Source organism: Methylobacterium sp. C25 (assembly GCF_021352225.1).
Taxonomy (GTDB): domain Bacteria; phylum Pseudomonadota; class Alphaproteobacteria; order Rhizobiales; family Beijerinckiaceae; genus Methylobacterium.
The window spans coordinates 109,551-167,221 of the sequence record NZ_JAAUVI010000009.1 but is presented as its reverse complement, the minus strand read 5'-3'; the positions used below and the strand labels follow the sequence as shown (position 1 = coordinate 167,221).

Here is a 57,671-nt window from a genome sequence, read left to right as displayed (position 1 = left end):
GCAGCGCGGCGCTTCGGGGTCAGCCCGTCCAGCGCCATCCGCTGGCAGGAAAGCTTCACGCAGGAGGGTCGGGTGGCGGCCAAGCCGCAGGGCGGCGACCGGCGCTCGCAGCACGTCGAGGCGCACGCGGACCTGATCCTGAGCCTCTACGAGGCGCAACCGACGATCTTCCTGTCGGAGTTGCGGGGCCTGCTGGCCGAGCGGGGCGTCGCCACGAGCGAGAGCGGCCTGTCTCGCTTCTTCAAGCGGCACGGGATCACGCGCAAAAAAACACAGGCCACGCGGCCGAGCAGGATCGGTCCGACGTAAAGGCCGAGCGCGAGGACTGGTTCGAGAGCCAAGACGAACTCGATCCCGACAGCCTCGTCTTCCTCGACGAGACCGCGGCGACCACGGCCATGGCGCGCCGCTATGGCCGAGCCCCACGTGGCGAGCGCTGCCGGGTCGGCGTCCCACAGGGACACTGGAAAACCACCACCATCACGGCCGCGCTCCGCGCCAGCGGCCTGGCCGCCACGACGATGTTCGACGGAGCGACGAACGGCGAGCGCTTCCGCGCCTACGTGACCGACATCCTGGTCCCGACCCTGAGGCCGGGCGACACGGTGATCCTGGACAATCTCCCGGCCCACAAAGTCGCGGGCGTGCGCAAGGCCGTCCAGGCGGCCGGTGCGCGCCTCCTCTACCTGCCGCCCTACTCGCCCGACCTCAACCCGATCGAGCAAGCCTTCGCCAAGCTGAAGGCGCTCCTCCGCTCCGCTGCGGCGCGAACCATCACCGATCTCAAACAGGCGATCCGCCAGGCACTCGCCGCGTTCACCCCGGACGAGTGTCGCAACTACCTCGCCGCCGCTGGATACGATGCATACGATCCAGCATGATCGGCAGCGGCTCTAGCTTTGGGCCAGGTCCGCTTAGGGGCATTTGCCGCTTGGAAGCAGACGGGCTGAAAACCACCCGGCCCGGTCGTCAGCGGTCCGCTGATCACGTCCGCTATCGAGCACTCAGGTCGATATTCGGAATGACCAGGTTGGGCGCAAAGCCGACATCTCAGCGTCGTCGAGCCAACGACCCCTCCCCTCCTTATCGGTCAGCTTTCAATTATCGCTCGATGGTCGTTGACGATCGCACCGTCTCGTGTTGTGGCGACGTAGCCTCTCGCAGGGGAGCTGTTCGCAGTGCACTCACTATTCGCATGTAACCCTGCGAAACTGTCTTCTCTATTGTCCTCGTCAGCTGACCAAGCTGCCAAAGCGCAAGACGCGGCGTTTCTGCAAATTCCTTGATTACCCTACTAAGCGCTTGGCCCGCTTCGAAGCCTTTAAGAAGGTTCAGCGAAACGTCTGGCCGCGGCGAAGGGATCGCACCAGAACCTACGAAGGCCACGCGGTCGTCGACATGGTCGACAACATTGACCTTTTCGGCATAGCGCCGCGCTTCCGCGAACAACCGTTCGTAGAGTTCGGTCCGGCTCGGCACCATGCGTGGATCGGATAATCGAGCGCGGGCAGCCGCCTCCAGCCGGTCACGCTCGACTACCAGCCACGCATCCTTGCGATGGCGTGTCAGGCCGACATAGCATTCCCGCGCATCGCCGGCCGTCATTCCGACGTATACACATGCAGCCGACGTTCTGCCTTGCACGGAGTTTGCCGTGCCGGCATAGGCCGCGCTGATGCGCGGCAGCATCGCCGCAGGCTTCCGCCCGGGTACCGGATCACGCACGAAGGCCGTGTAGGCATCCTCGATCATGCGGCCATTTTCCAGGCTCACCGTCAGGCGAAGCTTACCGGCTTCGTCAGGCCCGATCGCAGCAACGGTCGCGCGGGTGCCATTGCGAACCTGATGGCGCTTGATAGCCTCGCCAAAGCGGATTTTGTCGCCGATGGCCAGATGCATGACCGCCGGCTTGTTCTCGCGGTCTCGCGTGTGAACCTCAATGTCGGGTCCAATGATCTTTCCCTCCGCGCGCAGAATGGCACGCGAGGCAGCGTTCAGTTCGGCGGCGTCCCGGTTTCGTCGGGTCACGATGAGGACCTCACCATCGCCATGGCGGGCACGCGCCTGCGTCCACAATTCGATGGCCCTCTCCTGCGTTGCAGCCACGCCGCTGACCAAGTCGATGCGCCCGTGCCGTGCATAGGCTCGGATTCCGGCCTCCACGTCACCCCGTGCCATCAGGATCGAGGCAGCGCGCTGCCAGGGCAACTCCTGCCTCCGGACTTGCGCCAGGGTCGCGTGGCGGCCAAGCACATCGACGACCGCGCGCAAGGCCGAGCCACCCGAAACAGCAGCAAGTTGCCTCCGGTCGCCGAGCAGGATCGCCCGCGCACCTCCGCCAGGAGCCGCTGCGGCCGCCGCGAGAACGAACGACATGTCCCTCGTGCCGACCATACCGGCTTCGTCGCAGATGATGAGGGTGTTGGCGTCGAGCGGAGGAAGGCGCCCGTGCTGGAGGTCGTGTCGCCATTTGGCGATGGCGAAGCTTTCGATCCCTGTTGAAGCCTTCAGTTCATCGGCCGCCGTCCAGCTCGGAGCCAGGCCGACGACCGTCAATCCTGAAGATCTCGCGGCTTCGACGATAACCTGGGCGGTGGTGGTCTTCCCCGTGCCGGCCCCAGCCTCCAGAACGCTGACGCCGCCCGCCGAAGGTCCTGTTACATGGAAGACGGCTTCTCTCTGCTCCGTCGAGAGTTGAGGGGCAGCCTCGACTGCCGACAAGACAGCTTCGGGCAGAAAACGCGGTGCGGCTTCACGTCGGTCGGCTGCCCGCAGCAACGCGGCCTCTGCGGCCGCGATGCCGGGTGTCGTCCAGCAGGCCTCCCGATCGGATGTGTTGAGCCGGACGAGCAGTCCCTGCCCTTCCAGCGCGGCAAGCTCGGCGCGTATGGCGGAAATGCCGGCGCCTTGGAGCGAAGCCTCATTGAGAGCCTGCTCAATCAGATCCTTTCGGTGAACTACAGTCTGGTGACGAAGCAGCGCAGAGGCGGCGCGTGCCACCGGCGTATCGCCGACGATATCAGGTGGATCGAGGTTCGGTTCTAGAGAACGATCTTGCTCATGATCGACAACGGGCAGCCGCGCTGCCGTTCGGACAGCCGTCCATGGGGCGATGTCGAAGGCCCGAAGTTCTTGCCGCCAGCGTTTCTCTAGTTCGGCCCCGGTCGGCAAGTCTTCCTTGGCGCTCCGCGTCGACAGCGCTGCGACCTCCTTCTGTGCTCCGGAAGCCGACGAGCGGTTCCCCCCAACCGCCGCCTCGATGGCAGTGGAGCGCTTGGAAAAGGCCGTGATCACCTCCTCGGGGATGCCGCGGATCTCGAACTGGCACTGCCCCGCCGGGCGGAGACTTAATCCGAATTCTCGCTGTAAACTCTCAGCCAGAGCAGCGCGATATGCCGAGCCAACGACTTTCTGCCAGTTAAACAGCCGCTCAGGTTCAAGTGTACGATATTTTTGGTCTGCACATCTTGCCGCATTTATTAAAACGCAATGGGTATGACAATTGGGGTCGCCAGCCCTAGTCGTATAATGATCGAAGCGGCCGACGATCAAATCTGTAGGCTGCTCGCGTCGATAGCCGCCGACGCCAAGCCGAACATCGAGGAGTTCTTCATCGAGTACGAACTGCAAGGCCTCCGTCACTGCAGCCGCATGGATCGCTTCGAGTTGCGCGCGCTGGTTGCCACCCCCAATCGCCCAAAGGATCGAAAAGGACTTCGGGGTCGTCAGGGTCACGTCCCAGCCGGCCCTGTGGCCTTCTCCTGCACCGCGTACGAGCGACTTGCCTGTTCTCGGATCGCGCCCGGAGCAGAGATCCTGGAAGCTCTTGAGATCGATCGCCGATCCGTTGCGAACGAGGCTGCTGTTACTCGACCACCAACGACCGCCGCCATCCTTGGCGTAGTACTCGTCGCGGTTGTGCGCTTCGCGGTGCGGGTCGTTGGTATAGTAGCTTCCCGCTCTCGCTCCTGATCCAAGAGTATGGAGGCTGGCCGTCACGCGCCAGTCCTGTACCGGCAGATGGAGGCGACCTCACCCGCTGACGGTTCCGCGAGAGCTTCGCCGACGAGGCCGGCAAGGGAGGCGAGCCCATCTTTGACCCGATTGATCTCGTCGGTGATGCGGGCGTAAGCCGTAAGGCCGTCGAGTTCGTTTCCCAGCGCTCGCAATACGAGTTCCGCAGGTGTCAGGCCGGTGCGATCGGCTGCCTCCTTGAGACGCGAACCGAGATTGCTATCAAGCTCGATGGTTAGAGATCGAAGGGCCGACATAGAAATCCCAGGCGGGAGTACGGGCATCGATCGTGGCGTCGGATTCGATGCGGCGACAAGACCTGGGTCGGCGGTCTGCAGCGTTACGGTTAACGCCGAGCAGCTTTAGTGCGTGTGGTGTGATCCCCTCAAGCTTGTTGGCCTTTTGTGGTCCTTTCGTAGTCCTCTTGTGGCCCTCTGTGGCCTTTCCGGCTTGACCTTAATGGCGAAGCGGGCGACGTTTTTGACAGCTTCACATCGCCGACGCGCCGCGCCTTACCCCGACCCCATGTCTGGATCGAGGTTCAAGCAACCTCGACCTTAGATCCACACCGGGGGCCCGGTTAAGGCGCGGCGCGTCGGCGATGTTGGCTCATGCCGACACGTCATCTCGATCCAGCTCGTCTCAAAAGCGATGTCGCGCGCCTGCGCGAGACGCGGTCGCCTGCTTTGGCGCCGGGGTCTCGCCGGCTGACCGGCGCGATGGCGGTCGTTCGCCACCATCTCGACCTGTTGCAGCGCCTGCACGCGGAGGGAGCGACCTGGGTCGATCTCGCTGCGGGGCTGGCAGCCCAAGGCGTGACGCAGAGCCATGGCGCTGCACTGACCGGCCGACGTCTCACGGCGCTTATCGCCAGCGTCGAGCGGCAGGATCGGCGCAGGGCAGCAAGAGAGGCTGAGCGTCTAGCGCGCGCCGATCTCGTCCGCCCCGTCTGCATGCAGGCTCCCGCAAAGATGAGCAGTCCGGTTCGGCTCGCTGCCGAGCTGACGCGGCCCGCTATAGCCGACGAAAAGCATGCTGCTCTGTCGGACACAGAAGATGTGATCAGACGCAGAAGCCTCGAACACATCCAAGAACTGCTGAAAAAGGATTGATTCATGCCGCGTATGTTGCTCGTCGTCCAGGATAAGGGCGGCGTCGGAAAAAGCTTGGTAGCCCGGGCCCTCGCAGAGGCCGTGCCCGACAGTCCCGTGATCGAGATCGACGCCTCGCAGAGACTTCTAGAACTCGGCGAGCGTGTGAGCTTCTTCTCGATGCGAGCGGCTCGTGAAGAGATCGAGCGCACCGGCGGCCGCGCCGCCCGCAGCGAGTTCGACCCCATCGTCAATGCGATGACGCGGGCGCGCCTGCCGACCATCGTGGATGTCGGAGCCAATACCAGCGGCTCGCTGCTGACGCTGCTCGCCGATCTCGGCCCTGATCTCAATGCCGCGGGAGTCGCGGTCGGGATTCTCGTTCTGGTCACTGCCGAGCCCGGTGCGCTCGCCGAAGCACCCAAACTGATGGTGCGGGCCAAGCCCTTCGCCACCGCACGCTTCCTGATCGAGAACCGCCTGCGTGGCGAGGTCGAGGCCAAGCTGCTCGCGAGAATCGCCGATGGCGCAGCCGTCACTCACCTCGCCGAGCAGGTGATGGAGGAAAGGGCGGCCGAACTGCTCCAGGCCGGCGGCCTCGCTTCGATTCCGAGACTGGATGCCGCCAAGCTGAACGAGAAGCATGGTCTCGCGCTCGGTGCCCGCATCCTGCGCGATCTCACCCGCATCCGCCTGGAGGCGATGCAAGCGGTCGAGCCTGCGGCGACCTGGCTGGTCGGATGAGTGCGTCGCCGACGAAGACCAGCCCCAAACGCGCGGCCTTATCTCCCAAGGCGTCGATCCGGCAGGCCCGAATCGACGCCGCCAGCGCTCAAGCCGCTGTCGAAGCGCGCAGTCATGAGCTCATGGCCGATTTGTTGCGGTCTCCGCCGGATGCCCGCCTCGCGGCCTTGGACGATCCTGCGCTCGTTGCGAGCGACCGCGCGACGCTGCGGCAATCTCTTCAATCGGGTTTGCGCAAGCCGCGATTGACCGGGGCCTTCTCTCGGCTCGCTCGGCGCGTGCGGGGCATCAGGCTCATGCGAAGGCTGCGCGGTCCCGCCGTAGGACTCGCCATTCTTGGCGCCCTCGTGGGATTTGCATGGATGCGAAGTGCGGAACGGGCGACGCTACGAAACCGGATGGTGGTCACGCTGGTCCATCCGGATGGAAGACGCGAAGCTGCCGCCCTCTCAGCTGGCCTGCACCTGCAGGTTCGCCGCATCGATGGTGCGCAGGCGGAGGCACGCCAATGGATGCCGGGTCAAGGTTATCTCACAGCCGTCATCCCGCTCGCTGTGTTGCAGTTTGCGCGCTGAAGCGCGAACGGCGATCAGGCCTCAGATCTTGAGGGGGCCGACCGGTGCAACGGTATCGAGCAGGCCAGCGAAGCGCTCTTCAACAAACGGCCGTGTCTTGTCGAGCAACAGCGGATCGGACGTATGCGCTGAGCCAGACAGGAAGTGGATGGCCTGACGCTGCGTGATTCCATTGAGCTCGGTTGCGGGAACGAGCCGCTCCTCGACAGGGCGCCTCTTAATAATCGTACCGCCTCCGGGACCGGCAACTTCCTCGGTGTCGACACCCGTGAAAGTTCCGATCGCTCTCGACCAGTACTCTGCCTCGTCCGGAAGAACGCGGCTCGTGTTGAACAGCGTCGTCACCTCGGCCGTTCCGAAAAGGTTATCAGCCCCCGCTTGACCATAGGTATCGATAATCTGAGCCCGATTCTGCCAGAAGCTCCAGATCGAGACCCCGTAGCCCGGCAGCTCGCCGACACCCTTCGAGATGGCGTCAAACCGGCCAAGGACGGCGGCTTCGTCGATGAAGACGACAATGCGTTCAGAGGGACGATTTTTGCGGATCGTCGCGAAAAGCTCGGCGAGTAACCAGCGCAGATAAGGCGCGAGGATTTTCCGGCGTTCGTCCGCGGGCGTCACGATAAAGAGATCGAGATTGCCGCCGGCAAGATCAGTCAGATCGAAGGTATGGTCGGACATGACGGCGCGTAGCCGCTCATCCAGCAGGAATTGCAATGCCTGTGCGGCCGTCGAGAGCAGAGGATCACGTGAGCGAGAATCGAACCCTAAAATGCTGAGAGCATCCTCGGAAAGCTTGTCCTTAGTCGCTATCAGCGCAGCGGCGAAACGATCGGGATCGCCGACTAGATTGGAAGCCGCTACGATTGCCGCGTCGGTGTCGTTACCTGAGAGTGCCTGACGCATTGCAGCGGCCAGAAGAACGCTGGCTCTGCTCCGGAAATATTGACCAGCTTCCAAGTCGTCTTTCGCTTCTGGCAGCATAGCCGCAGCTGTGGCCAGAAGCGCTGTCGTATCGCTCGGGTTGGTGTGAAGGAGCGGATTCCAACGATCCGTTCCGCCGATCAAGCCAAGTGGGTCAAGACAATGAACCTGCCGCCCCATCGCTTCGCGACGGCGTCGCGCCGCTCTGTATGCGTCACCTTTCGGGTCGATGACCACGACCGGACCGCCCCAGGCGCCAACCTCGGGCATGACGAGATTCGGCAATATTAGGCCGCTGGTCTTACCGGATCTGGGCGGTGCGATCGTGAGCAAATTGCCCTCAACAATGACACGAACGGCACGACCGGTCTTTGGATCACGCCCGAGCTCCAGGCCGCGCCGCATTCGCTTCACGTCCTTCGGATAGGCCCAGTGCGCGTTGCCATATCGGGTCGAGCCGTGGCGGGCCGCCATACGTTGGCCGCGGCTGATGATGAGAAAGGGCACGAGGGCGAGAAGGCCCATCAGGCCGTAGAAGACCGGTGCCCCGCCATAGTGCAGAGCGGTCGCCTGGCCCACCGAGGTCTCATACAAGACGGCGATCGCCGCCAGGGCGTGCTTCGGCTCAGTGAGATGCGTGAGATGCTCGAACCAAGCCAGTGGGTCCAGCTCGCCCGTCGGCCAGCCGGCAGGATTGAGCCCGTGCACGAGAACGAAGACGACAGGGTAGGCGAGTATCAGGATGGCAATGTCCACAATCAGCGCAAGGAAGACTCTGATCGGGAGGCTCGGTGTTACCATTGGCGAACGTAGCTCTTCAATATCGATGCGCGAATGTCATAGCCTTCAATGAAGCATCGATTGCTGAAGTTTTGCATAAAATTGTCATTAAAACGTAATTCTCAAAGAAATCTTGCGATAGATTCCTCTTTTCTGTAAGTCTGTTATCTCGACGCGAGCAAGAAATGTGCGGGCATCGAGTAGAAAAGAATTAGGAAGCGGGCCTGATGATGCTGGATCCGCAATCATGTCAGAGAGAATTACATGGCTGAGTCAAATCTTGGACCATATGCATATAATGCGGAACAACTACTTGAATTGGTACGCAATAAATACGTACACAGCGGCCATACCCAGGATACAATCGGCACAATCACCGGGACATTCGATAGCCTTATACTAGCGCAAAAACGTTCACGTGAGCGCGATGCTGCATTGCGTTTTGAATTCGCCAATCGCTGGAATTCGATGACCGATGAAGAAAAAACGGAACAAGCAGTGAGCGCCGTACAAGAAACTGCCCCAGGGATGGTCAGGATGGCTATTCCCTCCGATGTATTGAAAATATTTCTGGCAATTAAAGCATAATATAAATTGTTGCCTGCTCTAAATCCAGTAAATCATCTAGATAGCGACCGATGAAGCTATTGCCTGGCGCCAAGACGGCGCCAGGATTGATTTTGTAAACATTAATTGATTTTTGATCTCAAATAAAGCGGATCGACCGCTGTCCACTCAACCAAGCTGATCATTACCGCACTCATCACTCCTTTGCGCCATGAGCGGAACTCCGGTGCTTGTCGGAAAGCACACATCTTCAGTCGCGCAAACGATAATTTTCTCGACAGATCGTTAATCAGCATCGGAGAAGGCCATCCAGCGGCGCGAAAATCGTCGAAAAATCAGTGTCGCGAATCCGGGGGCATTGCTAAGTTCTGCGACATGCTGATTGGGTACGATGAGTCTCGACGGATGAGCAGAGCACTCGCCTCCAGCTCGATGCGCTGGCCGCAGCCGGCTGCGAGCGCCTTTTTTCGGAACATGCTTCTGGCGCCAACGCGAGTCGCCCGGTTCTCGCCGACATCGTAAGCCACCTTCGGCGCGGCGATACTCTAGTCGTGTGGCGGCTTGATCGCCTTGCGCGATCGCTCCCACATCTGATCGAGATCGTGCAACGCCTAAAAGACAGCGGGGTCGGCCTGCGCAGTCTCGGCGAAGGCATCGACACGACCATGCCGAATGGGCGTTTGATCTTTCATCTGTTCGGAGCACTCGCTCAGTTCGAACGAGAGTTGATCCGCGAGCGAACTCAAGCGGGTCTCGCGGCGGCACGGGCGCGAAGACGAAAAGGCGGTCGTCCTCCGAAGCTCAATCCGGAGAAGGTGCGGATGGCGAAAAGACTACTGAATGATCCGGAGGCCAGTGTCTCGGAAATAGCGCGAACACTTGGCGTTCATCGATCTACGCTGCACAAGGCGCTCAAGCCGACGTCGACGCGGGATCAGCGTTGATGCCGAAAAAGAGCAGTGTTCATGTCTTCTATTCGTGGCAGAGCGACTCTCCGAAGAAGACAAACCTCAACGCGATCAGAGCGGCCCTGGCCCTAGCTTGCAAGCGCCTCGAAGCGGCCGATCCGGCTTTGAAGCTCGTGCCCGACGAAGCGACGCGCGACACGTCGGGCAGCCCCAACATCGCTCTGAAGATTCTTGAGAAGATCGAAGCCGCGACCGTTTTCATCGCCGACGTGACAACTGTGACGTCGCCTGGCGCGACTCGACCTTGCCCCAACCCGAACGTCGGGTATGAGTTGGGCTACGCGGTCGCCACGCTCGGCTGGGACCGTGTCATCCTGTTGTTCAACGAGGAGCACGGCAGCTTTCCCGGCGACTTACCGTTCGATTTCATTCAGAACCGTGCGAGCCCGTACCGGCTCGCGGAAAGTGATCTGAAGGCGAAGCGGGACGCCCTAGCAGCGTTCCTCGAGGTCGCTGTCGGCGCCGTACTGGCGAAGAACCCAAAGCGTCCGGCTGAACTTAGGGGATTGACGCGGGAGAAGATTGAGCACGACCACGACGTCGAGAACATGAACTGGCTCATGCGCTCGCTCCACCTTCCGACGTTGGACCAGCACATCCTCGATCTGCCGTACGCTATCTCGGACAGGGCGATCTGGTTCTTTGAGAACTTCCGTGGCGTGGTCGCAAACAGCCTGTTCAGCCTCTATGACCCCGTCCTCCGCGACGCCGTCGATACCCTGTTCCAGGCTTGGACGCGGGCGCTCGCCCATGACGAGCAATATCATGATACGCCGAGCGGCCGGCTTCACGTCTTCAGCAATCCGGGAGACTTGCCGTTGCCGACCGATCGTCAGGCGATCTGGAACGAAATTGACGGCGCTCGGCGTGAGATGATGAAGGCGCTCGTGACAATCCTCGACCGGCTGAGAGAGGCCTACATCGAGATCAACATCCACAAGACGAACGGGAAAGCCTGGAAGGATTATGTGACGTTTCAGCGCGAAGTGGACGACGACAAGCCGAGGAAGGGGAAGGGCAAGAAGAAGCGGGCCAAGAAGTGATCAAGGCTGCCACGGCTACGCATGTGCAGCGATGGTCGCGAGCGTCGTCGCGGCCTTGCGCCGGGCTTCGGCGGACACGCCCTGCAACGCCTGAAGGGGCGCCGCGGTGAGCTCTGCGGCCCAGCGGCGCGGAAGCACAATCGGTTCTGCCGGGCTCGCGTCCACGCGATAGGTCTGCTTGATCTGCGTCCGTCCCAACAGGCCCCTAATCTTGGGATGGGCGACGCGAGCATATTTGGAGATCTCGCAGAACAGGTTTTGACAGTCGATCAGGTGAAGCCTGCGCCCACCAAGGCGCTGGAAGGTCAGGCCGAGTCGATCGAACTCCGCATCCTGATGTTCAACCATCCACTCGATCACGGTCCTGGGCGAGCGGCCGCCGGTGCTCACAAAGCATTTCGCGATGCCATCGAGGGCGCCTGGACCGGCGACCACAAAATCGTTCTCGTCGAAGTCGAGCAGGTCCGCGTAGTTGAGGTCGATGGCGTACTGAAAGGCCAGGAATGGACCGAGGCCTGGGTAGCGCAGCAGCTTATCGTAAACGTCGGCAAGCGAAGGTGCCTGGCGGAGTCGATCTGGAAGCCTGTCCTGCATCATGCGCTCCAGAAGCGCGAGATGGTTGCGGTGCTTACGGGCGTGGCCCAGAGCGGGCGGCGGCATGATGTAGGCCGCGGAGTAGTTCCGCGTGCCAGCGGCTTGGCGCGCATCCAGGACCGACACTGCTTTCACGAGATCAACTGTTTTCCACGCGAGCGGCCCCAAGGAATCCTCAAGCGCCTCCCAGGTGTCGATACGGTTGAAGAGCTTGAACAGGATGGTTCGGAAAAAGATCTCGTTCGGCTCTTGGCTACGATCCGCTCGCTGCTGAACCTCCCGAATGAGATATTGGCTGACCCGGTCGGCCACTCGGTAGGCGTTTGTGAAGCGATACGCGCGAAGGATTGGATCGTTGGTCCAAGGGCCAGGCTCTCCGGCGAGCCGGCGGAACAGGATCGCTTGTCGCTCGGCCGCGAACCGCCAATAGGAATCAAGAACTTCGCTCGGAACCATCGCACTCGCCGTCATCAGGACGCCGGCGAGCAGCTGCCCGTCACGGATTTGTGGGCTTGGTCGGCTGCGGCGCCCGCGGTGCGACGTTAGTAGCCGAACCTTCGGGCGGAGTTAAAGGCTGGACTGGCAAGGTCGGGCGCGGTTCAGCGCGTTCTGGCGCAATTTGCGCGCTCGTCGAGGTCTGTACTGCAGGCGGTGCGATGGCGACGGTTCGCGACGCGGTCACCTCGCGGATGAACCATCCGACGATTGCCGCCAAGAGGACGAGGCCGATCACGCGGACGAGGTTCTGCTCGTGGCTGACCGCGTCCATGCGCTTGTCGGTGGCTTCGATCTTGGCGAGCAGTCCGGCGAACGACTGGATCTCGCCGGCGATCGGGTTGATGAGCTTGGTTGGGATGTCGTCAAAGCCGGGGCCGGTCTTCGTGAGCGCAGTCTCACGATCGAGATCGGCATACCAGATGAGGAAGCAATCGTCCCCGCGCGCGAGGTGAACCGGGCCGGGCCCGGCGTTGAAGACCGAGAAGACGAGGCGCCCAGTGTAGCCAGGGTCGACGTGGAAACCCGAGACGTTGACGAGCCCGCGAAACTTTACGGTGGCCCTGACCGAGATGAAGGCCAAAGCGCTCTTCGGCACGGTGACCCGCTCTTCGGTGAGGAGAAATGCGAATTGGCCCGGGGGAACGGTGAACGCTTCACCGGCATCGAGCGGCACCTTCGTCTTGGTCGCGGCGTCCTTCGCTTCGCCGGTGGGCGAGATGTAGACTTCCTGGCCGACGCGCAGGCGATACGCCGCACAATCGATCTGCGCGGCTTCATAAGGCGAGACAAGGCCGGGAAGGCGCTCGGCGAGGGTCTCCCCGCTCCAGTAGCTCATTGGGCCGCAACCGGTGCGACGTCGCGAAGACGGGCGTCAAAAATGGAACGCTCCTCGACGACGCGTAGCCGGGCGGCATAGAGAGCGGCCAGGTCCAGAGACCGTACGGCTGCGGCCGCTACTACTAGCTTGAACAGTGCCAGATTGCTCTCGCGCATCGCGTTGCGGAACGGGAATGACTCCATGTGGTCTAGCGACTCGCATGCCTTGGCGAGTGCGCCGGCGTGTCGGGCGAAGGTGCGTAGCAGCCCCGAGACATCGTTGGTGGTCGCGAGCTCCGCTGCCAGATCGTGCCCGATCTTGGAGAGGTCTAAGCCGCTCCCGTTGGGAGCGGCGAGATCGCGCCCAAGGTCCTGGTTGAGCGTGTTGGCCGTCGCCAGGGTGATGATGAAGGCGTCGACTAGAATGCGCGACACGCGGTCGGGATCGTCGCCGTCGATCTCGGCGAGGTAGCCCACATACTTGGCCATGTGGAGGGCCATGTGCTTCACGCGCTCGCCCAAGGGCAGGAGGACAACGTCCTTGTGGTAGCGCTCGTCGTGCGAGAGCTGGGTCCATTGCAGGTCGAGCATGAGTGCAGGCGCGGTGACTGTCATGTGCATCCCTATGCGGCCAGGGCCATAGAGCGGGCTTGGTGGCAGCGCGCGACAAGATCGCGGACCTGGCCAGTGCCCCACTTCTTCGAGCTCAGTTCCAGCTGCGCCATCGACGAGTGGCAGACGAGAGGCCCCAGCTTCAGCCCGGCCTCTCGCGCGATGAAATTCTGAAGGTGGGCGAGTCCGAACAGATTACCGAGTGTTCGCTGGATCCAATAGTGTGAGCGGTAGAAGCCAGTCAGCATGAGCCGGTGGTCTGCGGTCAACTTGACGCTGATATGGCTCAGGCAAGGACCCCCATTAGGGCGTGTACGGTCGCTGCTCGCTGGATCGTAAATCGGAATGTCCAGCACTGGGTCGAGCATACCCAGCTCGTAGGTGCCGCGATTGGTGCCGCTGATCGCGAGTTGACTCTTCAACTTAGCAATCAACACCTTGAGAGGACTGAACTCGGTTCCGTCTGGATCGACGCGGCAAAGGATGCGCTGCGCGTAGGTGCCCCACGAACAGTCGGGATGCTTCAGCACTTGCGGCAGGACGTCGGTGACGTATCGCTCGTAAACGCCAACGGCCCCGTGTCGCTGATAAAGCTGGGCCGGAAAGATGGTGTTCACCACCGTGCTGAACGGCAGGCCTCCGCGCTGAACAAGGAAGGCGCTCAGCGTCTCAACCACCGCCCGATGGTCTGCAGGGAGCGAGAGCGGATTGGCGATCTCGCTAACGAGATTGTAGTCGCGCCAAGCATCCTGCTCCTGAAGGAGGAGATGATCGCAGCCTTGGAGCCAGGCATCGACACAAGTTTCGGCTTGGATCGGCTTCATCAGACCGTCTCCTCTTCGGGAAAGCGCGCGAGCGCATAAAGGCGAGGCCGAAGGTAGTCGGCCGAAACCCAAGAATGGCCATCAAGGCCCCATTCGAGACCCCACGAGTTGCGCACCAGGACGTAAGAGTCCGCTCCGTCTCGGCCGTGACCTACAGCTAGCACCGCGTGGTAGTCCGTATCCAAATCGCTCTGGCCAGCGATTACCCGACCTTGCGCATCGGGAAGGTAAAACCGCTCCCCCAGCAGTAGCGCGATGACGACGGGCCGATCTGCATCAAGCTCCTCTATGATCCGGTCGACCGACGTTCCTTCGAGCGCGGACCGCTTCCGAAATACAGGTTTTGCAGTCGCGGGCGGTGACCAAGTCGCCCGGTCGCCAATCGGATCTAGATAGGCCCATCCGGCTTCGTGGCATTGGCCGTCCGCAGCGAGCGCGCTGATGCAGACTGGCATGGTGACGCCCTGGTCCGGATCATTGCCAGGCGTGCGCTGGACGGCATTGTAGTACAGATGTTCGACCGAAAGAGGGGTGGGGTGCTTACGCGCCGCGGCGTGTCCGTCGCTAAAGGCGAAAGCGATACAGGTCGGACGACTCCCCTGGTTCCGGGCAGGTCCAAGCTGAGGCCGCAGGTCTCGAAGCGCCATTATCGTCATCACGCAGCCAGTCGGAGATGCCGTCGAGTGGCGCGGGGCATGCCGACCTCTTTCCCTTGGAGGTCGTAGGCGACGCGCAGTGCCGCGAGCGGCGTGCCCGTTTTCAGCCACGGGCGCCTCAGCTCGAGCGAGAAGCTGCCCTTCGCCGGCTCGGTGCGGCGGGCGGTGAGCGCGCGCGTCACGGGGCCGCCCACAGCCACGGTTGGCGGCGGCACCTCGCGCCGATCGCGCAGGATAGCGAAACCTGAGTCGATCAGGCCAGATGTCGTCCAGAGGTAGCCGGCTCCCCCCTGCTCTTCCAGACGGAGCACGAACACATCGTCGGGCTGACCTTCTATTGTGGAGCCCTCGTCGCGTTCCGTCAGTAGCCAAACATCGGGGAAGAAATTGTCGACCTCCACGCCGTCGAGCAACTCAGCCTTAATCGTCCGGCGTGGTTTCGCTTGCAGCGCCTCACGCGTGGTCTCGTTGATGATGTCGTGCCGTTCGAGCGCGACGCATGTCGCCGAATAGCTCGCTCCAACCCGCAACGAGAGTTGGTAGACAATGTGGGGATCCGCCATGCTGGCGCGGTTCCAGCCCTGCCGGCGGGCGTGCATCTGCAGGAGCCACTTGGGGAGCAGAAACGCTGAGGCGAAGCTGTCCGCCGCAACTTCTAGCTCGGAGACAACAGTATCGCCGCTGTTGTGCCCGATGCGCCGGAGGATCTCATCGCCGTCCAGACTCGAGTCGTGCCCCAGCGCGACATGCCCGAGTTCATGCGCGCCGGTGAAACGCTGGATGGGGAGAGGTCGCTCGGTCGAGATCATGATACCTGGCCCAGGCAGGCAGGCACCGAGCAGGCCTTGTAGCGGCCGGAAGATAAGCGGCGTGCCAAGGGCGAGAATGGCCCCAAACACATCGACAGAACCGGCGCGCGCCTCAACCTGCCTGCGCACGCCCAATCGGTCGTGCAGCCGGGCTGCACTTTGCGCCCCCTCCAGGATGGCCTCGCGCCGGGTCACTAGCGGTTCCTCGCCTGGAGGAACTGCGCGAACTGCAGGAGTTCCTCACGGTCGCGATCAGTCAATTTCGCGGCGGTCCGTGCGAGGTGCTGCACCGTCTCCGGCACCGGCGCAGGCTCGCCGGCTTCGCCCGTAAAGAACGCGATCGGACGCTGATAGATTTCCGCAAGACGCTTCAGCTCAATGGCATCGACCTTACGCTGTCCGGTCTCCATCAGCGATACGGCGGACCGGGGGAGGTCGAGGGCTTTCGCGACCTCATCTTGAGACAAGCCGAGGTACTCGCGAGCCTCTTTGAGGCGTGAGCCGAGGCCCGCACGGTCGCTGCCGTCCGTGGCGATCGCGCTCGGCGGGGCGCGTCCGATGCGCTTTGCTTGGGTCATGCGGCTTCCTTCCTGCGAGGTGCTGACTGACGGCGCGCGACCATCGCCCGTACTTTGGGCAGGAGGTCAGCCGTCATGTCTTCAAAGCTGGCGTACCCACCGGGGCGGATGACTCGCGGCGGCACTTCGAAACCGACGTGCTTCTCTATCGTGAGCAGACCGTTCACGGCGCCGAGCGAGTCTATGGTGGGTATGACATCGAAAATTGTGCCGCTGGCTGGCTTGGGATCAGCGAACGGATCGCCGTCTCCGACCTCGTCATCCCACCAGCTGCGAAGGTCGTCGAGCAACGCCTCTTCGGAGTAGGGTTCGCTGGTCATAGCGTGTGTCCCTCGTGCGACATTCACACCATATGGCATATTTATGTTCGATTTTCAAACACGCAGTTTGCGGTGGTGCTGACAAACCTTCAGGCTGGTGCCGAGCAGCGGATCGACGGCGCTACCGAAGGCGTGGCGGGCTGCGGAACGATCTTCACTAAGGCTGCCGCTGGTTCTAAGCCTCGTCAGAAGGAGATTGAGATGCCGAGGGTTTCGACCACGAACGAGCTCCGGCGTAGGATACGAAGAGCTAAGATGCTGTTTTACTTTGCTTTATCCTACTCCAGCGCACTCGAGCGCAGAGCGTAGCCCATTTAAAACGGCTCAAAATCCGGTTTGCGCATTGAGGCATCATCGGCAGAGGGGCGACGATAACCGACTTAATCAGATGGCCAGCCCAGAAGCGGACCTTCCGAATGTCCGCGAAGGGTCAAAAGCTGACGGCAGCTCGGACCGATCTGCAACGTGCCTCACGGAGGCCGAAGGACGCCGTTGCGTTCGAAGGGAGAGCCGATCCTTGGGGCCTAGACCAAAAAGGCTTGCGGGATACCCAACGCGAATCATCCGCGTTGGGCTGGCAGCTTGTAGATCGGTCACAACGCGGCGTCTGATACGTAGTTCGCGTCGACCATTGGTTTCGATCCGCCGAAATAAGCCCTTGCGTTCTGCGAAGCTTGGCCGAATCCTGACGGTGCCTGTCGATCTGCTGGGCCTCCTTGGAGGTCTTGCCGCCCGGCAGGCCGCTCCAGGGAAGGTGAGGAAGCCATCCCACGCTGACCGGCGGTCAGCCCCGGATGCGTAGGCCGCCGGTCGGCGTGGGACCTCACGTGTCATGTGGCGTATGAATCTCGTGCCCCATCGGCGGGCAGCGCATCACGCGCGGAAAAGCCGGGACTAAAACAAGCGGGCGCGGTAGCCGGCGCCAAGCATAAGCGGACACACCGAGCCACCGGGCGACCGGGAGAGCTGCTGGTTGATCGTCTGCTCGTTCAGCAGGTTCCGTCGCCGATGCGGCGGGGCAAGCGAGCGTTTGCGCGCGAGGCTGACGGCGATGCGTTTCGTGTCGTTGACGATCTTTCGCGCCCTGTGCCGGTCGGTCGGGCAGAGCTCGACGTGCTTGAGACCTATCTCGGCCAAGCGCTCGATGCGATTTTGCGTGAGATCGGCACCAAGCCATGACAGCTCACGGACACTTCACGGCATACAAAATTGTGGATCGCCAATGCCTCCGACGCTGGCTCGGTAGATCGGTTGTAAGATCGTGTGCGTATCAATCGAGTATCCGAACATGAACATGCAAGCTCGCAAGTCGAAGCTAACGCCGCGGCCCGAAGGACCGCTGCGCGCTTGTTCCTATCTGCGAGTGTCGACGTCTAGGCAGGCTGAGTCTGAGCTTTCCATGCCTGATCAAGATAAGCAGATTAATTCATTTTGCTTAGCCAAAGCTTGGACGATCGTTGCCAAATATCAAGAGCCGGGAGCGTCCGCCACAGACGACGCCCGCCCCGAGTTTCAAAAGATGATCGAGCGAGCCTGCGACAATGACCGCCCTTTCGACGTCATCGTGGTTCATAGTTATTCGCGCTTCTTTCGAGATGCATTCGGACTGGAAATGTATGTTCGCCGCCTTGCTAAGGCTGGGGTGAGACTTGTTTCGATCACGCAAGAACTTGGAGACGATCCAGCCCAGGTAATGATGCGTCAGATCATTGCGTTATTTGATGAATATCAGAGCAAGGAAAATGCGAAACACGTCCTGCGCGCGATGAAGGAGAACGCAAGACAGGGTTTCTACAACGGGGCACGTTTGCCGATTGGATATAAGCTTGAAGAGGTCGAAAAGCGCGGAAACAGGGTCAAGAAGCGCCTCGTCATCGACGCGGTCGAGGCCGATACCGTCAAGCTGATGTTTCGACTCTACCGTCATGGTGACGGCACATCTGGGCCCCTCGGTGTGAAGGCACTGACCTGCTGGCTGAATGAACACGGTTACCGGACTCGGCTCGGCGCTCGCTTCGGCATTGCGACTGTCCACGGGATGCTGACGAACCGCATTTACATCGGCGAATGGGGCTTCAATCGTAGGGATTCCAAGACGCTGATCGATAAGCCCGAGGCCGAGCACGTGCCGATCGAGGTGCCGGCAATCATCGACCTCGCCGAGTTCGAGGCGGTCGCAGCGACGCTCAAGGCTCACAACCCGCGTGCGACACCCGCGCGCGTCGTGACGGGCCCGATTTTGCTAACGGGATTGGCTACGTGCGCCACCTGCTCCGGACCGATGACCCTGCGCACCGGCACATCGAAGTCAGGGAAAGTCCACACTTACTATTCCTGCTCGACGCATGGCCGACAGGGTAAGACCGCCTGCGTCGGCCGCGCGATTCCGATGAATAAGCTCGACACACTGGTGACGGATCACCTCGTTGCTGAGCTGCTTCAGCCCGATCGGCTTCGCGCGACGCTGGCTTCGCTATGGGCTTTGCGCGCCGAGCGATCAGCAGAGGTCGATGGGCGGGTGGCCGCCTTGCGAAAGGAGGTTATTGCAGCCGAGGACAAGCTGCAGCGGCTCTACAGGATGGTCGAGGACGGGGTGACCGATCTCGACGATATTCTCAAGGATCGACTCGCCGCGCTGAAGCTGGACCGCGATCGGGCGAAGGCCGCACTTGATCGCATCCGTGTCGCTGAGCCTGCCGCAGAAACGATCGACCCGGATCTGATCGAGCGCTTCGGCACGCTCATGCGCGAGAACGTGGCGAACGGAGAGATTCCGTTCCGCAAGGCTTGGCTTCAGGCGATCGTCGACCGGATCGAGGTCGATGACGATGTTATCCGCATCTTTGGGGATAAGGCGAACTTGGAAACCGTCATCGCCGGCGGTGGCGCTCACATCACGCCCGGTGTTCGCAGTTCTGTACGGAAATGGCGCGCCCGAAAGGATTCGAACCTCTGACCCCCAGATTCGTAGTCTGGTGCTCTATCCAGCTGAGCTACGGGCGCGCGGTGATCGGGGAGCAGCGAGTGCCTCGCCCGATCGAGGGGGGTGTCTAAGTCGTTCCTGACAGCTTGGCAAGCCGTCGTTTTCGATAGCGATGCGTGATTTTGCGAAGGGGCTTCAACCATGTGCGTTCAGCGCACGGGAGGATCCCAGACGGGCAGAAGCGTGGTGTCGACGGGGCGCGGCAGCAGGCCTTCGGCGCGGAAGGCGCCGGCGATCTTCTGCTGCTCGGCGAGGCCGTCGCGGGTCACCGGCTCGACCCTGTAGCTGCGGCGGTCATTGGCCTGGCGCACGATCGGCGCCTCGATCTTCCACAGCGCCGAGAGGCGGGTCGCGGCCTCGTCCGGATGCGCCTTCACCCAGTCCCCGGTCTCGCGCAGCTTGCCGAACAGGATGGCGAGCACCTCCGGATGCGCTTTCGCGTAGTCGCCGCCGGCGAGGTAGTAGCGCTTGTACAGCGAGAGGCCGCTGCCGTCCTTCAGGATGCGGGCGCCGGCCTGGACCTGGGCCGCGGACAGGAACGGATCCCACGCCACCCAGGCATCGACGCTGCCGCCGACGAGCGCGCTGCGGCCGTCGGCGGGGGTGAGATAGGCCGGCGTGATGCTCTTGAAGGAGAGTCCCTCCCCGGCCAGCGCGGCGAGCAGCAGGTAGTGGCTGCCGGCGCCCTTGGTGACGGCGACCTTGCGGCCCTTGAGGTCGGCGACGCTCTTCACCGGCGAGTCGCCGGAGACCAGGATCGCCTGCGCGCTCGGCGAGGCGGCCTCCTGCGCGAGGTAGGTGATCCTCGCACCGGCCGCCTGGGCGAAGACCGGGACCGTGTCGGCGACATCGGCCGAGACGTCGATCTGGCCGACATTCAGCGCCTCCATGACCGGCAGGCCACTGGTGAACTCGTGCCAGCTCACCCGGACCTTCAAGGGCGCGAGCGCCTTCTCCAGGGCTTCGTCCTGGCGCAGCAGCGAGATCAGCGTCGAGGAGCGCTGGTAGCCGATGCGCAGCACCCCGCCGTGATCCGCCCTGGCGGGAAGCGCGGCAGCGAGGGAAGCGGCGATGAGGCTCGCGAGAAGGGTGCGGCGGAGCATGAGGGTCTCTGGGATCAGGTGCCGGGCTTGCGCACGGCGTCGGTGATGGTCAGCGGCTTCGGGATGAAGCCGAGGCCGTGGAAGGTGTCGGCGATCTTCTGCTGCTCGGCGATGGTCGGCCCGTCGAGGGAGCGCACGCCGTATCCCTGCCGCTTGAGGGCGACCGCGAGGATCGGCGCCGGGATGCCGACGGAGGGCGCGAGTTCGCGGGCGACCGCCTCGGGATTGTCCTTGGCCCAGGCATCGACCTCGCCGATCGCGGCGATGACGGTGTCGAGCACTGGGCCGTTCTTCTCCGCGAAGCTGCGCGAGGCGAGGTAGAACTGGTGGTTCGGCACGATGCCGGTCCCGTCCGCCAGCGGGCGCGCGTTGCTCGAGACCTCGGCGGCGGCGAAATAGGGGTCCCAGATCGCCCAGGCATCGATGGCGCCGCGCTCGAAGGCGGCCCGGGCATCGGCCGGGGCGAGATAGACCTCGGTGATGTCCTTGAGCGTCAGCCCGGCCTTCTCCAGGGCGCGCACTAGCAGGTAGTGGACGTTCGAGCCCTTGTTCAGGGCGACCTTCTTGCCCTTAAGGTCGGCGACGCTCTGCAGCGGGCTCGCCTTCGGCACCAGGATGGCCTCACCGCGCGGGGCGGGCGGCTCGTGCGCGACGTAGGTGAGTGCGTCGCTGGCGGCCTGGGCGAAGATCGGCGGTGTCTCGCCGGCCGTGCCGAAATCGATGGCGCCGGCATTGAGCGCCTCGAGCAAAGGAGGGCCGGAGGGGAACTCGGACCAGATGACGTCGTAGCCCAGCGCCTTGAGCCGCGGCTCAAGGCTGCCTCTGCCCTTTAGGAGGACGAGGGTGCCGTATTTCTGGTAGCCGATCCGGATCGTCTTCTCGGCGGCATGGGCCGGAGCGAGCCAGAGCGCGGCGAAGACGAGGGCGGCGAGGGCGAGCCACAGGCGCTGGCCCGGGAGCGTGAGCGGTCGTGCCTTGGCGATGGCGGGCATGGGCGGCCTCGTGGGTGAGCAGCGGATCGGGTTTGGCGTCCTCGCCGTCATTGCTTCGGCTTCGCCTCGCAATGACGACGGTGTTCAGTGTGCGGCGATGCGGCGGGTCGGGACGATGTCGTTGGCGATGACCTCGCCGAACGGGCCGTTGTTCGGCGCACCCGAGCGGGGGGCTCCGGTGGTCGTGCGGAGCGGCAGCTTCGGGAAGACGAGCTCGGCGAAGCGGTAGGCTTCCTCGAGGTGCGGGTAGCCGGACAGGATGAAGCGATCGATGCCGAGATCGATGTATTCCTTCATCCGGTCGGCGACCTGGTCCGCCGAGCCCACGAGGGCCGTGCCGGCCCCTCCCCTGACGAGACCGACGCCGGCCCAGAGGTTCGGCGAGACCAGGAGCTTGTTCCTGTCGCCGCCATGCAGCGCCATCATCCGGCTCTGGCCGACGGAATCCTGGCGCTTCAGGGTCTCCTGCGCCTGCGCGATGGTGGCGTCGTCGAGGCGCGAAATGAGCTTGTCGGCGGCCTCCCAGGCCTCGCCCTCCGTCTCGCGCACGATCACGTGCAGCCGGATCCCGTAGGAGAATCTTTTGCCACGGCGCTCGGCAGCCTCCCGGGCACGAGCAATCTTCTCTGCGACGCCGGCTGGAGGTTCGCCCCAGGTCAGGTAGACCTCACAATGGTCGGCTGCGACCTCGATACCGGCCGGGGAGGAACCGCCGAAATAGAGCGGCGGATACGGGTCCTGAACCGGGCGGAAGATCACGCGTCCGTTCTCGGTCCGCAGGTGCTTGCCCTCGAAATTCACGGTCTCGCCGGCCATCAGGCCGCGCCAGATCGTCAGGAACTCGTCCGTGACCTCGTAGCGCTCGTCATGGGCGAGGAAGACGCCGTCGCCCCTCAGCTCGACGGGGTCGCCGCCGGTGACGACGTTGATGAGCAGGCGGCCATTCGAGATCCGGTCCAGCGTCGCGGCCATGCGGGCGGCGACGGAGGGCTCCTGCAGGCCGGGACGCACGGCGACGAGGAAGCGCAGGCGCTTGGTCAGCGGTGCCAGCGCCGAGGCGACCACCCAGGAATCCTCGCAGGACCGGCCGGTGGGCAGTAGCACGCCGTAATAGCCGAGATCGTCCGAGGCTTGGGCGATCTGGCGCAGGTAGTCGAGCGAGACGTCGCGGGCGCCTTCCGAGGCGCCGAGATAGCGGCCGTCGCCATGGGTCGGCAGGAACCAGAGGACGTCGGTCTTGCCGTCGGTCTGAGCGGACATGGGGAACTCCACGAAACGAAGGGCGCGTCAGGCGCGCGCGAGAAGCTGGTCGAGGATGCGGCCTTCGAGGGCCGCGAGGTCGGGATCGCCCCGGCGGCGCGGGCGGGGCGTGTCCACGTCGACGTCCAGGGCGATCGCGCCGTCCTCGATCACCAGGATGCGGTCCGCGAGGGCGACGGCCTCGCCGACGTCGTGGGTGACGAGGATCGCGGTGAAGCCCTGTTCGGCCCAGATCCGCTCGATCATCGCCTGCATGTCGATGCGGGTGAGCGCGTCGAGCGCGCCCAGCGGCTCGTCGAGGGCGAGGAGCGCGGGCCGGCTCACGAGCGCCCGGGCGAGCGCCACGCGCTGGCGCTGGCCGCCCGAGAGCGTTGCCGGCCAGTCGCCGGTTTTTTCGGACAGGCCGACCTGAGCGAGGGCCTCGCGGGCCTTCTCCCGGCGCTCCGCCCGGCTGCCCTCGCGGCCGAGCCCGACGGCGACGTTGTCGGCGACGCGGGCCCAGGGCAGCAGCCGCGGCTCCTGGAACATGATCTTTCGCGAGGGGCCGGCGGCGCGGCCGTCGCGGCCGTCGACCGCGAGATGGCCGGAGGTGGGCTGTTCGAGGCCGAGGATCAGGCGCAGCAGGGTGCTCTTGCCGCAGCCGGAGCGGCCGACGATGGCGACGAACTGGCCGGCCGGGATGTGCAGGTCGAGCCCGCGGATCACGGGCTCCCCGCCATCGAAGGCCTTGGTGAGGCGCCGCAGCGTCACCGAGAGCGCGCGGCCGGCGCTGGGCCGCACCGGGGCGTGCGCCTGCGCGGCGACGTCCTTGAAAAGGGGAGCGATGGTAGCGGTCATGGCGGCGCGGCTCAGGCGTTGCGATAGGCCGGGTTCCAGGAGAGGCAGCGCCGCTCCAGGAGCCGGGTCAGGCTGTCGGCGAGCTTGCCGAGAGCCGCGTAGATCAGGATCGCCAGGACCACGACGTCGACGAGCATGAACTCGCGCGCCTGCATGGCCATGTAGCCGAGGCCGGAATTGGCAGCGATCGTCTCGGCGACGATGAGCGTCAGCCACATGATGCCGAGACCGTAGCGCAGGCCGACGAAGATCGACGGAAGCGCCCCCGGAAGGACGACGCGCCAGAAGAGTTCGCGGCGGTTCATGCCGTAGACCCGGCCCATCTCGATGAGCTGCGGGTCGACCGAGCGGATGCCGTGCAGGGTGTTGGCGTAGATCGGGAAGAACACGCCGAGCGCCACGAGGAAGAGTTTCGCGCCCTCGTCGATGCCGAACCACAGGATCACCAGCGGGATCAGCGACAGGTGGGGCACGTTGCGCACCATCTGCAGCGTTGTGTCGGTCAGTTTCTCCGAGAGCCGCGAGAGCCCGTTGGCCAGCCCGAAGGCGAGCCCGATGCCGCCGCCGATGAGGAACCCGGAGGCCGCGCGTAAAAAGCTGACCCAGAGATTGACCCAGAGTTCGCCCGTCTGCGCCGCCTGCCAGCCGGCATGGGCGACGTCGAGCGGCGCCGGCATGAACCGGGTCGAGACGAGGCCCGTCGAGGCCGCGGCCTGCCAGCCGAGGATGATTCCGGCCGGGAGCAGCCAGGGGAGCGCCCGGCTCGGATCGAGCCATGTCGGCACTCGGGGCGTCGGTGCGCGAGCGGCACGCGCCGGCGCGATCCGGGTGAGGGCGGGAAGGGCGGAATCGGCCATGCGGCTACCCGTTGCTGCGTGCGACGCCCGGCGGCGTCCAGACGATGTCGGAGACGCGGATCGCCCGCGGGATGATCTTCAGGGCGTGGAAGCGGTCGGCGATGTGCTGCTGCTCGGCCGTCACCTCGGGGGTCATCGGCGCGATCACGTATCGGATGCGGCCGACCGTCCGCTCGGTGGCCGCCAGCGGCACGCCGGTGATGCGCGACAGGCTTTTCGCGACCGCGCCGCGGTTCGCCTCGCACCAGGCGGCCACGGTGCCGAGCGCCTCTATCGCGGCCGCGACACGCTCGGGGTTGGCCTCGACGGTGCTCTTGTTCGCCAGGAAGAAGTTGTTGGTCGGCGTGATCTCGGAGGCCTGGGCGAGGATGCGCACGCCCTCCCCCGTCTCGGCGATGGCGAAATACGGATCCCAGACCGTCCAGGCGTCGACGGCGCCCCTGGCGAAGGCCGCCGCGCCGTCGGCCGGCGCCAGGGTCACTGGCTCGATGTCGGCATAGGACAGGCCGGCCTTCTCCAGGGCGGCGATGGTGAGGTTGTGCGCGCTCGAGCCCTTGGCGAAGGCGACCCGCTTGCCCTTGAGATCGGCCAGCGTGCGGATGGTGGAGCCCTTCGGCAGCAGGATCGCCGAGCCGGAGCCGCCCTTCGGCTGAGACGCGGCGTAGACGAGGTTCGCCTTGGCCGCCTGGGCGAAGATCGGCGGCGCATCGCCGGTCTGGCCGAAATCGATGCTGCCGACGCTGATCGCCTCCAGCAGCGGTGGCCCATAGGAGAACTCGACCCAGTTCACGTCGACGCCGAGGCTCTTCAACCGCGTCTCGATCGCAGCCTGCTCCTTGGCGACGGCCAAAATGCCGTTCCTCTGGTAGCCGATGCGCAAGACGGCGCCCTCCCCGGCCCGCGTCACGCGGCTGGAGAGCGAACCGGCGGCCGCGAGGGCGCCGGCCAGCGCGATGCGTCGTGTGATCATGGCGCGGGTCTCTATTCGGCTGCGGCGAGGCGGCGGCCGTCGCGCCGAAGGTCGAGATCGAGCAGCACGTCGAGTTCGGCCGCAGCGCGGGCGATGCGCTCCAGCACGGTGGCGTCGGTGACGCGGCCGTCCACGATCTCGGTGTCGCCAGCATAGACGGAGGTGGGCACGGTCTGCGCCGAGAAGAAGCCGAAGAGCGGCCGCAGGGCGTGCTCGACCACGAGGGCATGGCGCGGGCCGCCGCCAGTGGCCGCGAGCGCCACGGGCTTGCCCACCAGCGCCTCGGGATGGACGAAGTCGATGAGGTGCTTGAACAGGCCGCTATAGGCGCCCTTGTAGACGGGTGAGCCCACGATCAGCGCGTCGGCGTTCTCGATCGCGTCGATGATGCGGGCGGCCGGCAGCGGGAGCGCGTCCCGGCTCGCCACGGCGATGCCCTGCCCCGCATCGACCACGTCGAAGATCTTGAGGTCGATGGTGCGCAGACGCGCGACCTCCGAGGCCACTGCCTCGACGAGGGTACGAGTGCGCGACGGGCGACGGGCATTGCCAGAAAAGGCAACGATGCGAACAGGCATCTGTGGGCGTCCAACTGAGCGAGCAGCCTGGAGGCGAAGGCCCAGACTGGATCTGAGGTTGCGTAGAGCCAGAAGCTTCCGACAGCAGGCACGCCGAGAGTCGCGAGGACGAACTCGGTTAGCGCCCATGAAAGACTGTGACTGAAGATTGTGAGAGCGTTGTTGGCCCGCATCGGGCGTTCGTTACAACGAACAATATTGTGGCTAGACTTGTATGGTCAATAAACTGATCTTGCTTTGTGTGTCGCGGTATTGCAATGAAATGATCGCCCGAAGCGTCGGAAGGAGAAGAATTCCTCTCCATCGCAGATCGTCTGGGTTCTGACCGAATCTGCTGCAGGACACTTTGCGCTCTGGAGGGCGGCGAGCGCAGCCATGCGAGCGTGTCCGCCCCCGCCATCATTGCGCTGCAACACGCTTTTCCCGTAAGCAGGCGTTATTCGCCTGGACCCGGTGCAAGCCCGGGTGGCTCTTCCGGCCGCCGATCCGCCGGATCACGCATTCGAGACGTCTCCTGACCTGCGCGCGGACTGCGCAGAGGCCGATCTCCTGCGGAAATTTTCATGCTGTCATCGTCATCTAAACTCGCGCGCGAATGGGTCTCCAACCTGCGCGGCGATACTCTGTCCGGCATCGTCGTCGCGCTGGCGCTGATCCCCGAGGCCATCGGCTTCTCAGTGATCGCGGGCGTCGACCCCAAGGTCGGGCTCTACGCCTCCGTCGTGATCGCCTGCACCATCGCCTTCGCGGGCGGCCGTCCGGCGATGATTTCCGCGGCGACCGCCGCCACCGCGGTCGTCATGGTCGATCTCGTGCGCGAGCACGGCGTCCAATACCTCTTCGCCGCCACGATCCTGATGGGGCTGCTGCAGATCCTCGCAGGCTTCCTGAAGCTCGGGCGGCTGATGCGCTTCGTCTCGCAATCGGTGATGACCGGCTTCGTCAACGCCCTGGCGATCCTGATCTTCCTGGCGCAGTTGCCCGAACTGACGCATGTGCCGCCGGCGACCTACGGCCTGATCGCGCTCGGCCTCGGCATCATCTACGGCTTTCCGCGGCTGACCCGCGCGGTGCCCTCCCCGCTCGTCGCCATCGTGGTGCTGACGGTAATCACCGCCGTGTTCCACCTCGACGTGCGCACCGTCGCGCATCTCGGCGCCCTGCCCTCTGCCTTGCCGAGCTTCGCCATCCCGCAGGTTCCCCTGACCTTCGAGACCCTGCGCATCCTGCTGCCCTACGCGGCCACGCTTGCCGCCGTCGGCCTGCTGGAGAGCCTGCTCACCGCGCAGATCGTCGACGACATGACCGACACGTCTAGCTCCAAGAACCGCGAATGCGCCGGCCAGGGCGTTGCCAACATCGCCTCGGCCTTCTTCGGCGGTATGGGCGGCTGCGCCATGATCGGCCAGTCGGTCATCAACGTCTCCTCCGGCGCCCGTGGGCGGCTCTCGACGCTGGTCGCCGGTGGCTTCCTGCTGGTGCTGCTCGTTGCGCTGCAGGATCTTCTCGCCGTGGTGCCGGTGGCAGCGCTGACGGCGGTCATGATCATGGTCTCGCTGAATACCTTCTCGTGGCGGTCGCTCGCGGCCCTGCGCACCAACCCCCTGCCCTCCTCGGCGGTGATGCTGGTGACGGTGTTGGTCGTGGTCGCGACGCGCGATCTCGCCATCGGCGTGCTCGTAGGCGTCTTGCTCTCGGGCGTTTTCTTCGCCGGCAAGGTCTCGCGCCTGAGCCGGGTGAACTCGGATCTGTCGCTCGACGGCGAGACCCGGACCTACCGGGTCACCGGCCAGGTCTTCTTCGCCTCGGCGCGGACCTTCGCCGACGCGATCGACGTGCTGGAGCCGCTGGAGCGCATCGTCATCGACGTGCACCAGGCGCATTTCTGGGACATCTCGGCCGTTGCCGCTCTTGATCGCGTTGTGCTGAAGGCCCGCGCCCGCGGCCGTACGGTCGAGGTCGTCGGGCTCAACGAGGCGAGCGCGACGCTCGTGGAGCGCCACGCAACGCACGACAAGGCCGGAGCGGCCGCCCTCGCCGCACACTGAGCCCGCGTTGGGGTGCGCCTGGTTGTGCGGCTATGTGCGAAGGACGAGGCCTTTAGCGTATTGGCCGGCTCTGGCGACATACCGCTCGGCAAGGCTGCGTAGCCCTTCGGCGCTGGCTGGATCGAGGGTGCGGACGGCCTTGGCCGGCATGCCGACGATCAGGCTGTCATCCGGAAACTCGGCGCCCTCCTTCACGAGGGCATTGGCGCCGACGATGCAGTTTCGCCCGATCCGCGCTCCGTTCAACACGGTCGCCCCCATGCCGATCAGCGAATTGGCTCCGACCGTGCAGCCGTGGACGATCGCGCGATGGCCGACGGTGACGCCCTCGCCGATCGTCAGCGGGAAGCCAGGATCCGAATGCAGGACGGCGCCATCCTGGATGTTGCTACCGGCGCCGATGCGCATCTCCTCGTTGTCACCGCGCACCACGGCGCCGAACCAGATGCTGGCGTGGGCGCCGATGCGCACGCGACCGATCACGTGCGCGCCCGGCGCGATCCACACGGTCTGATCGTCGAGAACAGGCACGACATCGTCGAGCGAATAGACGGACATGAGCGCTTTCGTCATGGAAGGGAGCGGCACCATGGCCGGGACGCTGACAAATAGCGCGAAGGCGCCGACATGGCAGCGCCGGCGCGGTGGCAGTACGGGCCACACTCTGCCACTACGAAGGCCGCCCATCCAGGCCTCGTGAAGACCGAAAAATCCCTATGACCGATGCCCTGATGCGCAAGGTGTCCTGGCGGCTGCTGCCGTTCCTGATGCTCTGCTACTTCGTTGCGTATCTCGACCGGGTGAATGTCGGCTTCGCGGCGCTGACCATGAACCGCGATCTCGGCCTGTCGGCCGAGGCCTACGGCTTCGGGGCCGGCATCTTCTTCTTCGGCTATTTCCTGTTCGAGGTGCCGAGCAACGTGATCCTGGAACGCGTCGGTGCACGTGCCTGGATCGCGCGGATCATGATCTCGTGGGCGCTGATCTCCGCCGCGACCGCGTTCGTCATCGGCGAACGATCCTTCGTCCTGGTGCGCTTTCTACTGGGGCTCGCCGAGGCCGGGTTCTTCCCTGGCATTATTCTCTACCTGACCTACTGGTACCCGTCGGAGCGGCGCGCCGGCATCGTCGGCACCTTCATGATGGCCGTGCCGATCTCCGCGGCGATAGGCTCGCCGCTCTCGGCCTGGATCATGGCAGCGGCGGATGGCGCCCACGGGCTCGCCGGCTGGCAATGGCTCTACCTGCTGGAGGCGGCACCGAGCCTGCTTCTTGGTTTCGCCGTGCCCTTCGTTCTCACCGATCGGCCCGCAGCTGCCTCTTGGCTGACGCCCGAGGAGCGTGATGAACTCGCGCGCGAAATCGAGCGTGACCGGCAGGCCACGCGGCGCCCGGCCCTCGGTCTGAGGCAGGCGCTGGTCCATCCGCAAGTGCTTGCTCTCGCCCTTGTCTATCTCGGCCTCAGCGCCGGCCTCTACGGTGTCGGCCTGTGGCTGCCGCAGATCGTGAAGGGGTTCGGACTTTCGACGCTCGAGACCGGATTCGTCACCGCGGTCCCCTATCTCGTCGCTGCCGCGGGCATGGTGGCCTGGACGCGGATGTCGGACAGGCAGGGCGAGCGCATTTGGCACGTCGCCTTGCCGGCCTTCGCGGGTGGCCTTGCGCTCGCCGTCTCCGGCCAGACCGGTTCGCAGGTCCCGGCCATGGCACTCCTGAGCCTCGCGACCCTCGGCGTCTTCTGTGCGTTGCCGACGTTCTGGACGCTGCCTACCGCGCTGCTCTCGGGCAGCGCCGCAGCCGGAGGCATCGCACTGATCAACGCGGTCGGCGGCCTCGGCGGATTCATCGGGCCGTACCTCGTCGGCTGGATCAAGGACGCTACCGACCGATTCGACCTCGCGCTCGCCGCCATCGCGGGCCTGATGATCGCAGCCGGCCTCCTGACGCTGATCCTCGGCCGCGCGATGCGCCACGGCTGATGCACCTTAGACGCCCGTACGACGTGCAGGCGGTGCTGTGGACAACTCGCAAGGACAAGCTTTTGCCCCGATTGGGGCGTGCCATGCCGCAACGAAACCACTCAGGAAGGCGGACATGGTGATCCTGAATCCGCTCACGGGCGAACTCGTCGAGCTTCCCACGCCTCCGCCGAAGCCGAAGCAGGCGTAAGGCTGCAGAGGTTTTTTCGCCCTATCCGCGAGGTGGCTCGAGGTCGATCCGGAATCGGGGGTGCCGTCTGTGAGCAGCCGCCATGGACTGGAGATCCGCGCGGCGAACGAGGCCGATGCCCCCGGTCTCGCCGAACTGCTGCAGGCAGCGGGATGGCGCGTCCTGCCTCCTGTCCTCGCCGAGCGGCTCGCAGCCCTGAGGGGCGACCGCGGCGCCGCGTTGATCGCGTTGGAATGGGGACCGCCGAGCGGACTCGTCGTGTTCCACCGCTACCGGACGCTCGATGCCGACCTCGCGACCGCGCAAATCACGACACTGCTCGTCGGACCCGACGAGCGCCGACGCGGCATCGGCCGGCTGCTGCTCAAGGCGGTCGCCCAGGCGGCCCGCGTCTCCGGATGCGGCACCTTGGGGCTATCCGTCACCGCGGAGCAGCAGGAACTCGCGGGGTTTTGCAAGGCGACGGGATTTTCGGAACACGATACTGGATTCGTCAGGGCGTTGAGGAAGAAGGGACAGTCGCGGGAGGCGTGAAGTCCAGGCCACCCTTGGCCCGCCCCGCCGCAGTGTCGTAGCTTACCGAGAGTTCGTCAGCCCGAGTTCGACGCGACCGCTGCCGCAGCAATCGACGCATCCGATGCGGCTAGGATGAGGACGGAATGCACGACATCGGCGACGGCCATCCCCACGATAACGAGCACCCTCACCCGGACGAGGCCGACGCTTCGGCCGAAGCGCGCGAGCGCTGGAAGCACGATGGCGTGCGGGTGATACCGGGTGACGGGCTCGATCCCAACACGGCGCAGACCCCCGGCATGTACCGCCAGGCCGCGATCAACGCCGCCCGTGTGGGTGCCCAGAAGATCTGGGCCGGTACGGTGGCGATCGAGCCTGACGCCAAGACCGGCGTCCATCATCACGGCGCGCTGGAAAGCGTGATCTACATCGTCTCAGGCAAGGCCCGCATGCGCTGGGGCGACAGGCTCGAATATGTCGCCGAGGCCGGACCCGGCGATTTCATCTTCGTGCCGCCCTACGTGCCTCACCAGGAGATTAACGCCTCGACCGACGAGCCACTCCATTGCGTGCTGGTGCGCTCGGACAACGAGGCGGTCGTGGTCAACTTGCCCGACGTCGAGCCGATCGAGCGGCCCGAGACCGTCCACTGGGTCGATCCGATCCACAAGCGACCTTAGGCGAGGCAGACGGGAGACAGTCTGGCGTCATCGGTGTCAAGGGCTGTATGCGACGCTCAGGCCAAACTCGCCCAGACAAAAAATAAGATGCGGCTTGCCTTTCGCAGTAATCAGCTTGCACTGGAAAACATATTTGCAAAAGATGCGTATGTCTGAAGTTTATATTTAGGATCAATCAGATTTTAACGCTGTTAATATTGGTTAGAACCTTGGGCGCTTGGTCGAGTTGATCCTTCATCTTTGGAGGATCCTCATGTCGACATCCCTATTTTCTGTGCTCGGCCAACCGGGACGTTCTTTCGAGTGGCTGACGGCGCCCGACGCCCTGATGTCTTCGACGGCGCTCTCGAGCAGTGAACTCGGGGTGCTCGGGCCCATCCTCTCGACGGTCGAAAGCGGCCTCGACCTGACCTCGACCGATTCCGGGACATTGGGTCTGCTAGGTCCGGTGATCGCCAACGCCAATGATGCTGTTCTCGATCTGCATGCTTCGCTGGAAGATACAGGCCACCAGGTCACACCACTGAACGGTCCGATCCACGCACTGACCAACCTCGGCGAGACCATCGGCCTCGGTAAGATCGGCGAGCCGGATCATCTTCTCACCGACGTCGTCCACCTGCCCCAATCGATCCTCGACGGCGGCGGCCTGGCCTCCGTCGCTCCGGCGCTCACGGATATCGGGAGCGTGCTCGGTGCCGCCGATGGTCTCGCTGGATCGATCACCGGGGCCGTCGCCGGGAGCAACCCGCTCGCTTCTGACGGCCTGCTCGCTCCCGTCTCGGCGGTCGTGAACGGCACGGCATCCGGCCTGCAGCAGGCGCTGGATGGGCTTGGACAAAGTGTAGCGCCGCTCGGCGATGCGCTGCACGGTGTAACAGGGTTCACCGATAGCCTCGGGCTCGGCGGCCAACTCGGAATCCCCGGGAACCTGCTGACCGATGTCGTGGGGCTGCCGGGGGGGCTGTTGGGCGGCCAAGGCATCGATGCGCTCTCGCCGGTCGTGGCGGATCTCGGCAACGTCGTGGGGTCGGCGACGGGGCTGCTGCAGGACGTGCTGCACGTTCCGACGAGCCTCGTCGGTGACCTCACTGGCGCGGGTGGCATTCTCACGCCTCTGACATCGCTGGTCGGCGGCCTGACAGGTGATGGTGGCCTCCTCAGCCCCGTCACCTCGATCCTCGGCGGCGTGACTGGCGACGATGGCGGCCTCACCGGAGATCTTCTTGGCACCGGTGGCGCGCTCCAACCGGTCGCCGGCATCGCCAATGGGGTGATCGACACCATTCATGCCAATTTCGAGAATGTCGGCCACGACATGCCGCTTCTGAACGATACGATTCACGACGTGATCAATCTCGGCAATACGGTCGGTCTTGGCACCCTCGGCGAGGGCAACAACCTGCTCACCGACGTCGTTGACCTGCCGGGCAGCATTCTGAGTGGCGACCTTGCGGGCAGCCTCGATCATGTTGTCGGAGACCTGGGTAACGTCGTGGGCGCTGCCGGCGATGTCGTCGGCAGCCTGCCCGGGGTGCTCGGCGGTCTGACGGGCGGCGGCGACGGCTCGGCTGGCGGCCTCCTGTCACCCGTCACGTCCATCCTCGGCGGCCTCACCGGTGGCGACCAGGGATCTCCCGTCGGTGGCCTGCTCTCCCCGGTCACCTCGATCCTCGACGGAGTGACCGGTGGAGACCATGGCTTGCCGGGCGGTCTCCTCACGCCCGAGACTTCGATCCTCGACGGTGTCGCGAGCGGTGGTGACGGCTCTTCCGGCGGCGGTCTTTTTTCCCCCCTCACCTCTCTGCTTGTTGGCGTGACGGGTGGCGGGGATGGTTCGTCCGGTGGTGGTCTCCTCTCTCCGGTGACGTCCATTCTGGGCGGTATCGGGAGCGGCGCCGACGGCACGCATCCGCTGATCGACATTTCCGCCGGCCCCACCACATCGACGCCGATCGCGAATGTCAGCGTGCTGACGCCGCAATCCGACACCAGCCATGCGATCCAGGTCGGTGCCATCGGCGTTGGAGCGGATCAGCCGAGCCTCGTGAATGCGAGCCTGCTCGACGGTGACAGCCTGACGCTGCCTGCCTTGGGCAGTGGCGGAGCGGATTCGCTGGTCGGTCACGCGCTCGACCTCGTCCACGACACTTCGGGGCCGACAAGCCCAGACACGTCGCAGCATACGGGGCTCGATCTCGGCCTCGCCGCGATCGACCTCGGCGGCCATACGGATCTCCACCACACCGATCCGACGCCGCACTCGTCAACTGGCGGCCTGCACCTGCTCGGCCTCTGAGCGAGCAAGCCCCCGCCGCTCATGGCGGCGGGGGCTCTCCCAACGTCTCTGCCTGACGCGCCGCGCGCATCCCCTCAATCTGGACCCATGACGTGAGCGAAGACCGTGTGCTGCGCGTTGCCAAATCCCGTGAGTTCTGGAGCGCTGCACGAGCCGGCCGCGGCGCCTTGCTGACGGTCATCGGCATCAGTGGTCTCATCAACCTGCTGATGCTGACTGCCCCGGTCTTCATGCTCCAGGTCTATGACAGGGTGCTGCCGAGCCGCAGCCTCGCGACCCTCGTCGGGCTCGCCGGCATCGCGCTGGTTCTCTTTCTCGTCCAGAGCGCTTTGGAGGTGTTTCGCGCGCGCATCCTGTCGCGCTTCGGACGCCTCGTCGACGAGCGGCTCGGCGACCGCATCTTCCGGCACCTCCTCGTCCGCGGCTGCGAGATGCCCCGCACCGACGACGGCCCCCAGGCCCTGCGCGACCTCGATACGGTGCGTGGCTTCCTGTCGAGCATGGCCTTCACGGCCTTCTTCGACCTGCCCTGGGTGCCGCTCTACATCGCCGTCTGCTTCCTGTTTCACCCCTGGATCGGCCTGACCATCCTATGCGGCGCCGTCGTGCTCTGCGGGCTGACGATCCTCACCGACTGGGCGCAGGCCGGCCCATCCCGCCAGGCCGTGCTGGCGGGAAGCGAGCGGCGCTCCTTCACCGACATGGCGCACCGCACCGCGCCGCTGCTCTCGGCGCTGGGCATGCGCTCGCGGATCGCCGATCTCTGGCAGCAGCGCGCGCAAACGAACCTCGACGTCGCCGGCTACGGCAACGACCTCGCCATCGGCTTCGGCGCGAGCGCGCGGCTGATGCGGACGGTGCTGCAATCCGGCATCCTCGGGCTCGGCGCCTATCTCGTGGTGCGCGAGGAGGCGACGGCCGGCGTGATGCTCGCCGCCACCATCCTGTCGGCCCGGGCGCTGGCGCCGGTCGACCTCGCCATCGCCAACTGGAAGTCGTTCTCGGCGGCGCGCCAAGCCTGGACCCGCCTCGTCGCCTTCCTGCCGCGCAAGGCGGGGGTGGAGCTCACGCCCTTGCCGGCGCCCCGCGAAAGTCTGCGGGTGACGGCGCTCTCCGTCGCCATTCCCGGCACCGACACACTGGCACTCCACGACGTCAGCCTCGCCCTCGCACCCGGCAGCGCGCTCGGCGTGATCGGGCCTAGTGCCTCGGGCAAGTCGACCTTCGCGCGTGCCCTCGTCGGCTTGGCGCGAGCGAGCCGCGGCGTCATCCGTCTCGATGGAGCGGCGATCGACCAATGGGATCCAGATGCGCTCGGCCGCGCCATCGGCTACTTGCCGCAGGACATCGAGATGTTCGACGGCACCATCGCCCAGAACATCACCCGGTTCGACCCGGAGCCCGATCCCGAAGCGCTGCTCTCCGCTGCGCGGGCGGCCGGCGTGCACGAGATCGTGCTGCGCCTGCCCGGCGGTTACGACGCCCGCGTCGGCAGCGGTGGGCTCGGCCTGTCCGGCGGCCAGCGGCAGCGGATCGCCCTGGCGCGTGCGCTCTACGGTGATCCGTTCCTCGTGGTGCTCGACGAGCCCAACTCCAACCTCGACGTCGAGGGAGACCGGGCGCTGGCCGCGGCCGTGCAGGCGGTGCGGGCGCGTGGCGGGATTGTCGTCCTCGTCGCTCACCGGCCAAGCGCGCTGACGGCGGTCGACCGCATCCTGGTCCTCGGCGACGGCCGCGTGCAACTGCACGGCCCCCGCGACGACGTGCTGGCGAAGCTCGGCGCGCTGACCCGGCAGCAGCCCGCGAGAGTCGCATGAGCACCGAAGCGGATCTCACCCGCGGCACCCGCCGCTCCCTGCGGCGGCACATGGCGGGCGTGCTCGCAGTGATCGCAGTGGCGACGGGCGCCGGAGCCTGGGCCGGCACCACCGACCTCTCCGGCGCCATCATCGCCACCGGTTCGCTCGTGGTCGAGACCAATATCAAGAAGGTCCAGCACCCGACCGGCGGCGTCGTCGCCGAACTGAACGTGCAGGAGGGTGCCCGCGTCCAGGCCGGCGACCTGCTGATCCGCCTCGACGCCACCACGGCCCAGGCGACCTACGACAGCGTCAGCAAGAGCCTCTTCGAACTATCCGCCCGCCGAGCGCGCCTGGAGGCCGAGCGCGACGGACTCGACGAGGTCGATTTCCCCGCCGAACTGACGGAAGCTGGCCCGGACGTCGCCCGCATCGTCGAGGGCGAGCGCCGGCTGTTCCACTTCCGGCGTGACGCCCTCCAGGGTCAGAAGGCGCAATTGAAGGAACGCGTCGGCCAGCTTCAGGAGGAGATCAAAGGGCTCACCGAGCAGGCCGCCGGCAAGGAACAGGAATCCGCGATCATCAATCGCGAATACGAGGGTGTGCAGGATCTCTGGAAGAAGAACCTCATCCAGCTGACCCGTCTTACCGCCCTCGAACGTGACATCTCGCGGCTAAAGGGCGAGCGCGGCCTGCTCGTCGCCAATATCGCCCAGACCAAGGGCAAGATCTCCGAGACCGAGCTGCAGATCATCCAGCTCGAGCAGAACCTGCGCAGCGACGTCGCCAAGGAACTGGCGGAGATCCGCGCCAAGTCTGCGACCCTCACCGAGCAGAAGATCACTGCCCTCGACCAGCTCAAGCGCATCGACATCCGCTCGCCGCAGGGCGGCTACGTGCACGAGCTCTCAGTCCATACCCGCGGCGGTGTGATCTCGCCGGGCGAGCCGATCATGCTGATCGTTCCGACCGCCGATTCCCTCGTCGTCGATGTGCGCGTCGCACCCCAGGACATCGACCGCCTGCGACTCGGCCAGGGCGCCGGTCTGCGCTTCCCGAGCTTCGACCAGCGCACGACGCCCGAGCTGAATGGCCGCGTCACCCGCATCGCCGCCGACGTCAGCGAGGACAAGCGCACGGGCAGCTACTACTACCTCGTCCGCCTCGGCGTCTCGAAAGACGAGCTCAGCCGCCTCGACGGGGCTAAGCTGATGCCCGGCATGCCGGTGGAAGCGTTCATCCGCACGGCCGATCGGACAGTCTTCTCTTACCTCACAAAACCGCTGGCCGATCAGGCCCGGCGCGCGTTCCGCGAAAAGTGAGACGGCCGCGCCGCCGAGGTCTTGCCTGATCGCGCGGGGCTCCCGTCAGCCTTGGCGCTATCGCGTGAGTGTAGCGCCGGGACACGCCCTCCGTACGGTTTTCACGCGAAGCTCTCCCGACAATCGCGAACTGACGATCGTTCCCGGCGCTTACCAAAAGGACGGACGGCGGCGGCGATAGCCGGGATGTGCGGCCCAGGCGCCCCGCGGGCGGTAGGACGAGTAGCTGCCCATATGCTCGCCGGCGTAGCCGCGCTCGATGCTGTAGGCGTTGTGGCCCGGTTCGATCAGGGACGGGTTCTGAAGTTCGGCCCGAAGACCGGAATCGCCCGATCCATTCGCCAAGGCGGCCGAGCTCCCCAGCGCAGCGAACAGCACGGTGGCGGGAACAATGATGCCCTTCATGATCGGCTCCTGTCTCATGCAAGCGCTATTGAAGCGCTCTTGCCTCGATGGAGCCGAGTATTTTACCGGATACTGTGAGATCCAAGCAGAGTTTTGTGAATAAAAGTTCCGATTTCAAAACTTATTGTCGTTCGGAGATAGAAATGAATTCGTTTTGGAAAGAAAATTGGATTTTAATTGGCGCGCATCCACTCCGGCGTTAACAGGAAGAACAATCCGATCCCGCCGGATTGTTGATGTGCCAACGGAGCTTCTCCGGATTCCGTTGGACGAGCGGCACCCACCGCTTTTTTCGAGACCTGAAATGACTAGGGCCAGTCGGCATTCCGGCTGGCCCATTTTGTTTGGCTGAGTTCGGGCGGACGAATCGGCAACGAGCGGTGCCAATCCGAGGCGAGCGTCGACGAGCCGTGGCAAGGCGGTTTCCGGACATGCGGAGCCGGAGCGCGGTTCGGACGACTTGCAAGATTGGGCGACCGATGGCGCGGCGAGCCGCCGTCCTGACGCCGGGCTCGCGGCCATGGACGTCATCGGCGTCTGCGCCGGTCAGCGCATGCGCAACATACAGTCCGATCCCTCCTCGAACCTGCGCTCGAGGAGGGATCGGACGTGGCGGGATGATATGGGAGGAAACCCGCTGCGTCTCAGAACGGATAGTAGCGAAGGGAGGCGAGGCCGATGACCATGTGGGCCGAGGGGTCGACACCGGCCAAGCCGCGGAAGGCGTCGCGGGTGGTGTAGGACACCTCGCCGCCTGCGGCCACGCGGCCGTAGCTGCCCTTGTAGACGTCATGCCAGAAGCCGCCGGCGATCTGCTTCACATCGCGGCTCTCGGCTTGGCAGGTCGCTGCAAGCGCGCCTTCGATATCGCAGCCGGAGTTGTTGAGCGTCGGCGAGCCGTAGCCTGAGAGGCTCAGCGCGCCGGTCCGTTCGGCATGCTCCCAGCCGGCATAGGCGTAGACGTCGAAGCCCGGAGAGACGTGCCCGATGAGACCTGCGAGTGTCTGGAACATCGGAATCGCAACCACCGATCCATCCGCGCGCAGGGCGACGTCCGGCAGTTGCGCCGAGCCGTATCGGCCGATGCCACGCCCGAACAAGCCGCTCAGCTGGAGATCGAGATAGTCCCGGACGATCGGCATGGTGGCCGAAGCGCCGATCCCGTAGCCCATGTCGTCGTAGGAATGTCCGATGGCCCGATCGTTGAACCAGCGTGCGATGCCCTTGATCTCGTAGTGCCCCCAGCCTGGCTCGAAGGCGAGTTTGGCCGACACGTCGGGTGCCTGGTTCACGGAGTAAGTGGTCGTCGAGTTGTTCAATCCGGCGGGATCGCCGGCATTGGTCAGATTGATGCCGGCCGGGACGACGAACGCTCCGCCGGGCACGAGCGTCTGGGACGCCTCGAGCGCGGCCGCAGCCCAGATGCCCGGTGCGACGTTATCCACGACGCGAACCTGGGGCATGCGAGCCCAGTTGAAGCCGGGCACGAACTGGGCGTCGATCGTCAAAGGCGTCTGCTCTTTGGTGGCCGTGATGCCCGAGAGGTTCGTGGTCATGAGCGTGTAGGCCTGACCCGCCAGGACCTGGATGCCGAGATCCTTGTCGTCGAAGGCCGCCCAGAGCTGGCGAATTCGCGGGACATAGCTGTTGGATTCACGGTTGTTCGATGTCACCGCGGCGCCGAGGAAGTCCGCCTCGCCATAGGCGGAAATCTTCAGGCTCGGATCGATCATGGCGGTGACGAGGCCGGAGATGCGGCTTTGCCGGGCGCTGAACCGGAATTCACCCTCGTGAGCCAGCGGCGAATTCCGGAAGGGGATACCGCCGAAATTGCTGCCGATATCCGCCGCTTCGTTCGGGTTGCGATAGAACCCCGTCAATTCGAGGAAGCCGCCCGGCGTGAAGCAGACGTGGCCGACAGGGATCGCCGGGCCTTCGCACAGGGCCTCGGCCTGCAGGAAGGCGGGAGACCGACCCTCGGAGCCTGGAATCCCTTGCACGGCCTCTTCCCGCCGCGCCATGCGCGACTGATGCCCGGGACCGATCGACGTGTTCACGGCAGGCCCGGTCGGCCGCCGCTTCAGCATCGAGATCTCGTGTTGCATGGCGGCGATCTGCTTCTGCAGCGCCTCCAGTCTCGCATCCGTCGCATCGGCCGCCGCCGAAGCGGCCCCTGTCAGAAGTCCGCAGGCGATCGTTGCTCCGACGCACGATCGGAGCATCCAGGAAAGACGGTTCATAGCGAAATCAGCCCCAGCCCAAGGTGTTGTAATGCCGTTTCGATGAGTCGATCGGCATTTACAGTGAATATTTAAGAGATGCTGCGGTTCATCATCAATTAAAACATATTTTATTTTCAAAACCAGGGTTTATTTGCGGGCTATATTTTGCAATCGTTACTTGTAAGGCTGGGTTTTGTCTACGGTTAGGAGAGCGGCTTATCTGTGCCCCATATGCGAGAGCAGTCGATGGCGGCGCGCAGCGCAGTCGGCATCGAAGATGTCGCAGGCCCGCGGATAGCCGGGTGGCTCCGCCAGCATGACCTGTCCGCCGATATCGCCTCGCGAGTGCTCCTGAGACCAGACTGACTTCGGATCGAAATAAGGGTCCGAAGTGTAGCTGTTCATGAAAGCCCCGCCTGCCGGGATTCGGCTTTCGGCGAAAGCGGGGCTGGCGCAGCCGAGGAGAACGGCCGCCAGAGCGGCCGGGAGCGCAATGCGCATGGTCTGACATCCAAGATCGAAGGGGGATGGCCGCCTTGGCGATCGACGTCGCGACAGCCTGGAAACGGATCGAATCGGAAGACCTCGCCCGAGCGGATTTCGGGCGAGGTTCGCTTACGGGGCGCGAGGGCTCATTCGCCGCCGATCAGCATGCGGGCCGGGCCGCCGGTCTCGCTTCCGCGGCCGCGCTCGTACCAGGGCAGCGCCGGGTTCTTGGCATTGGCGCTGTCGTCGTCACGCTCGCCGCCGATCCACGCGCGGCGCGAGGCGCCTTCGTATTCGCGCGGGGTCTCCGCGAAGCCGGTATTCACGTAGGGGCCCGGCTGCTCCTCGCGGACGGCCTGGGCATGCTGGCTGGTGTGATGAATGGCGTGATGCAGCAGAGGCTGGGCATTGGCGCCGATCGAGAGAGCGCACAAGGATCCGAACGCGAAAGCGGCCGTCAGCACGGAGCGGGACGAGAGGGACATTCGATTTTCTCCGGTAATCTATACTTTGTTAGTCGAGCGTCCGGCGTGTGAATATTCTCTGCCGATCGCTTGAGACAACAATGCTGCTGATTTTCAAAACGAACAAATGAATAGCGATTTATTTAATTCATAAACTTTCGGTCTTTGAAATCGGATTTATCCTTGAAAGCGTATTCAAAATGCCAGTGGCCGATTTTCCTGAAGTCAGAAGGAGAAAGGTGCTCGGTCTCAGCTCCGCAGGTGGGTGGCATTCTTAAAACAAAAATCGATTTTCAACATTGAAGCCGAATTCATTGGAGACAGCCGAGCCTTCGACTTACTCGATTGTTGTCACCGTGATCGATCGGGTGTCGGCGATGAGCCTTCGGCCTTGGATCGTGATCGCACGGAAGCCTTCGGGCTGCCGGAATCTCCCACAGTCAGAGTCGGCGTATCGCGATGGGTGTCGTTCGGTTTGCCCTGAAGTTTCGCAACAGCTTCTTCGTGCTGGCCGTGCTGATGCTGCTCGCCGGGGCTGGCTCTGTCGTCGTCGCGCCCAAGGATGTGCTGCCGGCCGTCGACATCCCGGTCGTGGTGGTGGTCTGGACCTATAACGGCCTCGACACGACCGACATTGTTCAGCGCATCACCAATTACAGCGAGTTCTCGCTCTCCTCCAACGTCAACAACATCAAGCGGATCGATTCCACCTCGATCCAGGGCACGGTGACCGAGCGGATCTATTTCGATCAGAGCGTCAGCGTCGATCTCGCGATCACGCAGGTGGATTCCGCGATGAATTCGGCGCGCTCGCGCATGCCGCCAGGCGTACAGCCGCCGGTGATCATGCGGTTCTCGGCCTCCTCCGTCCCGGTGATTCAGCTCGCCCTGTCCTCGACCAAGGACACGCTGACCAAGGTCTTCGACTACGCTCAGTACCGCACGCGCCAGCGCCTCGCCGAGGTGCCGGGCTCCACGCTGCCGTCGCCCTATGGCGGCGCACCGCGCCAGGTCATGGTCGATCTCGATCTGGCCGCGCTCCGCGCCGTGGGCATGACGCCGCTCGACGTCACCAACGCCGTCCTGCAGCAGAACCTCGCGGTGCCCTCGGGCCTCGCCAAGATCGGCGAGCAGCAATACGCGATCCGGCTCAATGCCTCGCCAGAACTCGTAGACCAGCTCAACCGTATCCCGGTGAAGGTGGTCGACGGCCAGCCGGTACTGCTGCGCGACGTCGCCCATGTCCGCGACGGCGCTCCGCCGCAGCTCAACGTGGTGCGCGCCGACGGCCATCACTCGGTGCTGCTGCAGATCCTCAAGAACGGCTCTGCCTCGACCCTCGACGTCGTCAACAACGTGAAGAAGTCGCTCATCGACATACGCGCGGCGGCGCCGGCCGGCATGTCGATCACGCCGCTCTTCGATCAGTCGGTCTTCGTCTCCGACGCGATCCAGGATGTGGTGAGAGAGGCGGTGATCGCGGCCGGGCTCACCGGTCTGACCATCCTCCTGTTTCTCGGCTCCTGGCGCTCGACGCTGGTCGTGCTGATCACCATTCCGCTCGCCATCCTCACCTCGCTCAGCGTGATGACGGCGATGGGCGAGACCATCAACATCATGACGCTCGGCGGCCTGGCGCTCTCGGTGGGCATCCTCGTCGACCACGCGACGGTGGCCATCGAGAACACCTACCGGATGTTCGAGGAGGGCCAACCCTTCCGGAAGTCGGTGGTGATGGGCGTCTCCGGCATCGCCAAGCCGGCACTGATCTCGACGCTCGCGATCTGCGCGGCCTTCGTCGCGGTGTTCTTCCTGACCGACGCGCCAAAATATCTCTTCACGCCGCAGGCCGAGGCGGTCGTGTTCGCGATGCTCGCCTCCTACGTGCTGTCGCTGACGCTCGTACCGATCCTGATCGACGTTTTCGTCGCCCGCGAATACGAGCTGCACCATGCCGGTGTCCACGGTTCTGTGGAGCCGACGGGCGCAGACAAGCCCCGCTCGATCCTGAGCCGGATCGTAGGGATGGTCCTGGCAATCATCGCCTTCCCGTTCCGGCCGCTCGGCCGCGCGGCGACCCGCTTCCGTGCCGCCTTCGAGCGGGGCTTCGCCCGCTTCCATGCCGGCTATGTCGGGCTGCTCCACGCGGTGATCGCCCATCGCGTAGCGACGCTCGCCTGCGTGGCCAGCGTCTTCGTCCTTGCGGGCGCGCTGCTCCCCTTCGTCGGCCAGGATTACTTCCCGCAGATCGAGTCGAGCCAGATGACGCTGCACGTCCGCACCCGGCCAGGCATGCGGATCGAGACGACGGAGAAGGTTTTTGCGCAGGTCGAGGACGTGGTCAGAAAAACCGTGCCGAAGGACGAGCTCGGGCTGATCCTCGACAATATCGGCCTGCCGGCCTCGAACTATAACTTCGCGTTCATGGACGCATCCTTCGTCGCCTATAACGACGGCCAGATGCTCATCAACCTGAAGGGCGAGCACAAGCCGATCTCGTTCTACGAGAAGGTGCTGCGCAAAGAGCTGCGCAAGGACTTCTCCGACGTCGTCTTCTACTTCCAGCCTTCGGACATCATCACGCAGATCCTGAACTTCGGAACGATCGCGCAGATCGACGTCCAGGTGACCGGCCGTCACGACGCCAAGGATCTCGCCACCGCCCAGGACCTCGTGAGGCGGATCTCCAAGGTGCGCGGGGCGGTCGACGTCCACCTGCACCAGATCGTCGATGCGCCGCAGTTCTACGTGAACGTCGACCGCAAGCTCGCCTCCGAGATGGGGCTCAACGAGCAGGAGATCGCGCAGAACCTCAACGTCTCGCTCTCAGGCTCCTTCCAGGTCAGCCCGAATTTCTGGGCCGATCCGAAATCCGGCACGCCCTATCAGCTCTGGGTGCAGACGCCGGAATACCGCAATGCCAGCATGACGAGCCTGATGAACACGCCGCTAGCCGTGCGCGATGCCGACCATGGCGATGCCGGCATCCCGATCCTGCTCTCCAGCGTCGCCTCGATGGAGCGCAAGCCCGAGCAGACGGTGGTCAGCCACGTCAACACGCAGCCCACCTACGACGTGCTGGCGAGCGTCCAGAACTCGGATCTCGGCTCCGTGCGTAACGCGATCGAGCAGATCGTCGAACAGGAGCAGGCCGGCCTGCAGGCCCCCGACAAGATCCGCATCCGCGGCCAGATCGAGAGCATGGAAAGCGCCTTCTTCCACCTTGAGATCGGCCTGGGGATCGCGCTGGTCGCCGTCTACCTGCTGCTCGTCCTGAACTACCAGACCTGGGGCGATCCTTTCGTGGTCCTCGCGGCGCTACCGGTGGCCTTCTGCGGCATCGTGATGAGCCTGTTCATCACTGGCACGACCTTTTCGATCCCGGCCCTGTTCGGCGCGATCATGTCGGTGGGCGTGGCCTCGGCCAACTCCATCCTGCTCGTGACCTTCGCCAAGGAGCACCGGGAGGCGACGGGCTGCACCGCGGTCGAGGCCGCCCTCGTGGCCGGGCAGACTAGACTGCGACCCGTGCTGATGACGGCCGCCGCGATGTTCCTCGGCCTGATCCCGATGGCGATCGGCTCGGGCGAGGGCTCAGAGCAGAACGCCGCGCTCGCCCGCGCCGTGCTCGGCGGCATCGCGATGGGCACCTGCTCGACCCTGATCTTCGTCCCCTTCCTCTACACCCTGCTGCGCCGCGGCGCGGTCAAGCCCCTCGAGGACTACGCATGAGCGACATGATGGACCCTGGCGTCCCGCACCCGACGGGGGCCGAGCGTCGGGCGATCGAGGCCGACCCGCTGGGATCGGATCACGCAGACGCCGCCCTGGCCCACCAGGACGTGCCGCCGCCGCGCAAGCTGCCTTTCGCGCTCGCCGTCCTCGCCCTCGGCGGATTGCTCGGCCTCGGCGGCTGGCATCACTGGGGCGAGGTCAGTGCCGCCGAGGAAACCCAGGCGGAGGCCGTGGACTTCGTCCCACAGGTCCGCACCATTGCCGCGAGCCGCGACGATGCGCCGATGCGGCTGACGTTGCCGGGCCAGACGGAGGCTTTCGACAAGGCCGACGTCTTCGCTCGCGCCACCGGGTATGTCGCTGAACGCAAGGTCGATATCGGCTCCCGGGTGAAGAAGGGCGATCTGCTCGTGCGGATCGCCGCGCCCGACCTCGACGAGCAACTCCATCAGGCCCAGGCCCAGCTCGGCCAGATGCAGGCGCAGGTGGTCGAAGCCAAGGCAAACGTCGACCAGGCCAAGGCCGACGTGACGCTCGCCAGCGTCACGGATACCCGGACCTCCACGCTCGCCGGCCAGGGCTGGGCCTCGAAGCAGACTGCCGATACGAGCCGCGCCAAGGTGCTCACCGCGAACGCGACCCTCAACGCGGCGCAGGCGCGGGTGAAGGTCGCGGAAGCCAACCTCGCCGCCCAGCAGGCCACCGTGGACCGCCTCGGCGCCTTGACTGGCTTCGAGAACGTCACCGCGCCCTTCGACGGGATCATCACGGATCGCAAGGTCGATGTCGGCGACCTCGTGCATGCCGATACGGGGTCGAACACACCACTCTTCTCGATCGAGAGCGAAGCGGTGCTGCGCGTCGCGGTCCAGATCCCGCAATACGCGGCGATCGACATTCACGACGGCGTGGCGGCCAGCGTCGCCGTGCCGCAGATGCCGGGCAAGACCTTCTCCGGAACCGTATCTCGGAGTTCCGTCGCGCTCCGTTCGTCCGCACGCACGCTGACGACGGAGGTGGATGTACCAAATGCTGATGGAAACTTGCGGCCGGGTCTGTATGTGGCCGTGAGCTTCGACGTCCCGCGGAAACAACCTAGTGTCGTCATCCCCTCGGAGGCCCTGGTGTTCGATGCGAAGGGTACGCGGGTCGCGGTCGTCGAGCCGGGAGACACGGTGAAGTTGGAACCGGTGGAGATCGCACGAGACCTCGGCACGACGCTGGAGCTGCGCAACGGACTGACCGGCGGCGAGACGCTGGTCCTCAGCCCGCCGGCCGATCTGCAGGATGGGGGCAAGGTCGCCCTGGCTGAACCTGCCGCGATCCGGCCCGTGGCCGCGGTGGAGGCCCGGGCGGAATGACCGGACGACTTTGGACGCCGAACGGGTCTGCACCGTGCACACGGCAAACGCGTACTTCGCCGCATGGCTTCGTTAGACGACTGCCTATCTAAGCCCATGCGCAACAAGCCTGACTGCAACAGGAGACGTGCCATGGCGCGCGTACTGATCATCGAGGACGACAAGCGCGTCGCAGCCGAGATCGGCTCGGCTCTGTCGGACCATGGGTTTCGCGTCGACGACGCGCCCACGGGCACGACGGGCCTGAAGAAGGCGATGGAGGGCAAGTTTGACGTGATCGTCCTCGATCGCATGCTCCCGGAGATCGACGGGCTGGCCGTCCTCGGCCGGTTGCGCGAGGCGAAGATCGCGACGCCGGTGCTGATCCTCAGTGCCCTGTCGGCGGTGAACGAGCGCGTCGACGGCCTGCGGGCGGGCGGCGACGATTACCTCGCAAAGCCCTTCGAGTTCATCGAGCTGACGGCGCGCGTCGATGCCCTGGCACGCCGCAGCGTCGCGGTGGACGCGCTCAGCGAACTCGTCGTCGGCGATCTTCGTCTCGACCTGATCGATCGCGTGCTGTTCCGCGGCGATCGCGAGATCGACCTGCTGCCGAAGGAGTTCGCGATCGTCGAGTTCCTGATGCGCAATGCCAACACGCTGGTCAGCCGGACGATGATCTTCGAATCCGTCTGGGGCTACAGCTTCAACCATCAGTCGAGCGTGATCGACGTCCATATCGGCAAGATCCGCAAGAAGCTCGACCCGGATGGCCTGAACCCCTGCATCCATACGGTGCGCAACACGGGCTTCATCCTCCGTGCGGCTGCGTGATCTCCACCGCACGAGCGGGTTTCACGTCGCGCTCCTGTTCTTCGCCACCTTCGGAGCTGCCTCGCTCGCCCTGTTCGGCTTCCTCTTCCTCGAAACCCGGAGCTATGGGCGCACCTCAGCCTATGAATGGGTGCGCTGGGAATCCGCGCGCCTGAGCCGGCTGAGCAGCGCGCAGTTGCGCGAGCGCACGGATACCTGGCAGGCCTTCGAGCAGGGCGGACGGCCGCTCACGGTGTTCACCCCGGAGGGGAAACGTATCGCGGGCGCAGAACTGCCGTTTCCCCGGCCGGCCCCGATCGACAGGCCGTTCGAGCTGACTCAGACGGTGAATGGCGAGACGCTTCCCTTCTACAGCATGCTCAACCGGCTGCCGGACGGTAACCTGCTTCTGGTCAGCCGTTCCGCCAAGGTGCTCGAAGCCCTCGAAACGGCGCTCGTCGATACGTTCGCGTGGGGTGCCGGCGGCACCGTAGCCATAGGGATCGTCGGCGCCATCGTCTTCGGCGTCGGTTCCCTGCGCCAGATTGAGGCCATCACCTTCTCGGCCGAGCAGATCATGCGCGGCGACCTCTCGGAGCGGCTGCCGCAACGCGGGTTGTCGGCCGATCTCGGGCACCTCACCAATGTTGTCAACGAGATGCTCAACCAGCTCGAGCGGCTGATGAGAGAGGTGAAAGGCGTCAACGAGAATATCGCGCATGACCTGCGCACGCCGCTGACGCGGGTGATGGCGAGCCTGGAGCGCTCGCTGCGAAATGCCAAGACCGCAGAAGACTTTCGCGCCGTGAACGAGGATGTCGTGGGGGAACTCCGGCAGATCGTGGTTCGGTTCTCGGCGCTTCTGCGGATCTCGGAACTGGAGGACCGGGTCAGGCGATCGGCCTTCGCCCGCACGGATCTCGTCCGCATCCTCGACGACGCCTTCGAATACTATGCGCCGATCGCCGCCGACAAAGGCGTGTCGCTGATCTGGACGAGGCCGGCGGAGCCAGCGATTGTCGATGGTGATGCGAGTCTCCTGTTCGAGGCCGTGAGCAACCTCGTCGACAACGGCATCAAGTTCACGCCGCGAGGAGGATGGGTGCAACTCACCGCAATGGCCGATCCGCCAGGGCTCTGCGTTGCGGACAATGGTTGCGGGATCAAGCCGGAGGAAGTCGACCGGGTGAAGCAGCGCTATCAGCGAAGCAACAGGGTCCGCTCGTATTCCGGCTTTGGAATCGGCCTCAGCCTCGTCGACTCGATCGCACGGCTTCACAACCTCGAATTCGCTCTCGAGGACAACGCGCCGGGCTGCCGCGCAAGTGTTCGATCCCAAGTGGGATCGCCTGCATAGCTCTCTGACGCACCCTCCCGTAGCGTTCGCCAGCGGCTCCGCCGGGCTCGGCAGGGGATCAAAATGCAGTGATGACGGATCAAACGCCCCCGTTAGGACTTCGTAAACGATTGGTCCCAACAGTGTCGTGATGAATCGTTAGCTTCTGCCGGTAAAAGCTATGCTTTTGATATTGTTCAGCGCCCTGGTGGGAGCAGCGATCGCCGTCCCAGCGTTTTGGGCGCAGGGCGCTATCTTCGCGTTGATTGCCGCAATGCTTTGCGGGAGCGCTTCAGCGGTGGCTGCATGTGGGGCTTTAATGCTGCTGCGATTGCGGGCCGCACCAAAGCGCGTGCCGAAATCTGCGCCACTGACGAGATAAAGCGAGTCCTTGTACTTTCTCGGGGTTTAGGCCTCCCAGGGCTTCATCATAACGCCGGTCAGCCATCCCGACACCGGCGCATGCGAGGCGGCTGTCTCCGCTACACGCAGCACATCGGCCGCAACACAAAGCCGGTAACGCCTGAAGGGCCGTGCTCGCGATGCCGCGAGAAGCGATCGACGTCCAACCCAAGCAAGCACCTGACGCTTTTTTTCGTGATCGAGGTTGGCCAGCCGTTCACGTCGAAAGGCAGCGGCTGGTATTCAGCTGATCAATCGAAGCGAATACAGAAGTGCCCACTTTTCGCGGGCCGTCGAACCGGTGGGCATTCAGGAGAATAGTCGCAAAGAAATCAAAGATGATTTCAGCGAGTGGTGCCCAGGAGAGGACTATAGGCACTGAACACTAGGTGCTAAGGTATTGGTTATAAAGGAAGTAAATCAACATTCCTAGAGGCGTGTATCACCGGAAGTATCACCTCTCTAGGGGGCTCGGCCATGGATAATACCGGCCAAACGCTCGGCCAATGGTCGTCCTTTTGCGCTCAGATGAAACTGCTTTTGCCTAAGGCTCTCAGGGTCGTCTCTTCGGTCCAACAAGCCAAGACCGGTCCCTTCCTCTCCCCTACGCTTCGGGCCTAGATGTAATAACCAAGTTGATGCTGTCGGTTGGAGCGTTCCAAGCTTTCTGGCGTATTCTGTAGGACCAAGGCCGGGCTCTTCAGCGACAGTAAGGAACGTAAGTATCTGTGTTGCTGTAATCTTGGGGTAAATCGTAAGCATCTCCCTGATTGCCCAGGACAGCTTCATAATAGCTCGCTTATCGTGATGAGAAATTTCTGATACCGAATTATCGTTAAGTTCCATACGATCTCCATTATGACTCAGATTGATATGTGTTCAGTCAAAAGAAGGCTCTGAATAAGCCTCCTGACCGCACTCCAAGCGGTCTAGTTTTTTACATAGTTACATGGGTCATTTCTGACTCCGTTATTGCTTCAAGCACCAGGGCTGCATCTTTCTCAGTCCGTAGGATCAATACGCCGTTCTCCCATTCCCCAATCTCAAACTGAGTTGACCACGGCCGTGCAGAGTCGGTAGCCGGTTGGACGACCACAGGGACCATAGTACCATCGTCTCTTATTTGACCGCCGTGGATGAAGAAATCTGTGTGCCTGTAATCAAACATTCTTTTTCAGCCCCTTTAGATGCCCGGCGTATCGCCTTGGGTTTGAAGTGTTTGACTTATGTTCGGGATTTGGTCAAGAGATGAAATAATATATAACTCTAGCTGACCCATAGAGATTGTAATGGAACGACACGATAACTTGGCTAAGATTGATATGTGTTTGGCAAAAAGCTCTGAAGTCCCTCTCCTCCCCTGTAGGCGCCCTTGAACCTTTTGTGCCCGGTCCAGATTGGCTTCAGGCCTTGCTGATCCATGTAAAATTCAGAGCGGAGGGACCCATTGTGTTTGCTGGCAGAAACTCCGGGAGACACACAACGCTTCAAGGTCAAACAACAACTTCAGGCTTTACCGGGATTTTCGAAGTGGGCGGGTGTCCCCAAGCTCTCCTCAAAGCCAAGCGAAGGGACCCGGTAGATTCCCGGCGACTGCCTACGGTCACACGGCAGGCCAGCGATCTGTGAAGACAGCAGAGAGGCCCGAAGCTCTCATGCCCTAAGGTTCACCTATTGGACGAACGCTTGGGTTTCCTGCCGGACATTGGCGACATTCGCCGGATGCCTGAGGCTGATCCTTCCGTTCTTACACTGAGAGACCGGAGGCTTTGAGTACCACAGAGACAAGCATGGTCACGCAGAAGGCAATGTAGGCCACACCAATCCATCCAACAGGGTTGTGAAGGTACTTTCCTGATACGGCGCTCAGGCAAAGCATGATGATAACAAATGCTATCCAAAACATAGAGGCATCCTAGCTTTTGAATGCTTGAGTCTACCGAATTACAATTACACCGTAAACTGACAATGGCGTGAATTTTCTCTCCATTGAGTAGCATTGTTCGATAATTGCGCTTGATAGTGGGCTGCCTGAAGTGTAACGTTTGTAACAACGGACGTAGCGAGACACGTAACAGGAGCTTTGGGTATGAGCAGCGGTCGCTACGTGGCGTATTATCGGGTCAGCACGGACAAGCAGGGGCGTTCAGGGCTCGGTCTTGAGGCTCAGCAGCAAACCGTCAGGGCTCGGCTCAATGGTGGTGATTGGACTATCTGCGGAGAGTTCACTGAGGTTGAGAGCGGACGCGTTTCCTACCGTCCTGAACTTGAGAAGGCCCTGGCTCACTGCCGCTTGATGCGGGCTAAGCTCATCGTGGCGAATGTCTCCCGGTTGACACGTAACCCTGACTTCATGGGCCGCTTGGTCAAAGCTGAGGTTTCCGTGGAGTTTTGTGACCTTCCGATGGTGGAGGGTCCTGTAGGCACCTTCATGCTGCGTCAGATGCTGAGCGTTGCTGAGCTTGAGGCCGGAATGATCGCTGAGCGAACACGGAAGGCTTTAGCTGCTGCCAGGGCTAGAGGGACAAAGCTCGGAGGCGATAGAGGCAACCTCAGGGCCGATGGTGTCCAGGGTCGAGAGATCAGCAAGCAGGTGCGGCGAGCCAAGGCTGAGGGTAGGGCATCAGACCTTTCGTCCGTTATTCGAGCCATTGAGCAGGCAGGTGCCACGTCCCTCCGCCAGATAGCTGATGGTCTCAACAGCCGGGGCATCGAGACAGCCCGGGGAGGCCTTTGGAGCGCCGTTCAGGTGTCCAGAGTGCTGGATAAGATTGGTCGGTCTCCTGCGGCTTCCTGAGCGGCTTTTCGAGGGCCTAAGAAGGAGCGCTGCTGGGGCTAATTTGGGGACATCAATCTCATGGGCATGATTAGCCTTAGGGTTCTAAGAGTTAGCACTGATTTAGGGTCACAAACGGCCCCCCCTAGAGAAAACAGTTGCTGCTGGGGTGCCAAAAGACGGTGCTTCAAGGGCCGCCGAGTGACCGCTGGTCTCACAGGCATAATTTGCGGTGAGGCTCTAAGGCTTAGCGTCGCTTTAGGGTCATAACGGCCACCCCCTAGCGAAACGGCGGCTAATCAGCAGCGTTCTCAACTGACTATCTCTACCAACCCATGGGCACTCCTAAAGGTGCTCACCGTCAAACCCAGGGGCCTTCGGGCTCCTTTTTTATGCAATCACATTTGAGGACTTAGCGTGATCACACAGCGCTTCAGGGAGCCAAGAGGGCTTCACACAAACACAAAGGAATACTGCTTCTTCGTCCGACTTCAGGGAGACAATCGAGAGCTTATGAAAGCGGCCCATGGGATCGCCGTTGATCGTCTTGGAGGTATCCCGAGTAACCCTATGCTCCTGCTTGATATGATGAAAGTCTACGTGGACCAAAGCGATGCAAAGAGATACTCGCAGACTGCCATGGATACTGAAATCGAGGAGCGTATTCAAGCATGCGGTTGTTAAACGACGATGACGGCCTTTGGGGATTTCAGGGAACAAACGGGAATAGCGGAGCGCCTCCTCAAATCAAAAACGAGCAGTGGAACAGCGATCTTATCCAATTGTTCAAGAAGTTTTCGCCGTGGCGGAATCAGGATGGATTGCTGATCAAAAATCAACCCGGCGACACCTATTGGCAAGACACGGATGGCTTCCTGACAAGACACACTGTCCCATCGGAGACAAATGATGACGCAGTGCAGCTTTCGGGACCGACATCGGAGCTTTCAGTCACCGCAGATCAGCCGGTGGGCTCTGATCAAACACACCTAACTGCTCCCGGCGTCCCTGGGGCAATCGACTATAACGAACTTGAGAAGCAGCTTTACCCTGACGGAGTTGTGCCGCTCGGATGGAGGCAGCAGGCCCAGCAGTTTCTTCAGGGTGACCACGAGGCCGCAGAGGCTCAACGCCAAGCCACTAACCAGGAAATCATCAACCAAGGGGAAGCTCAGAAGCAGTGGGAGGACGCACAGCCCTCAGCGTTCGCTCAGATGGCTCAGGATACCGCGTTGGCATCGCAAGCCCTGGCGAGGGCTCCAAGGCTCTCAGGAGGCCTCCAGGGGCCGGGAACACCATCTTGGCAGGTGAGTGTCGAGCGTTGGCGGAAGGGGCTCATAGGGGCTCCTAAGGCGAGCCAGAGGCATTCTCTCGGTGGTGGGCAATAGGGTATGCCGAAGCTTACGCAACAGATTGTTGTTCCCGATGGAAAGCTGCAGTTCGCTGATCTGCTAGAGATTGAGAAGTCCCAAGAGCGAAACACGGATCAACCACGCTCCTTGCCTATGGGGCAGCTTCATACAGCCCCGGATGTCTTTCAGATCAGGAAGAACCGCCTTGACGAACCGCTGTTCGATAGGAGCCACATCCGGGTCTTGATGTCTGCCCTAAACGAAGTGGAGATGCCACTAGAGGCTATCCAAGTTACGGCAATTGGACAGAAGTTCTACATAATTGATGGACACCATCGGTACAGTGCCTACAGGTCCGTTGGGTGGTCTCGGGGGATACCGGTCAAGATATTCAACGGGTCGGTATCTGAAGCACAACTTGAGGCCGGAAGAGAAAACCACAAAGATAAGCTGCCGGTCTCGAAAGAGAATAAGCTTGAGTTCGCGTGGGTGTTGGTGCGCAGGGAAAGCTTCTCTATTGCTGAAATTCAGGCATCTTCGGGAGTGTCGCCTAGAACCATAAGTAACATGCGGGCTCAGAAAAAGAAGCTGGTGGAACGAGGCGACAATCCTTGGGAATACTCATGGAAAGGTGCTCAGCGAGACGCAACGATAGACCAAGAGTTCGATAGAGATAAGTGGATCGAAGAGAAATCCGATGAGCTTGCGCAGCGCATGTGTACTGATCGTAGTGTGAAGCTGGTCGCTTGGCCTGAGGTTTTATCTAGCGCAATCCAGAAGGTGAGCGGTGAGCTTCCTCGGAAACTTGTCGAGCAATGGGCAGACATCACGCTAGATGTGGCGAGTTATCTTGAAGAAGAACGGTACGAAGCTGAACTTTTGGACATCTGAAGGTGTCATTAGGTTGACCCTCTGCATCCCCCTACCTCTGCATTTGCAGTAGTAAGCACCTTTAGACGCCGATCTATAATCGCCACGGGAAGCTAATGGCTTCAAAGGATAACCCGGACGTTACCTAAACTCACTGTCCCTCCAACACACACAAGTTGTGCTCTAGCTCATTGACAACTTAAATATTGATCGCAGTTTGTATGTTCAAAGGTGTTGGGCGGAGCCATTCAGCGACACGAAATCTAACCTTAAACGTGCACTCCAAAAGGTATACAATAAACAAGAATGGAAACTAAGCTTATTAATATCGGTGATGGTCGATTCATCGAGGCAAAAGAGAACCCGCCCTCTCCCTCAGAGTCTTGCAAGAAGAAGCCACGAGCGGCCAAGCGTTACACGAAGAAAAAGCGTGTCCTTCGAAAAGGTTTCGTGGATAGGTCTCAGAAGTCTCATCCGGGAGCCAACACAAAATTCAAAGAAATCCCGGGGTATACCACCTGGGTGTCTGAAAGAACCAAGGAGCTTGAGGCCGTCAATCCCGTAAGGAACCACAAATCACGCTTCGGCATCCCGAATGGTATGAACAGGGAGGAAGCCGAGGCTGCTTGGGCTGCAACAAGCGAGTTAGTTGAGAGAGACATTCAGTGGCTGAAGAAGGCAGGTGTGCTCACCGATGCTGAAGTGATGGCCGAAGAAGCGATGCGAGCAACGTTGCAGGTCATGCGGGGGCCTGTTCATCAGAGATTGCGACTTGCAGCAGCCCGACAGGTCCTTGAGTGGACCAAGCCAAAATCCGCAGGTTCGTCCAATGTGAGCGTGGAGGCAGCCGAGGATTGGCTTGAGGGCCTAGCGAAAAAGCTGAGTACCTAGGGTATTGGTTAAAACAGGAGAGCTGGCGCTGGTTTGCAAGGGGAAACTTGGTGGCTGTGTGGCAGCCGCCGAGACCCTACACAAGCGGTTACCCTTAAGTCTCAAATCGCTTAATGCGTTCTTGGATTTCTCGATGAGTCTTAATTGGGGCATCGATCGGAGGAAAGATATCTTGAAACCCGGTGTGGGCGTTGTGTCCAAGCTTGTTGATTAGGCCGAGGAACCGATGCACGTCTTCGGGCTTCTCCCTGAGTAATTGCTTCAACCGAACGTTACTGTCACCACTGTCTGCAATGTATTTAGCATCCACCTCCCCTCCGTTGTGTTCGTAAACGTGCCGCCGTAAGAACATCAGATTTATAAAATCTCTGTCGGACTTATTGATGCCCTTTGCCAAATCGATATCAAACCAATTCAGAAACACTGAGCATACTTCTTCGAACTTATGGAATCTATTTCGTTGAAGTCGTGATTTCCGGGCTTTCGTCATTGGGATTTGATACACAAGTTGGTTTGATATTTGCCCAATAAATGAGTCGAAGTGAGAAGCTGCATCGCGCACACAATCTTCTGGTTTGTTTCCTTGGTTAAGTCTGGTGCGGGACGCTTCCATTTGAGTACGCAGTATCGCGTGGTCATTTCTAGTTCCACACGAAGAGCAGAAAACATATGCGCCGATCACATCGTTAAACCCCCCGCACGCTTCGCAGTCAAACTGATGCTGCTGTTGTTCTTCAGAGACATAAAACTCAGGGCGCTGGTCCGGGGTATCAACAGACGTAGCAATGGCGTCCATATCGATAATAACTTCACCGTTGTCGATCCTCGAGAGTGCGTCTACCAATGTTTTGCAGTAATGTTCGACATAGCGACGTTGGGCATCTGATAAAGTATGATGTGGTTCCGGCATGTTTCCACAATAGGGGCATACTCGCGGGAAAGCACTGCTACGCCAATAGCCAGAGCACTGATCGCATTTATGTCCAAATTTTCCATGGCTATCAGAACATAGGAATACAGGAAGACAACCTTTTGGTGGCGGAGGGTCCCAAAGCTGCCCGATACCACCCATGTTGAACGCAATAACCGGGATGCCTTGCTCTAGCGCGTGAATTCCGACAATGGCAGCTGGGGTTGGTCTGCTGTGGCTCCACGCAACTGAAAAGCCCCTGTTACCTGCTTCATCGGTGCTTATCCGAAAAGTAATCCTACCGCCGCTGTGTCCAATTTCTTTAAAATCGGCGTCCATTGTTGCTCCCGACCTATTGTGTTGCTTGATCTGCAACTGCGGTTCAGCGGTAGACTGACGGTCATGCAATCTAATCGATTTAGATTAGTTGAGTAATATCGGCCCTTAGTTAGAGGCAATCGATCCGCCCTATGCACTGGTAGATAACACCGGTTGCGCGCTTGTAACATCAGATGGTTCGTGATTTTCAACCTGGGAGAGCAAACGCGACCTAAGGCACCACAAACGGCGATGAGAAACACAATCCTCTTATCGGTCCTGGCGATAGCCCTTGGTGGCTGTATGTCAGCTGCAGGGAAACAGAGGGTCGTCTCTGAGAAGGCTAGGACCTATTGTTACGCCAATGGTCTCAATGAGGGCACGGACCAGTTCAATAGGTGTGTTGCTGGGGCAGGCCTGGTCTTTGAGGATCAGCTTGAGAGAGACCAGCGCATCCGTAGGCAGGACTTTAAGGACCGCCTTGGAAGAGCCAGCGAGGCCATGCAGTCGCTCGATAGGGGAAGCTCGGTCAACTGCACGTCCCGAAGAGGATTGCTAGGGACCGTTGAAACATCCTGTGATTGAGGGTTGCGAGAACCTAAGCCCGGGCTAAATTGGAACGAACCGTGATCATGAGGCGTGCGCTTTGATGTCCGATGGGGAACTTGCGGAAGTGCCTGAAGGCCAGAGTGCCCAAGAGAGCACAAGCTTACCAGATGTCATCGGCGAGACGGTTGCCGCAGCGGTCACGGGCATTCCACCGCAGGCTCAGCGCAACTTTTGGAAAGCAGTGGGTCGTGTGTTTCTCGGTGGTGCCGAGTGGCCTGCAAAGCACCTAGAGGGCAAGGCTCGTGTTTCAGCAGCCAAGGCGAATGTGGAAGTAGCTCGCCACGACGCTGAGGCGGCAGACATCAAAGCTCGGCAGAAGGCCCGTGAGATAATTTATAGAGACAGTGCAAAGGCTGCCGCAGCACAGTTTAAAGAGCGCGATTTAGCCATGAGGGCACTAGATTTTCACGCTGCAGATATCGTTAGAGAGCAGAGTGTCCGTGAAGATGTTCTCATGATAGCTGCAAGTGAACTGAAAGAAGCCCCTCTAGAACACGATGCCCCAAACGAGATCGACAGTGATTGGCTTGCTGCGTTTTTGAAATTTTGCACCGTTAGAACATCTGAGGAATACAAGCACGCTTTTGCAAAAATTCTAGCAGGAGAGATAAAAAATCCAGGGCAATTCTCAATGTCTACGGTTCAGGCGTTCGCGCAGTTAGATCCAGATATAGCAGAAAAATTCTACAAAGCGTGTAATTTAAGCACGAAATTTGGAGTTACTGTCAGATTGATTTCTCAACCATTTGCGAGCCCCGGCGAAAATAAGCTGAGGCCATTTGGAATATCGTATGATGATCTTGCTCAGTTAGTTGAGGTTGGGCTGGTTCGTAGCGAGTGGGACGAGCACGCTGAAGTTCCAGACGATATGCTGCGACAAGGCTTTCCCTTTGAAAACGCCGGAGAGAGGTTTTGGATACAGCGGGCTGCAGATGTATCGCACGAGATTAACACAAGTCTATCGTTAGGTGGACCCTCGTTTACGCTGGCAGGGAAGCAGTTGCGGGATATTGTGACTATGATTCCGTCTAATGAATATATCAAATTGCTTACGGGGTACTTTAAGGAAAATAATGTTAGATTATATCGAGTTATTGATATCAGAGACGGGCGACTGTTTGGTGATGAAATAAATCCAGATTGAGTTGGATGTCGTTATCAAGAAATCTTATCTAGTTGCTCGTGAAGTTGCTTCAGTAAATAACCCTCGCCGTAGCTCTGAGCCACTGAACGCTTTCCCCAGCCACCAATTAGGTCCTGGAATTCCTGTGGTACGCCTGCGTGCCTCAGTCGGTCGCGCATGGTGTGTCTAAAGGAATGACTGGTCTTATCGATCTTGAGTGTCTTCTTGAGCCACTTGTTGATCACGGCAGAAGCGCTATTAGCATTGATTTGATTATCAGAGGCGTAGCGTGGGAATAGCCACGGTCCTTTCTCAGGATTGCCCTGTACCGCCTTCAGGGCCTCCGTAGCTGCCCATAGAGCCTCACCTACAAGGGGAACCTCCCGCTCACTGTTGGCGGTCTTCAGCGTCCTTCCTGCTGCACTCAGGGGCCTAATGAGGATGTGAGGGGTTTCGTGGTCTAACACTACATCGTCCAGCCGCAGTCCCACGATTTCACCCAAGCGGGCTCCTGTGTCTGCCTGAAGGGCTACGATGTGCCTGATATCGTCGTTCAGCGCTCGACAGGCTTTGGTGATCACCTTTCGCTCAGAGGCAGTGAAGGACCCGCGCTCAACAGCGTCCTGTGTTTCCCCTGCAATCTGAATCCGCTCAAAGGGATTTCCAAGGTGGCGCTGGTTGAACTCCAAGAGTCCTTTATTGAACACTGCTTTGATTGTGTTTAACCTGCGACGAGCAGTGCCAGTCTTGTTGCCCTTAAGAAGATTATTCCGAACGAGCTTGGCGTTCTCTC

Annotated in this window: 48 protein-coding genes, 1 tRNA gene, 1 pseudogene and 1 other annotated feature (2 of these 51 cut by a window edge); of the genes and pseudogenes, 24 read left to right on the top strand and 26 right to left on the bottom strand. The window is 62.4% G+C overall.

What is annotated here, in order from left to right:
• A protein-coding gene (locus HCU64_RS19570) for an IS630 family transposase (protein WP_233385891.1) occupies positions 1–881 on the top strand; the annotation gives its coding sequence in 2 pieces (ribosomal slippage) (positions 1–265 and positions 265–881; 957 coding nt in all) (it extends 75 nt beyond the left edge of the window).
• A 220-nt stretch (positions 882–1,101) separates the two neighbouring features.
• On the opposite strand, the gene mobF is transcribed toward HCU64_RS19570, so the two are convergent.
• Both mobF and HCU64_RS19560 read right to left on the bottom strand, forming a co-directional pair.
• Positions 1,102–3,999, bottom strand: coding sequence for a MobF family relaxase (gene mobF / locus HCU64_RS19565; protein ID WP_233385890.1), 2,898 nt, complete (start codon positions 3,997–3,999; stop codon positions 1,102–1,104).
• The gene (locus HCU64_RS19560) at positions 3,996–4,271 is read right to left on the bottom strand and encodes a hypothetical protein (RefSeq protein WP_233385889.1); all 276 of its coding nucleotides are present in this window, start codon (positions 4,269–4,271) and stop codon (positions 3,996–3,998) included. The genes mobF and HCU64_RS19560 overlap by 4 nt, the downstream gene beginning before the upstream one ends.
• A gap of 354 nt (positions 4,272–4,625) precedes the next feature.
• Here HCU64_RS19560 and HCU64_RS19555 point away from each other — a divergent pair, with 354 nt between their 5' ends.
• From HCU64_RS19555 to HCU64_RS19545, 3 genes are read left to right on the top strand one after another with little or no spacing between them, the layout of a single operon-like run.
• The gene (locus HCU64_RS19555; protein WP_233385888.1) at positions 4,626–5,126 is read left to right on the top strand and encodes a hypothetical protein; all 501 of its coding nucleotides are present in this window, start codon (positions 4,626–4,628) and stop codon (positions 5,124–5,126) included.
• Positions 5,127–5,129: 3 nt separating this feature from the next.
• Positions 5,130–5,849, top strand: coding sequence for a hypothetical protein (locus tag HCU64_RS19550; protein WP_233385887.1), 720 nt, complete (start codon positions 5,130–5,132; stop codon positions 5,847–5,849).
• The gene (locus HCU64_RS19545) at positions 5,846–6,424 is read left to right on the top strand and encodes a hypothetical protein (protein ID WP_233385886.1); all 579 of its coding nucleotides are present in this window, start codon (positions 5,846–5,848) and stop codon (positions 6,422–6,424) included. Before HCU64_RS19550 ends, HCU64_RS19545 begins: the two co-directional genes overlap by 4 nt.
• A gap of 21 nt (positions 6,425–6,445) precedes the next feature.
• Here the strand turns inward: HCU64_RS19545 and HCU64_RS19540 are convergent, their stop codons facing one another.
• Entirely contained in the window at positions 6,446–8,149 is a 1,704-nt protein-coding gene (locus HCU64_RS19540; RefSeq protein WP_233385885.1) for a type IV secretory system conjugative DNA transfer family protein, read from the bottom strand.
• A gap of 243 nt (positions 8,150–8,392) precedes the next feature.
• On the opposite strand from HCU64_RS19540, the gene HCU64_RS19535 reads away from it, so the two are divergent.
• The 3 genes and pseudogenes from HCU64_RS19535 (at position 8,393) to HCU64_RS19525 (ending at position 10,706) form a co-directional block, all read left to right on the top strand.
• Positions 8,393–8,716, top strand: a complete 324-nt coding sequence (locus tag HCU64_RS19535; protein ID WP_233385884.1) for a hypothetical protein — start codon at positions 8,393–8,395, stop codon at positions 8,714–8,716.
• A gap of 386 nt (positions 8,717–9,102) precedes the next feature.
• Positions 9,103–9,639: pseudogene (locus tag HCU64_RS19530) on the top strand (recombinase family protein); the annotation flags it as partial.
• Positions 9,639–10,706, top strand: coding sequence for a nucleotide-binding protein (locus HCU64_RS19525; protein WP_233385883.1), 1,068 nt, complete (start codon positions 9,639–9,641; stop codon positions 10,704–10,706). The pseudogene HCU64_RS19530 and the gene HCU64_RS19525, both read left to right, overlap by 1 nt.
• Before the next feature lie 15 nt (positions 10,707–10,721).
• Here the strand turns inward: HCU64_RS19525 and HCU64_RS19520 are convergent, their stop codons facing one another.
• From HCU64_RS19520 to HCU64_RS19485, 8 genes are read right to left on the bottom strand one after another with little or no spacing between them, the layout of a single operon-like run.
• Positions 10,722–11,771, bottom strand: coding sequence for a nucleotide kinase domain-containing protein (locus tag HCU64_RS19520; protein ID WP_233385882.1), 1,050 nt, complete (start codon positions 11,769–11,771; stop codon positions 10,722–10,724).
• A 25-nt stretch (positions 11,772–11,796) separates the two neighbouring features.
• Positions 11,797–12,633, bottom strand: a complete 837-nt coding sequence (locus tag HCU64_RS19515; RefSeq protein ID WP_233385881.1) for a dCTP deaminase domain-containing protein — start codon at positions 12,631–12,633, stop codon at positions 11,797–11,799.
• On the bottom strand, positions 12,630–13,229 hold the full coding sequence (locus HCU64_RS19510) for a hypothetical protein (RefSeq protein ID WP_233385880.1): 600 nt from the start codon (positions 13,227–13,229) through the stop codon (positions 12,630–12,632). The genes HCU64_RS19515 and HCU64_RS19510 overlap by 4 nt, the downstream gene beginning before the upstream one ends.
• An 8-nt stretch (positions 13,230–13,237) precedes the next feature.
• A complete protein-coding gene (locus HCU64_RS19505; RefSeq protein ID WP_233385879.1) occupies positions 13,238–14,050 on the bottom strand; it encodes a hypothetical protein in 813 nt (270 codons plus the stop codon).
• Positions 14,050–14,706 carry a C1 family peptidase gene (locus HCU64_RS19500; RefSeq protein WP_233385909.1) on the bottom strand — a complete coding sequence of 219 codons (657 nt, stop codon included), beginning with the start codon at positions 14,704–14,706 and terminating at the stop codon, positions 14,050–14,052. Before HCU64_RS19500 ends, HCU64_RS19505 begins: the two co-directional genes overlap by 1 nt.
• Positions 14,706–15,710, bottom strand: coding sequence for an ImmA/IrrE family metallo-endopeptidase (locus HCU64_RS19495; RefSeq protein WP_233385878.1), 1,005 nt, complete (start codon positions 15,708–15,710; stop codon positions 14,706–14,708). Before HCU64_RS19495 ends, HCU64_RS19500 begins: the two co-directional genes overlap by 1 nt.
• Entirely contained in the window at positions 15,710–16,093 is a 384-nt protein-coding gene (locus HCU64_RS19490) for a helix-turn-helix domain-containing protein (protein ID WP_233385877.1), read from the bottom strand. The genes HCU64_RS19495 and HCU64_RS19490 overlap by 1 nt, the downstream gene beginning before the upstream one ends.
• Positions 16,090–16,413, bottom strand: coding sequence for a hypothetical protein (locus HCU64_RS19485; protein WP_233385876.1), 324 nt, complete (start codon positions 16,411–16,413; stop codon positions 16,090–16,092). The genes HCU64_RS19490 and HCU64_RS19485 overlap by 4 nt, the downstream gene beginning before the upstream one ends.
• Before the next feature lie 834 nt (positions 16,414–17,247).
• On the opposite strand from HCU64_RS19485, the gene HCU64_RS19480 reads away from it, so the two are divergent.
• A complete protein-coding gene (locus HCU64_RS19480; RefSeq protein ID WP_233385875.1) occupies positions 17,248–17,592 on the top strand; it encodes a hypothetical protein in 345 nt (114 codons plus the stop codon).
• A gap of 109 nt (positions 17,593–17,701) precedes the next feature.
• Positions 17,702–19,369, top strand: a complete 1,668-nt coding sequence (locus tag HCU64_RS19475; RefSeq protein ID WP_267922507.1) for a recombinase family protein — start codon at positions 17,702–17,704, stop codon at positions 19,367–19,369.
• Here the strand turns inward: HCU64_RS19475 and HCU64_RS19470 are convergent.
• The 8 genes from HCU64_RS19470 to msuE all read right to left on the bottom strand — a co-directional run bounded on the left by HCU64_RS19470 (position 19,340) and on the right by msuE (position 25,993).
• A tRNA-Arg gene (locus tag HCU64_RS19470) sits at positions 19,340–19,416 on the bottom strand. The genes HCU64_RS19475 and HCU64_RS19470 overlap by 30 nt on opposite strands.
• Before the next feature lie 129 nt (positions 19,417–19,545).
• Positions 19,546–20,499, bottom strand: coding sequence for an aliphatic sulfonate ABC transporter substrate-binding protein (locus HCU64_RS19465; RefSeq protein ID WP_233385873.1), 954 nt, complete (start codon positions 20,497–20,499; stop codon positions 19,546–19,548).
• A 14-nt stretch (positions 20,500–20,513) separates the two neighbouring features.
• Positions 20,514–21,491: a sulfonate ABC transporter substrate-binding protein gene (locus HCU64_RS19460; RefSeq protein WP_233385872.1), complete on the bottom strand. Its 978-nt coding sequence runs from the start codon at positions 21,489–21,491 to the stop codon at positions 20,514–20,516.
• A gap of 84 nt (positions 21,492–21,575) precedes the next feature.
• A complete protein-coding gene (gene ssuD / locus HCU64_RS19455; RefSeq protein WP_233385870.1) occupies positions 21,576–22,751 on the bottom strand; it encodes an FMNH2-dependent alkanesulfonate monooxygenase in 1,176 nt (391 codons plus the stop codon).
• Positions 22,752–22,778: 27 nt separating this feature from the next.
• Positions 22,779–23,588, bottom strand: a complete 810-nt coding sequence (locus HCU64_RS19450; RefSeq protein ID WP_233385868.1) for an ABC transporter ATP-binding protein — start codon at positions 23,586–23,588, stop codon at positions 22,779–22,781.
• 11 nt (positions 23,589–23,599) lie between these two features.
• Entirely contained in the window at positions 23,600–24,445 is an 846-nt protein-coding gene (locus tag HCU64_RS19445) for an ABC transporter permease subunit (protein WP_233385867.1), read from the bottom strand.
• 4 nt (positions 24,446–24,449) lie between these two features.
• Positions 24,450–25,415 carry an aliphatic sulfonate ABC transporter substrate-binding protein gene (locus tag HCU64_RS19440; RefSeq protein WP_233385866.1) on the bottom strand — a complete coding sequence of 322 codons (966 nt, stop codon included), beginning with the start codon at positions 25,413–25,415 and terminating at the stop codon, positions 24,450–24,452.
• A gap of 11 nt (positions 25,416–25,426) precedes the next feature.
• Positions 25,427–25,993 carry an FMN reductase gene (gene msuE, locus HCU64_RS19435; RefSeq protein ID WP_233385864.1) on the bottom strand — a complete coding sequence of 189 codons (567 nt, stop codon included), beginning with the start codon at positions 25,991–25,993 and terminating at the stop codon, positions 25,427–25,429.
• A gap of 443 nt (positions 25,994–26,436) precedes the next feature.
• Positions 26,437–26,492: a sequence feature (sul1 is cis-regulatory element that is thought to sense ions involved in sulfur or methionine metabolism; They are found in Alphaproteobacteria), on the top strand.
• A gap of 64 nt (positions 26,493–26,556) precedes the next feature.
• Between msuE and HCU64_RS19430 the strand changes: the two genes are divergently transcribed.
• Complete coding sequence (locus HCU64_RS19430) at positions 26,557–28,041, top strand: SulP family inorganic anion transporter (protein WP_233385863.1); 1,485 nt, start codon at positions 26,557–26,559, stop codon at positions 28,039–28,041.
• A gap of 30 nt (positions 28,042–28,071) precedes the next feature.
• Here HCU64_RS19430 and HCU64_RS19425 read toward each other — a convergent pair whose 3' ends face one another.
• Positions 28,072–28,599, bottom strand: a complete 528-nt coding sequence (locus HCU64_RS19425; RefSeq protein WP_233385862.1) for a gamma carbonic anhydrase family protein — start codon at positions 28,597–28,599, stop codon at positions 28,072–28,074.
• Positions 28,600–28,757: 158 nt separating this feature from the next.
• Here HCU64_RS19425 and HCU64_RS19420 point away from each other — a divergent pair, with 158 nt between their 5' ends.
• The 6 genes from HCU64_RS19420 (at position 28,758) to HCU64_RS19395 (ending at position 36,826) form a co-directional block, all read left to right on the top strand.
• Positions 28,758–30,020 carry an MFS transporter gene (locus tag HCU64_RS19420; protein ID WP_233385861.1) on the top strand — a complete coding sequence of 421 codons (1,263 nt, stop codon included), beginning with the start codon at positions 28,758–28,760 and terminating at the stop codon, positions 30,018–30,020.
• A 259-nt stretch (positions 30,021–30,279) separates the two neighbouring features.
• Positions 30,280–30,744, top strand: a complete 465-nt coding sequence (locus HCU64_RS19415; protein WP_233385908.1) for a GNAT family N-acetyltransferase — start codon at positions 30,280–30,282, stop codon at positions 30,742–30,744.
• Positions 30,745–30,869: 125 nt separating this feature from the next.
• A complete protein-coding gene (locus HCU64_RS19410; protein ID WP_233385860.1) occupies positions 30,870–31,406 on the top strand; it encodes a cupin domain-containing protein in 537 nt (178 codons plus the stop codon).
• Positions 31,407–31,659: 253 nt separating this feature from the next.
• A complete protein-coding gene (locus tag HCU64_RS19405) occupies positions 31,660–33,705 on the top strand; it encodes a hypothetical protein (RefSeq protein ID WP_233385859.1) in 2,046 nt (681 codons plus the stop codon).
• 92 nt (positions 33,706–33,797) lie between these two features.
• On the top strand, positions 33,798–35,522 hold the full coding sequence (locus HCU64_RS19400) for a type I secretion system permease/ATPase (protein WP_233385857.1): 1,725 nt from the start codon (positions 33,798–33,800) through the stop codon (positions 35,520–35,522).
• Positions 35,519–36,826 carry an HlyD family type I secretion periplasmic adaptor subunit gene (locus HCU64_RS19395; RefSeq protein WP_233385856.1) on the top strand — a complete coding sequence of 436 codons (1,308 nt, stop codon included), beginning with the start codon at positions 35,519–35,521 and terminating at the stop codon, positions 36,824–36,826. Before HCU64_RS19400 ends, HCU64_RS19395 begins: the two co-directional genes overlap by 4 nt.
• Positions 36,827–36,976: 150 nt before the next feature.
• Here HCU64_RS19395 and HCU64_RS19390 read toward each other — a convergent pair whose 3' ends face one another.
• From HCU64_RS19390 to HCU64_RS19375, 4 genes are all read right to left on the bottom strand, one after another.
• The gene (locus HCU64_RS19390) at positions 36,977–37,231 is read right to left on the bottom strand and encodes a hypothetical protein (RefSeq protein WP_233385855.1); all 255 of its coding nucleotides are present in this window, start codon (positions 37,229–37,231) and stop codon (positions 36,977–36,979) included.
• A 644-nt stretch (positions 37,232–37,875) separates the two neighbouring features.
• A complete protein-coding gene (locus HCU64_RS19385; protein ID WP_233385854.1) occupies positions 37,876–39,471 on the bottom strand; it encodes a hypothetical protein in 1,596 nt (531 codons plus the stop codon).
• Between the two features lie 198 nt (positions 39,472–39,669).
• Positions 39,670–39,954, bottom strand: coding sequence for a hypothetical protein (locus HCU64_RS19380; RefSeq protein ID WP_233385853.1), 285 nt, complete (start codon positions 39,952–39,954; stop codon positions 39,670–39,672).
• 131 nt (positions 39,955–40,085) lie between these two features.
• The gene (locus HCU64_RS19375) at positions 40,086–40,424 is read right to left on the bottom strand and encodes a hypothetical protein (RefSeq protein ID WP_233385851.1); all 339 of its coding nucleotides are present in this window, start codon (positions 40,422–40,424) and stop codon (positions 40,086–40,088) included.
• A 438-nt stretch (positions 40,425–40,862) separates the two neighbouring features.
• On the opposite strand from HCU64_RS19375, the gene HCU64_RS19370 reads away from it, so the two are divergent.
• The 7 genes from HCU64_RS19370 (at position 40,863) to HCU64_RS19340 (ending at position 53,918) form a co-directional block, all read left to right on the top strand.
• Complete coding sequence (locus tag HCU64_RS19370; RefSeq protein WP_233385850.1) at positions 40,863–44,135, top strand: efflux RND transporter permease subunit; 3,273 nt, start codon at positions 40,863–40,865, stop codon at positions 44,133–44,135.
• The gene (locus HCU64_RS19365; protein ID WP_233385848.1) at positions 44,132–45,499 is read left to right on the top strand and encodes an efflux RND transporter periplasmic adaptor subunit; all 1,368 of its coding nucleotides are present in this window, start codon (positions 44,132–44,134) and stop codon (positions 45,497–45,499) included. Before HCU64_RS19370 ends, HCU64_RS19365 begins: the two co-directional genes overlap by 4 nt.
• 132 nt (positions 45,500–45,631) lie before the next feature.
• Positions 45,632–46,312 (top strand): response regulator transcription factor, encoded by a 681-nt coding sequence (locus HCU64_RS19360; protein WP_233385847.1) that lies wholly within the window; start codon positions 45,632–45,634, stop codon positions 46,310–46,312.
• A complete protein-coding gene (locus HCU64_RS19355) occupies positions 46,299–47,648 on the top strand; it encodes a sensor histidine kinase (protein WP_233385846.1) in 1,350 nt (449 codons plus the stop codon). Before HCU64_RS19360 ends, HCU64_RS19355 begins: the two co-directional genes overlap by 14 nt.
• Before the next feature lie 2,470 nt (positions 47,649–50,118).
• Entirely contained in the window at positions 50,119–50,826 is a 708-nt protein-coding gene (locus tag HCU64_RS19350; RefSeq protein WP_233385845.1) for a recombinase family protein, read from the top strand.
• Between the two features lie 1,370 nt (positions 50,827–52,196).
• Positions 52,197–53,048: a ParB/RepB/Spo0J family partition protein gene (locus HCU64_RS19345; protein WP_233385844.1), complete on the top strand. Its 852-nt coding sequence runs from the start codon at positions 52,197–52,199 to the stop codon at positions 53,046–53,048.
• 285 nt (positions 53,049–53,333) lie between these two features.
• The gene (locus tag HCU64_RS19340; RefSeq protein ID WP_233385843.1) at positions 53,334–53,918 is read left to right on the top strand and encodes a hypothetical protein; all 585 of its coding nucleotides are present in this window, start codon (positions 53,334–53,336) and stop codon (positions 53,916–53,918) included.
• Between the two features lie 94 nt (positions 53,919–54,012).
• Here the strand turns inward: HCU64_RS19340 and HCU64_RS19335 are convergent, their stop codons facing one another.
• On the bottom strand, positions 54,013–55,167 hold the full coding sequence (locus HCU64_RS19335) for a hypothetical protein (RefSeq protein WP_233385842.1): 1,155 nt from the start codon (positions 55,165–55,167) through the stop codon (positions 54,013–54,015).
• 628 nt (positions 55,168–55,795) lie between these two features.
• On the opposite strand from HCU64_RS19335, the gene HCU64_RS19330 reads away from it, so the two are divergent.
• Complete coding sequence (locus HCU64_RS19330) at positions 55,796–56,899, top strand: DUF2806 domain-containing protein (RefSeq protein WP_233385841.1); 1,104 nt, start codon at positions 55,796–55,798, stop codon at positions 56,897–56,899.
• A gap of 14 nt (positions 56,900–56,913) precedes the next feature.
• Here HCU64_RS19330 and HCU64_RS19325 read toward each other — a convergent pair whose 3' ends face one another.
• Positions 56,914–57,671: the 3' portion of a tyrosine-type recombinase/integrase gene (locus HCU64_RS19325; protein ID WP_233385839.1), read on the bottom strand. The gene runs 664 nt beyond the window's last position; 758 of the gene's 1,422 nt are visible here — the last part of the coding sequence; the start codon falls outside the window, past its right edge — the gene reads right to left on this strand; its stop codon occupies positions 56,914–56,916.

Excerpts from the sequence above, each read along its gene's own strand:
- HCU64_RS19560 (WP_233385889.1), bottom strand. The coding sequence starts at position 4,271 with ATGTCGGCCCTTCGATCTCTAACCATCGAGCTTGATAGCAATCTCGGT.
- HCU64_RS19420 (WP_233385861.1), top strand. The coding sequence starts at position 28,758 with ATGACCGATGCCCTGATGCGCAAGGTGTCCTGGCGGCTGCTGCCGTTC.
- HCU64_RS19525 (WP_233385883.1), top strand. The coding sequence starts at position 9,639 with ATGCCGAAAAAGAGCAGTGTTCATGTCTTCTATTCGTGGCAGAGCGAC.
- HCU64_RS19430 (WP_233385863.1), top strand. The coding sequence starts at position 26,557 with ATGCTGTCATCGTCATCTAAACTCGCGCGCGAATGGGTCTCCAACCTG.
- HCU64_RS19490 (WP_233385877.1), bottom strand. The coding sequence starts at position 16,093 with ATGACCCAAGCAAAGCGCATCGGACGCGCCCCGCCGAGCGCGATCGCC.
- ssuD (WP_233385870.1), bottom strand. The coding sequence starts at position 22,751 with ATGTCCGCTCAGACCGACGGCAAGACCGACGTCCTCTGGTTCCTGCCG.
- HCU64_RS19365 (WP_233385848.1), top strand. The coding sequence starts at position 44,132 with ATGAGCGACATGATGGACCCTGGCGTCCCGCACCCGACGGGGGCCGAG.
- HCU64_RS19460 (WP_233385872.1), bottom strand. The coding sequence starts at position 21,491 with ATGCCCGCCATCGCCAAGGCACGACCGCTCACGCTCCCGGGCCAGCGC.
- HCU64_RS19465 (WP_233385873.1), bottom strand. The coding sequence starts at position 20,499 with ATGCTCCGCCGCACCCTTCTCGCGAGCCTCATCGCCGCTTCCCTCGCT.
- HCU64_RS19555 (WP_233385888.1), top strand. The coding sequence starts at position 4,626 with ATGCCGACACGTCATCTCGATCCAGCTCGTCTCAAAAGCGATGTCGCG.
- HCU64_RS19395 (WP_233385856.1), top strand. The coding sequence starts at position 35,519 with ATGAGCACCGAAGCGGATCTCACCCGCGGCACCCGCCGCTCCCTGCGG.
- HCU64_RS19475 (WP_267922507.1), top strand. The coding sequence starts at position 17,702 with ATGAACATGCAAGCTCGCAAGTCGAAGCTAACGCCGCGGCCCGAAGGA.
- HCU64_RS19360 (WP_233385847.1), top strand. The coding sequence starts at position 45,632 with ATGGCGCGCGTACTGATCATCGAGGACGACAAGCGCGTCGCAGCCGAG.
- HCU64_RS19505 (WP_233385879.1), bottom strand. The coding sequence starts at position 14,050 with ATGAAGCCGATCCAAGCCGAAACTTGTGTCGATGCCTGGCTCCAAGGC.
- msuE (WP_233385864.1), bottom strand. The coding sequence starts at position 25,993 with ATGCCTGTTCGCATCGTTGCCTTTTCTGGCAATGCCCGTCGCCCGTCG.
- HCU64_RS19375 (WP_233385851.1), bottom strand. The coding sequence starts at position 40,424 with ATGTCCCTCTCGTCCCGCTCCGTGCTGACGGCCGCTTTCGCGTTCGGA.
- HCU64_RS19350 (WP_233385845.1), top strand. The coding sequence starts at position 50,119 with ATGAGCAGCGGTCGCTACGTGGCGTATTATCGGGTCAGCACGGACAAG.
- HCU64_RS19335 (WP_233385842.1), bottom strand. The coding sequence starts at position 55,167 with ATGGACGCCGATTTTAAAGAAATTGGACACAGCGGCGGTAGGATTACT.
- HCU64_RS19550 (WP_233385887.1), top strand. The coding sequence starts at position 5,130 with ATGCCGCGTATGTTGCTCGTCGTCCAGGATAAGGGCGGCGTCGGAAAA.
- HCU64_RS19450 (WP_233385868.1), bottom strand. The coding sequence starts at position 23,588 with ATGACCGCTACCATCGCTCCCCTTTTCAAGGACGTCGCCGCGCAGGCG.
- HCU64_RS19340 (WP_233385843.1), top strand. The coding sequence starts at position 53,334 with ATGGAAACTAAGCTTATTAATATCGGTGATGGTCGATTCATCGAGGCA.
- HCU64_RS19405 (WP_233385859.1), top strand. The coding sequence starts at position 31,660 with ATGTCGACATCCCTATTTTCTGTGCTCGGCCAACCGGGACGTTCTTTC.
- HCU64_RS19535 (WP_233385884.1), top strand. The coding sequence starts at position 8,393 with ATGGCTGAGTCAAATCTTGGACCATATGCATATAATGCGGAACAACTA.
- HCU64_RS19445 (WP_233385867.1), bottom strand. The coding sequence starts at position 24,445 with ATGGCCGATTCCGCCCTTCCCGCCCTCACCCGGATCGCGCCGGCGCGT.
- HCU64_RS19390 (WP_233385855.1), bottom strand. The coding sequence starts at position 37,231 with ATGAAGGGCATCATTGTTCCCGCCACCGTGCTGTTCGCTGCGCTGGGG.
- HCU64_RS19385 (WP_233385854.1), bottom strand. The coding sequence starts at position 39,471 with ATGAACCGTCTTTCCTGGATGCTCCGATCGTGCGTCGGAGCAACGATC.
- HCU64_RS19510 (WP_233385880.1), bottom strand. The coding sequence starts at position 13,229 with ATGACAGTCACCGCGCCTGCACTCATGCTCGACCTGCAATGGACCCAG.
- HCU64_RS19370 (WP_233385850.1), top strand. The coding sequence starts at position 40,863 with ATGGGTGTCGTTCGGTTTGCCCTGAAGTTTCGCAACAGCTTCTTCGTG.
- HCU64_RS19485 (WP_233385876.1), bottom strand. The coding sequence starts at position 16,413 with ATGACCAGCGAACCCTACTCCGAAGAGGCGTTGCTCGACGACCTTCGC.
- HCU64_RS19380 (WP_233385853.1), bottom strand. The coding sequence starts at position 39,954 with ATGCGCATTGCGCTCCCGGCCGCTCTGGCGGCCGTTCTCCTCGGCTGC.
- HCU64_RS19520 (WP_233385882.1), bottom strand. The coding sequence starts at position 11,771 with ATGACGGCGAGTGCGATGGTTCCGAGCGAAGTTCTTGATTCCTATTGG.
- HCU64_RS19440 (WP_233385866.1), bottom strand. The coding sequence starts at position 25,415 with ATGATCACACGACGCATCGCGCTGGCCGGCGCCCTCGCGGCCGCCGGT.
- HCU64_RS19345 (WP_233385844.1), top strand. The coding sequence starts at position 52,197 with ATGCCGAAGCTTACGCAACAGATTGTTGTTCCCGATGGAAAGCTGCAG.
- HCU64_RS19515 (WP_233385881.1), bottom strand. The coding sequence starts at position 12,633 with ATGAGCTACTGGAGCGGGGAGACCCTCGCCGAGCGCCTTCCCGGCCTT.
- HCU64_RS19500 (WP_233385909.1), bottom strand. The coding sequence starts at position 14,706 with ATGACGATAATGGCGCTTCGAGACCTGCGGCCTCAGCTTGGACCTGCC.
- HCU64_RS19330 (WP_233385841.1), top strand. The coding sequence starts at position 55,796 with ATGTCCGATGGGGAACTTGCGGAAGTGCCTGAAGGCCAGAGTGCCCAA.
- HCU64_RS19545 (WP_233385886.1), top strand. The coding sequence starts at position 5,846 with ATGAGTGCGTCGCCGACGAAGACCAGCCCCAAACGCGCGGCCTTATCT.
- HCU64_RS19540 (WP_233385885.1), bottom strand. The coding sequence starts at position 8,149 with ATGGTAACACCGAGCCTCCCGATCAGAGTCTTCCTTGCGCTGATTGTG.
- HCU64_RS19410 (WP_233385860.1), top strand. The coding sequence starts at position 30,870 with ATGCACGACATCGGCGACGGCCATCCCCACGATAACGAGCACCCTCAC.
- HCU64_RS19425 (WP_233385862.1), bottom strand. The coding sequence starts at position 28,599 with ATGTCCGTCTATTCGCTCGACGATGTCGTGCCTGTTCTCGACGATCAG.